Raw genomic sequence first — 57,374 nt, 5'->3', positions numbered from 1 at the left:
AGAACCTGCGCCGCTGCCAGAAGGATCGGAAGTGCCGCCGTCGTTCAGCGATGGAGCGCCAGATCCGTTGAGAGCACTGGTAAGTGCGGCAGTGTCCGGCGGCGCCGTATTCGGCAGCGGGAAATCTCCGGAGCTTCCCGTCGGGTCACCCGTGGGATCGACACTGCCATCATCACCGGACGACGCGAAATCTTCGGAGCCCGGCGGCGGCGCAGCGTTCAGGTCACTCAGCGACGGCGGCGACGTGGTGTTCAGGTCGCTCAGGGGCGGCGGCGCCGTGTTCAAACCGGCCACCGCCGGCGGCGCCGTGTTCAAACCAGCCAGCGACGGCGCCGCCGAGGCAGCCAGATTGGTCAACGGCGGCGCCGAGGTGTTCAGGTCACTCAACGGCGGCGGCGTGCTGTTCACGCCGCCGGGAGGCGGCGCCGAATCGGTGTTGAGGTCCCCGGGCGGCGGGGTAGTGGTCAGGTTGGGCGGCGGTGGTGTCGCCGGTGGAGGTGGAGGCGGCGGAGGCGGGGTGTTGTTCGTGTTCTGCCCATCACCGGAGCCGTCGCCACCGCCGCCGGACCCGTCGCCGGTCCCGTCGCCAGTGCCGGGGTCCGGCGGCGGCGCCGGATCATTGGTGGGCGTAGAGAACCCGGGGTTATTACTGGCAATGCCCGAAATGTTCGGCGCGTAAACCGTATTCATCACGTCTTGCGCAAACGAATCGTAGACGTTGTTGATTTCGTCGGCCTCGTTCGGCCAACGGTCTATCGAGGCTCGATAGCCGTTGATATTCTCGTCGAGATACCACTGCGTCTGAAAAACCGTGTGGGAAAAAGCATTGATGAGGAGACCTAATGCATTGGCTCCTGAGGAAATATTCGCAACATCTGGAAGCGACGCCGTGACGTTTTGTATCGCGGCATCATGCGTCTTGCCAACCCACTCATTTTTGGCTTCTTGCTGCGCAAGTTGTTGCTGAAACGTCTGGGACGCCTCGACGATGCTGCTCGCGATCTGCTGCAAGCTATTGCCGCTGCCGTTGTCTAGCGTACCTGAGGCGTTACTGAAGGCCTGCCACATGGCTTCAAAAGAAGCACCACCGAAGTCCTCGAGCGCGACGCTGGCCGGGTTTGCCGTCGTCCCAGAGATACTCTGCAATTCATTCTGCGAGACAGCGAGCGACGTCACATCGCTATTCGACAGAGTCTCCCAAATCGCCCAGTTGGCGCCGGGTGTGTTCTGCGCGTCTTTACCCGAATTGATCAGATCATTAATTTGTTCGGGCGTGAGCGGAGGTGGTTTCTTATGGTGTGACATGGCTACCCGGCGCTTTCGACTATCCGGACGATGTCAGACGGTCGCAGGCCGCCTTCACTGTTGCCGAAAATTGGTCAAGGTATGACAAGTACTGGTTGACCGATTGTTCGATGCCGTCGAGTCCCGAAATATCCAGTTCCAGATTGTTTTTGGTTTGAATTGCCGACGCGAGAGTTCCGGGATCGCCCAATGCCGGGAGATTTTTGATGTTGGTCAGCTGGGTGTTCAGGGCGTCGTGAAAGGTCTGGACGATGTTGAGATACGCATCGCGCGTCTGAGTGGACAGTTTCACGTCGGCCGGGCCACTCTTCTGCAGATCTTTCAACCCGCTGTTCAACGAGCTGATATCCGTCCCGCTGGTCGAGCCGCCGCCGCTGGGTCCGCTGTTTGTCGAACCGGTGTTGGTGGGGCCGCTGTTCGTCGAACCGCTGGTGGTTGGGCCGCTGTTCGTTGAACTACTGTTCGCCATCAGTTCCGCCAATTCCTATCGGTGAATACCTGGCCGCCCGGACTCGTCGAATCGACAAGCCCGGGCTCCACGGCAATGATCAGAATGCTGCTGCGTTTTGGGCGTCGAGCGCCTGCATGGCCGCCTGCTGGTCCTGCGCCTGCTTCTGCGAGATGGCCATGTTGTTCAGCACGTCGTCCAGCATGGAATCCAGGTTCTGATGCGCCTGACTCAGCGCCGTCGCGCCGGCGCCTTCGTACACGGTGCCCAGCACGTTGAAGAGATTGGCGATGTCAGACCGGACTTCCTGAATCCCGTTGACCAGACTCGTAACGTCGTCCAATGAAGAGTTGTTCGACGCGAAGTTGTAGAGAATCTCGCTCATGTTTCGATACTCCTTTAGTTGTTGTCCATGTTCGCCACAGAGCGAATTTGCGCTGAAGCGGTCTCCACGATCTGGTTGAGGTTGTTGATGATCTGATTGATGTCGTCGTTCTGCGTGGCCGAGGTGTGGCCGTATGCCGTTGCGCTGCCGCCCTTCCAAGCGGATCCCAGCATCAACTGCTGGCTGTCCTCGATCTTCTGCAACGTAGCGACTGCCTGATTACGGGCATCTTCGATCTGCTGAATCTTCGCCTGAGCTTCCGCCGGCGTGAGTGAAAGTGTCATTGCTGGGTGCCGTTTCCTTTCTCATTTGGATGTTGGTTTGCCGTGCGGCGACGCGCGCGTTGGGTGTTAAATTGCGCCCCCCCGCAAGCCGCCCACCCCTCTTCGGCGAGTGCGACGAGTTGTCCGATCGCTTGACCGAACACATGGTCGGAACCCGGTTTGAGGGTGGTCCACAATTCTCCTGTCGGAGAAGCGCTCGGAGCGCCGATGATGCGCCCCCGCTTGGTGTAGAACACCGCCACTGCCGCCGGACCACGTGAAATCCGGTCTTCATAATCGGCCAGCGCGGAATACACAACCTCGACGAATGCTTGACGCGATGCCAGCGCGGTGCCCAACGCCAGCGCGGCGTCGGGCTCAGCCCCCAGGGTACGGATCCTGTCCGCCAGTTCCAGTGCGTCATGGGTGCCGGTCAAACATTCCGACATCATCCGCAACGGTGCTCCGACGGGGACGATGTCCGCGGGCCGACCCGGTGGCAGTTCGGCCCGCAGCGCGAGCGCCACGTCACGTAACTCGTTGCCGTGCGGGACTATTCGCAGGAAAATATCCACACCGATGCGACGGGTGAGCACGCAGAGCGTTCCGCGGCGCACCATGCTCACCCGTGCCGTACCGTCCGGCGTCACCATCCGCATGGCCAGCTCTCGATCGGGCCGCTCCAATGCCTGCAACACCGGCACCAGGTCGGGGTGCACCTCGTCTCCGACGAGCAGCCTGCGCGACGACAACTCTCGGCTGGCCTGCGCGAGGGCCGCGTCGCGCCTGTCCACCGTGCTATGCCGGGACCGCAGTCGCAGCACCGTCGGAAGGTCATGGACACCCACCCGCGAGGCCGCCACCCGGAGTTGATCTTCGGTCAGGCTCAACCGATCCCAGAGTGCTGTGGTCACAGCGTCAGCCCCTTGTCGACGCCGATCACCGGTGGCGACACCCAACGGTCGGAAACCTGTTCGAGTGTCGGCTCGGGTGCGTCGGCAAATTGCGGCGGTTCGGGTTCGGCGGGCGCCACAAGTTCGTCGAACAACGAGGTGTTAGGCCCCCAGCTCGCATGGGAAACCACGAACGGCCCGTCGCGCTGTTCGGCGGCCGGCAGCCACGAAGGATTGGTTTCGGACAGCCCGGCGCCGCTCTCACCGCTGCCGTCAAGCGTTGTGGCAAAGGATGACTGGTGCTCACGGGAGTTGATGCCGCGCCCCATGGCGGCCATCGGGCCATAGCCGGTGCCCATCGGTCCGGCACCCGACGCCCCGGCAACCGCCCCACTGGTGTGCACCGTCTTGGAGGGGCTGGTCGATTTGACTTCGGCGGCACGAAACGGTGCCAGCGGCAGCGGGGCCAAACCCGCACCGCCACCGCCCTTTTCTGCGCCGACGACGTCGGAGCGTTCCTCGGTCTTCGCCTCCTGTTCGGCCTTCAGGGCAGCACCGCCGCACAGCGCGGGTGGCGGCGGCTGATCCCACGGTGCGGCCAGCGGTTCACATGCTTCCTCGTATCGGTACATCGCCGCCGAGGCGGTCGCCTGCTGCGTCGTCACCTCTTGGTCGAGTTCGGCAAAGCGCCCGTCGAGTATTGCTCCGTTGTAGGCAGCGAGCGACGCCATGACGTCATGGGCCGTTCGCGCTTCGACGGCTTCGGAGACGCTCGGCATGGTAAGGACCGCAGTGCTGTACGCGACCGCCGCGCCCTCCGCGCGCTCACCGTTACCCGCGGCGCTGAGGCTGATCGACCGCAGCCATTCGCCGAAAGCGTCGAGTTTGCGTGCCGCCACATCGGCCCCGCGGCTGGCGAACGCAGTCTTCAGCTTTTCCACGACCTTGTCGTATTCCTCGGAGATGCTTGCCCATTCGTCGGCGACACGCACCCATGCGGCGCCAGCCTGCCCGACCGACATCGGTCCGGGTCCGTCAGCGAGATCACGGGCAAGCTGTTCCGAACTACGTGATTCCCATGCGACATTGGTGAATCCCACGCCCGGCCCTCCCTTCCCAGACGATCAGACGATGCCGGGTCAGACAGCGAAGTCTTCTTCGGCCGCCACGACGTTGTCCCTGTGCGCCCGCAATGTCGCTGCCACCTGCCGAATCTCCGTTGTTGCCTGATCGGCCGACTTGCCGAAGGCGGAGTGAACCTCGTTCAGCGTCGAGGCAACCCGCTGAGAAACCTCGTCACGAGCCGGAGCCACGGTGGTGAGATTCGGCGCTTCGGTCTGCATGAGCTTCTCCGCGCGGGCGGCCAACTCGTCTAGCTGCCTGGTTGCGAGGGCCACCTCGTCGGGCTGCATCCACAATTCAGCTGAGCTTGTCACAGCCAAACTCCTTACCTAGATCCTTAAATCGATATCCGGACTGGCGACTGCCTCTGTCTGTCCGATCACCGCCGGGGCAACGCTGCCGAGGTCGCCGACGATCTCATCGCCTTGCTGAGAGGTGTGCAGGAACGCTGCGGCGGTGTGGCTGCGCCCGGCGCCGGGCCGGGCACCCGCCCCCATGGGTGCGCCACCCATCATCGGCGCCCCACCCATGGAAGGTGAGGTGACCGCATCGGCGCGCAGCGCTTCGGGAGCCGCGTCGGGCGCCGGAACGGCCGGCGCCGTCGACAACCGCGACTGGATGGTTTCCAGCGGAACCCCGCCGGACCCGCCGACACCCGCGCCGCCGGCGAATCCGGGCTTGCTATGGGACGCAGCATTCGCGGCATTCGCGCCACCACCCACGGGCGCCGTCGCTGCCGGCGACAGCGGAGCTCCCGCACCGAGGCCCTGCATCGCATTCGTAGCCGCGCCAACGCCTTCCATCGCCGGCATCGCCACGGCCTGCATCATGGGAGCAAACATCGACCCAGGTGCCGAGGCCGCGGCGGCAGGAGCGCTGGCGGCCGCGGCCGGGGCCGCGGCGAGGTTGGTGCCGAATTGTGATGCGTTGACAGCCGCCGAGGGCCCGCCCGCCGCCGCCAGCCCGGCGCCTGTTTGCCGCGCCGAGATCAACGACACCGGGGTCCCGGCCGCGGTGGTGTTCGCCGATTCGGTGCCCAGGGTCCCCTGCAATTCGGTCATTACCGCCGTGGACATCGTGACCGCCTGATTAGCGGCCGCGATCGCCTGTGCCATACCCCACGGGAAAATGATGTTCGGGCCGATCGCCGCGATCGTCGCCGAAAACTGGTTCAGTATCGCTATGAGTTGCGCCTGGGCCTGCTGCACGCTCGCGGCCGCGGTGGACAGACTGGTGCTCAAAGCTGTTGCCTGGCTGGACACTTGGGCGCCATCGGTCAGCGCGGCGCCGGTTTGCGCTACTGCCGCCGTCGCGGCATCTCCCTGCCAGGCGCCAGCAACGTTAGCCATGGCCCGCTGCACCAGCTGGGCCGCCGAGCCGAGGGTGTTCGAGATGTTGCTCAGCATCTTCGTCGGATCCAAGTTGGAAAACACACCGGGACCGAGCATTCCCAGGGCATCCGTCACCGGCTGAATCATCTGAGTCAACAGACTGGTCAGCATGCCAGTCATCTGGTTGTTGCCAGCACCCGTCGGCGGCGTCCCGGGAGGCGCCGGGTCCTGCTGCGGCGCCGGTTGTGGCAACGGCGGAACGTTGAGCCGCGCCAGGATGTTTTGCACCGGCTGATTCAGGTAGGCGCCGAGGTCGGATTCACTCGCGTTGATGACCGGCCCCGGGTCGACCCCGGACAGAATTTGCGCCGATTGATTGCTTGGCACACTTGAAGATACGGGCGGGACCGGAGACGGCACCGCCGCTTGTTTGGTTACTGGCATGTCTGCCCAATGTCACGCTTCGTCGGCGACAACAAAAGAGATGTTGGCGGCCTGCGTTGCCGCCGCGATGCCCGTGTGCACCCGCCCCAACTCCAGGGTGGCCGCCAAATTGTTGGCCTGGGCCGGCGCGTAGGCGGCTAGATAGCTCGCGCCTATCGGACCCAAGGCAGCGGCCGCTGCGGCCAGCATCGCTCCCCCATCGGCGGATCCTGAAGACGAAATCGCCTCTCCAGCAGCGGCATTGGTACCAGCGAAAGCCTCAAGAGCTGGTGGAACCACGGAAAGAACCATGTGCATTACCCCCTTCTCAACGCCGGGCGTGACCGGCCCCCACGCCGCATCTCTGCGACGACGAGGCGATGCTTATTCAGACTAGCGCGGCGTCTGCCGCTAGATTGGTCGCCGGAAAACGCTGACAACGGTGCCTGTCTTCACAGCCGAGCGCGTTGACTCTCAGCGACCCCTGTGACGAGGAGCAATTCGCGCTCTCGCTAAATGTACTGGTATACAACCACTTTCGCCAATGCAGTGGCGGAGACGCGGCGCACACTACCCGAAACGCCGGGAACACGCCCACCGGGCGACGGTCGGCCAACGTGGGGACCGTATCGTTACTACGTCTAATCAGTACACGGTCTAATCAGTACCCGGCGGAAGGGACGCGTAGTGGCGCGCAGCGACAACGACACCTGGAATCTGGCGACGAGCGTGGGGGCCACCGCCACCATGGTTGCGGCCGGACGCGCGCGGGCCACCAAGGACCGCCTCATCGATGATCGGTTCGCCGAGCCGCTGGTGCGTGCCGTGGGCGTCGACTTCTTCACCCGATGGGCCAACGGCGAAATCAACACCGACGACGTCGACGAACCCGGCGCCCCGTGGGGCATGCAGCGCATGACCGACCTGCTCGCCGCGCGTACCCGCTACATCGACAGTTTCTTTGCGAGGGCCTGGCAAGGCGGCATTGGCCAGATCGTCATCCTGGCGTCCGGCCTGGACGCTCGCGGCTATCGCCTGCCCTGGCCGGCCGGGACGACGCTGTTCGAAATCGACCAGCCGGATGTCATCGAGTTCAAGACCGCCACGATCGAAGCGCTCGGCGCACGGCCCACCGCCGAGATTCGGGCCGTCGCAATCGACCTGCGCCACGACTGGCCGTCGGCGCTGCGGCGGGCCGGGTTCGACACCGGCAAGCCCGCCGCGTGGGCGGCCGAAGGATTGCTCGGCTTCCTGCCCCCGGACGCCCAGGACCGCCTGCTGGACAACATCACAGCACTCTCCGCCGACGGCAGCCAACTGGTGGCCGAGGTGTTTACGAACACCGGCTCCAACCAGAACGCGCTCAACAGCGCCAGCCAGCGGTGGCGGGACCACGGACTCGACATCGCACTGGACGATCTGGGTTTCCCCGGAGAACGCACCGACGTCGCCAGCTATTTGCACGATCTCGGGTGGCACCCAGTGTGTACGCCGCTGAACCAGTTGCTGGCCGACAACGGATTACCGCAGCAACCCGACGGTGCCGACGCCCCGTTCGCCAAGAACTATTACTGCAGCGCGGTGCTGCGCAAGGCGCGTTAAGGAGGGTCACGATGCCAAACGGGCAGCCGCCCAAGCCGCTAGACGGCTACCGGGTGCTCGACTTCACCCAGAACATCGCGGGTCCGCTGGCCGGACAGGTGATGGCCGACCTCGGCGCCGAGGTGATCAAGGTCGAGGCCCCCGTTGGGGAGGCCGCCCGACAAATCGTGGCGGTGCTGCCCGGCCGCCCACCCCTGCCCACGCTGTTCTGGCCGCATAACAGGGGCAAGAAATCGGTGGCGGTGGATCTGACCGACGATGCCGGCAAGCAACAGATTCTGCGGCTGGTCGACACCGCAGATGTGGTGCTCGAGGGGTTCCGTCCCGGCGTGATGGAGCGTATGGGGTTGGGCCCCGACGATTTACGAGCGCGCAACCCGAAGCTGATCTACGCGCGCCTCTCCGCCTACGGAGGTAACGGTCCGCACGGCAGCAGGCCGGGAGTGGATCTGATGGTCGCGGCCGAGGCGGGCATGACCACCGGCATGCCCACCCCCAGCGGCAAACCCCAGATCATCCCGTTCCAGCTCGTCGACGCCGCCAGCGGTCATGTGCTGGCCCAGGCGGTGCTGGCGGCACTGCTCAACCGGGAACGTCACGGCGTGGCCGACGTGGTCCGCGTCGCGATGTACGACGTCGCGGTCGGGCTGCAGGCCAGCCAGCTCACGATCCATCTGAACAAGTCCGGCGACCAGCCCAAGCCCGAGCCGGACGGCGCGCGGGCCAAGAAGCGTAAGGGCGTGGGGTTCGCCACTCAGCCCTCGGACGCCTTCAAGGCCGCGGACGGCTACCTGGTGATCAGCGCCTACGTGCCCAAGCACTGGGCGAAGTTGTGCGAAATCATCGGTCGGCCCGACCTGCTCGAAGACGAACGGTTCATCGACCAGCGTTCCCGAGCGATCAACTACTCGCAGCTCACCGAGGAACTCGAGTCGGCGCTGGCCGCCAGGACCGCCGCCGAATGGGTCGAACTGCTGCAAGCGGCTGGTCTGATGGCCTGCCTGGCTTACACCTGGAAGCAGGTGGTCGCAACTCCGTTGTTCGCCGAAAACGAGCTCGCCGTCTCGGTGGGCAGCGGAGACGATGAAATCACCGTGATCCGCACACCGGCGCGCTATGGCAGCTTCGACGCGACGGCCGCCGGTCCCCCACCCGCGGTGGGCGAACACAACAACATCTATCTGACCAAGTCGTGACGCTTTATTGGCGTTCTCTTTGAATCGCCGATGACAGATATCATTGTCACTGTGCCGGCGACTGGCTTTCTTTGAGTTGTCGATGAATGCGTAGGCGTTTGTCGAGAGCTTCCGACAACCGGAGAATGCTTCCACACACGAACTTGCCGCAGGCGGCGCAATGTCTTGCCGTTTGCTGATCCGCCTCGTCGCGGTTTCGGGAGCCCGTGACGTCGCATTGACAGGCGGCGTTCTACCGGTCATAAAGGGGTCTTCAGCCGGAGGAGTCAATCTATGAGTGCGCCTGTCACCGATAGTCAAGGAACGGCAACGGGGCCGTCTTTTTTGCAGAATCTGCGTCACGATGTGCCCGCCTCGCTTGTCGTCTTCCTTGTGGCGCTGCCACTTTCACTCGGAATCGCAATCGCCTCGGGCGCCCCACTGCTCGCCGGCCTGATCGCCGGGGTGGTCGGCGGCATCGTCGCCGGCGCACTCGGCGGGTCCTCGGTTCAGGTCAGCGGACCCGCCGCGGGTCTCACGGTGGTGGTCGCCGGGTTGATCGACGAACTCGGCTTTCCGATGTTATGTGTGATGACCGCGGCCGCGGGGGCACTGCAGATCGGGTTCGGCCTGAGCCGGATGGCTCGCGCCGCACTGGCCATTGCCCCGGTGGTCGTGCACGCGATGCTCGCGGGCATCGGAATCACGATCATGCTGCAGCAGATCCACGTTCTGATGGGCGGATCGTCACACAGTTCGGCATGGCAGAACCTCATCGCTCTGCCGAACGGCATCCTGCATCACGAACTGCACGAAGTGATCACCGGCGCGACGGTGATCGTCATCTTATTGGTGTGGAACCGGCTGCCCGCGAAGATCCGGGTCGTCCCGGCCCCGCTGGTGGCCATCGTCGCGGCCACCGTCTTCGTGATCGTGGCGGGCCTGGACACCGATCGAATTACGTTGTCCGGCAACTTCTTCGACGCGATAAACCTGCCGCACATCGCCGGTACCTCGCCCAAGGGCAAGCCGTGGATGGAGGAGGCCAGCGACATCATCGTGGGCGTGCTGACGATCGCGCTGATCGCCAGTGTGGAATCGTTGTTGTGCGCGGTGGGGGTGGACAAACTGCACGATGGTCCGCGGACGAACTTCGACCGGGAGATCATCGGTCAGGGCGCCGCGAACGTGATGTCCGGACTGCTGGGCGGGCTGCCGGTCACCGGCGTCATCGTGCGCAGTTCGGCGAACGTGGCCGCCGGTGCCCGCACCCGGATGTCGGCGATTCTGCACGGCGTCTGGATCCTGGTGTTCGCCTCGCTGTTCACCGGGCTGGTCGAACTCATTCCCAAGGCCGCACTGGCCGGACTCCTTATCGTGATCGGCGCCCAGCTGGTCAAGCTCGCTCATATCGAATTGGCTTGGCGCACTGGTAACTTCGCGATCTACGTGGTCACCATCCTGTCCGTGGTCTTCCTCAACCTATTGGAGGGAGTGGTTATCGGGCTCGTCGTCGCGATCATCATGTTGCTGGTCCGCGTCGTACGCGCGCCCGTCGTGGTGCGGCCGGTCGGCGACGAGCAGTCCACGCAGTGGCGCATCGACATCGACGGCACGCTCAGCTTCTTGCTGTTGCCCCGCCTGACCAAAGCCCTGGCTTCGGTTCCCGAGGGATCCCAGGTCACACTGAACCTGAACGCGGACTACATCGACGACTCCGTCTCCGAGGCGATCACCGACTGGCAACGTGCCCATGAGGCGCGGGGCGGCGTCGTGGCCATCGTCGAGACGTCCGCCGCAAAGCTGCATGAGGCACATGCGGGCCCACCGAAGCGGCATTTCCGCCCGAATTCGATTGGCCTGGCACCGTGGCGTTCTTCCCCCGGCCGCCAGGACGATCTCGCCGAGGCTTCCATCCTGGACCGCATCGACGAGTACCACCGCAACGGCGCAGCCGTGCTGCACCAACACATCTCCGACCTCAACGGCTCACACGACCCGTACGCGCTCTTCCTCACCTGCGCCGACTCGCGCATCCTGCCGAACGTCATCACCGCCAGCGGCCCTGGGGACCTCTACACCGTCCGCAACTTCGGCAACTTGGTGCCGACCGGCGGGGCAGACCGATCCATCGATGCCGCACTGGAATTCGCCGTTGGGCAGCTCGGGGTGCGGTCGGTGGTGATCTGCGGACATTCGCAGTGCGCCGCCATGAAGGTGCTCGCCGACGACAACATCGACCGCGCAACCACCTCCATGGGACAGTGGCTCGAATACGCCAGCGAAAGCCTGGCCGCCTACCACGCCAACCATCCGGCCCGCCGCAGCGCGGAGGCCGTCGGCTACTCGCAGGTCGACCAGCTCAGCGTCGTCAACGTCGCAATCCAGCTGGAAAGGCTCACCCGCCACCCGGCGTTGGTGGACGCGGTCGAGTCCGGCGACTTGCAGGTGGTCGGCATCTTCTTCGACATCCCGACCACCCGGGTATACGAGGTGACCACGCACGGCATCGTGTGCGCAGAGGAGTCCGTCCGATAGCCGAGGCCCTGGCTCGTCTCAGACGCCCGGCAGCCGGACGACCTGCAGGAAGAACTCGTCGATCTGGCGAACCGCATTGATGAACTGGTCGAGGTCAACGGGTTTGGCCACATAGGCGTTGGCGTGCAGCTTGTAGCTGCGCAGAATGTCTTCCTCGGCCGACGAGGTGGTTAGCACCACCACCGGGATGCGGGACAGGTCGGCGTCGGACTTGACCTTTTCCAACAGTTGGCGGCCGTCGTATTTCGGCAGGTTCAGATCCAGCAGGATCAGATCGGGCCGCGGCGCATCCTCGAATCCGCCGCGCCGATAAAGAAAGTTAAGTCCCTCTTCGCCGTCGTGCGCGACGTGCAGACGGTTTTGGAACTTGTTGTGTTCCAACGCTTCCCGGGTGATGAGCTCATCACCCGGGTCGTCTTCGACGAGCAAAATTTCGATCGCCCGGCTGGCTGGTGTCACTGATGAGCTCCTTCCAGAGCGGTCGATTGGGTCACGCTCGGGCTCACCGGAAGTGTGAACTCGAATCGGGTCCCTTCGGTGTAGGTCGTATCGATGCGGACCGTACCGTCGTGGTATTCGACGATCTTTTTCACCAGCGCCAAGCCGACACCGGTGCCCGGATACACCTCCCGGCCGTGCAGCCGCTGGAAGATGACGAACACCTTTTCGGTGAACTCCTCGGCGATGCCGATGCCGTTGTCCGAGACGGTCAGCAACCAGTGGTTGGTATCGGGGCGCAGTTCGCAGTCGATCACGACCCGCGGCGGTCGGTCGACGTGCCGGAATTTGATCGCGTTGCCAATCAGGTTCTGCCACAACATCGTCAACAGGGTGGGGTCCCCGACAACGTGGGGCAGCGGCTGGTTGGGCCGCACGATCTCACTGTTGGATTCCTCGATGGCGGCTTCCAGGTTGGACACGGCCGCGTCCAGCGTCGCGTCCAGGGCGACCTCGGTTTGCTTGCTGCCCACCCGCCCGACTCGGGAAAAGCTCAGCAGGTCGCTGATCAGCACCTGCATGCGTTTAGCGCCGTCGACTGCGTAGTTGATGTATTCGATGCCCCGCTCGTCGAGCTTGTCGCCGTAGCGCTTCTCGAGCAACTGGCAGAAGGAGGCGACCTTGCGCAGCGGCTCCTGCAGGTCGTGCGAGGCGACATAGGCGAACTGCTCGAGTTCGGCGTTGGAGCGCTTCAGCTCGATCGTCTGCTCATCCAGACGCGCCTCGGCTGCCCGCGAGATGTCGAGCGCGGACACGATGCGCTGCCGCATGTTCTCGACGTCGACGGCCATGTCGCGGATATCCTTGGGCCCCTGCGTAAGTGAGATGTTCTCGGTGAAGCTGCCCTCGGTGATGCGCCGGCACGACGCGGCCAGCGCCGCGAGTGGCCGGGTAATCGCGGCCCGGGTCGTCACCCCCAGCGTGATCGCGAGACCGAAGAACACCAGTACCACTGCACCCAGCACTCGGTCCCGCCACGCGGTGACATCGGCCAATTCGTCGGCGGCTTGCGCCGACGCGGCGGCCAGATCGGTGTTCTGCGAATCGAAAAGCCCGCGCAGCTTGTCGAATTCGGCCTTGCCTCGATCGGCGACGTTGCTGTTGGCAAGGCCCGGCGAGTTCGGCGTCACGTTGGTGATCAGCGGTTCGGCAGAGCTGACCCGCCAGTCGGCGGCGGCCCGTTCGATCGCGTCCAGGTCGTTGAGCAGGTCGACCCGCCCGCCTAGCAGCCGCCGCAGCTCGTCGGCCGCCGCATGCTCGGCATGCTGACCGTCGTAGTACGGCGTGAGGAACTGCCGGTCCGCGGCGATCACATAACCGCGCACACCGGTCTCCTGATCACGCAGCGCCGCCTGCAATTGGAATGCGGCCACCCGCGCCGGCTGGATCTCCTCACTCAGGCTGTGCGCCACGTCGTCGCTGCGGTTCAGCAAAACCGCACCCGCCAGCGCGCCGGCGAGCACCAGCACGCCCATGCTGACCAGCACCAGGAACAGCCAACCCCGGACGGTGAGCCGGGCCCGCAGCTCCGAGCGGGTGCTCACGGCGCCGTCCGCTCCACGCGCACCACCGCGATGTCGTCGGTGAGACCACCGCGCGGCTGGGCGAGTTGCTCGGCGCCGTCGATGAGCGCGTCGACGAACGCCGACCCGGACAGACCAGGGTAGTTACGCGCGAGTGTCAGCAAGCCATCCTCCCCAAGTCGCTCGTTGCCCGTGCCGGAATATCCCTCGAAAAGCCCGTCGGTCAGCAGCAGCAACCCCTGCCCCACCGGCAGTTCCAGCTCATCCACCGGCCAGTCGTCGGCGCGCAGCCCCAACGCCGGTCCGGCCGGCGGCTCCACCCATTCCACGGTCTGGGCACCGTGCCGCAACATACCCGGGTGACCGGCCCGGATCGCGGTCAGCCGCGGACTGTCGGGCGCGATCTCGAGGGACAGGACCGTGGCGAAGATGCCGCTGCCGCTACGTTCGGCGTGCAGCACGCGTTCCAGCTGACGCATCAGTTCGCCCGTGCGTACGCCCGCGAATGTCAGTGCACGCCAAGCGATTCGCAACGCGGCGCCCAGTGCCGCCTCGTGCGGGCCGTGCCCGGCGACATCGCCGATCAGAACGTGGACCACCCGATCCGGTGTCTGCACGACGTCGTAGAAGTCCCCGCACAGCAACGCGTCCGCGCGGCTCGGCCGGTACCTGGCGACGATCTCCACACCCGGGTTGTCCAGCAGCAGCGGTGACGGCAGCAGACCCCGCTCCAGCAGGGCGTTCTCCCGGGCCCGCAGCTGAGTGGCATGCAGATCGGCGGCGATCAACTCGACTCGTTTGCGCTCGATCGCGTAAAGCAGGGCACGACGCAGCATTTCGGGCTCGACACGGCCCTTGACCAGATAATCCTGCGCCCCGGCCGCGACCGCGGAGGCACCGAAGTTCTCGTCGTTGAGACCGGTCAGCACCACGATCGGCACGGTCGCATCACGTTCGGCGATGCGGTTGAGCGCGTCGATGCCATTGGCGTCGGGCAGGTGCAGATCCAACAACACGCAGTCGGGGCGGGCCGCGGCCAGCTCGCGCTCGGCGTGTGCCATGGACTGCGCCCAGGTCACCCGGATGTCGTCGACCGCGCCGGCGATCAGATCCTCGACCAGCACCGCGTCGCCCCGGTCGTCTTCCACCAAAAGCAGCGACAAGGCCCGCCAATGTGCGGGCGGGCTGACTGGGCTCAGCATTCCGCACCCCTCGCCGCAGTCGTGCCCTTGCTCATCTCGTGTCACGCGGCCGCTACATCCCCGAACAGCCGTCGTGCGTGAGCTTGGTTGTAGCGACCGATGATATTAGCCGGGCTGAGTTTGCGACCAATGGGCCCCGGGCGAGCGTTCAGCGCAGCAGCGCCCGCGACATGACCACGCGCTGAATCTGATTGGTGCCCTCGTAGATTTGGGTGATCTTGGCGTCACGCATCATCCGTTCGACGGGGAAGTCGATGGTGTAGCCGGCGCCCCCGAACAGCTGCACGGCGTCGGTCGTGACCTCCATCGCGACGTCGGAGGCAAAGCACTTCGACGCCGCCGAGATGAAGCCCAGATTCGATTCGCCGCGTTCGGCCCGCGCGGCCGCGCTGTAGACCATCAGCCGGGCAGCCTCCACCTTCATCGCCATGTCGGCCAGCATGAACTGCACGCCTTGGTTGTCGCTGATCGGGCGGCCGAACTGCTTGCGGTCCTTGGTGTAGGCGATGGCGGCATCCACCGCGCCCTGGGCGATCCCGACGGCCTGCGCGCCGATCGTGGGGCGGGTGTGGTCGAGGGTGGCCAGCGCCGTCTTGAAGCCGGTGCCGGGTTCGCCGATGATCCGATCCCCCGGGATGCGGCAGTTCTCGAAGTACAGCTCGGTGGTCGGTGAGCCCTTGATGCCGAGCTTGCGTTCCTTCGGGCCCACGGTGAAGCCCTCGTCGTCCTTGTGCACCATGAACGACGAGATGCCGTTGGCGCCCTTGTCCGGATCGGTCACCGCCATCACCGTGTACCAGGTCGACTTGCCGCCGTTGGTGATCCAGCACTTGGCGCCGTTGAGAATCCAGTCGTCGCCGTCGGCCTTGGCCCGGGTGCGCATCGCGGCCGCGTCGCTGCCCGCCTCGCGCTCGCTAAGCGCGTAGGACGCCATCGCGCTGCCGTCCGCGATCGAGGGCAGCACCTGCTTCTTGAGCTCCTCGGAACCGCGCAGGATCAGGCCCATGGTGCCGAGCTTGTTCACCGCCGGGATCAGCGACGCCGAGGTGTCGACACGGGCGACCTCCTCGATGACGATGCAGGCCGCGACGGAGTCGGCACCCTGACCGCCGTACTCCTCGGGCACGTGCACGGCGTTGAAGCCCGACGCGGTCAGCGCGTCCAGCGCCTCCTGCGGAAAACGGGAGTTCTCGTCGACGTCGGCGGCGTGCGGGGCGATCTCCTTCTCCGCCAGCGCCCGGATCGCTGCCCGCAACTCCTGGTGCTCCTCGGGCAGTTGGAACAGATCAAAATCCGGGGTTCCGGCCCATCCGGCCATGTTGAGAGCCTCCTCATGTCCTAGCTCCGCTTAAGCTACTCGTGGGTAACTTTACCTCGACGCTCCTGCAGGGCCGCATCCTTGGCCCGTACGCTCTCGGCCAGTTGGTCGGCGAAGGCCACCAGCCGGGCCCGCAGCGCGGGATCGGCGGACCCGAGGATCCGCACCGCCAGCAGGCCGGCGTTGCGGGCACCGCCGATCGACACCGTGGCGACCGGCACCCCGGCGGGCATCTGCACGATCGACAGTAGCGAGTCCAGCCCGTCCAGGCGGGCCAGCGGCACCGGCACGCCGATCACCGGCAACGGTGTCGCCGAAGCCACCATGCCGGGCAGGTGCGCGGCGCCGCCGGCGCCGGCGATGATCACCTCGATGCCGCGGTCGGCTGCGCCCCGCGCGTAGTCGAACATCACGCCCGGGGTGCGGTGGGCCGAGACGACCCGGACCTCGGCCGGAATGTCGAACTCGGCGAGCGCCGCGGCTGCGTCGGCCATCACCGACCAGTCGCTGTCGCTGCCCATGATCACCCCGACGCGAGGCCTATCAGTCATTAGCGCCGCTCCTCATGCGGATCCCATCCATCCGTCCACTGCCCGTGTGCCAACCAGTGTGCCGCCAGCTCGCCGCGTTCACGCAGTTGCGGTAGCTCCGCGGGGTCGCCGCCGAGGAAATTGATGTGCGCGATCTTGCGGCCGGGACGTTCGGCCTTGCCGTACAGATGCACCCGGGCGTCGGGCATCCGCGCGTACAGGTGGTGCAGCCGCTCGTCCAGGCTCATCTGCGGCCGTTGCGCGGCGCCCAGCACGTTGACCATCACGGTGACCGGAACGATCGCGTCGGTGCCGCCCAGCGGGTAGTCCAGCACCGCTCGCAGGTGCTGTTCGAACTGGCCGGTCCGCGACCCGTCCATGGTCCAATGCCCGGAATTGTGCGGGCGCATCGCGAGCTCGTTGACCAGCAGCGCGCCGCCCGTCGTCTCGAACAGCTCGACGGCGAGCACCCCGACCACGCCCAGCTCACCGGCCAGCCGCAGCGCCAGCCGCTGAGCTTCGGCGGCCACATCGTCGGCCAGGTTCGGCGCGGGCGCGATCACCTGCACGCAGATGCCGTCGTCCTGCACCGTCTCGACGACCGGCCAGGCCGCACCTTGACCGAACGGCGACCGCGCCACCAGCGCCGCCAGTTCGCGCCGCAGTTCCACTTTCTCCTCGACCACCACCGGCACACCCTCGGCCAGGTAGGCGCGGGTGATCTCGCGGGCGTCGGCCAGGTCGCGGGCGAGCCGCACGCCGCGGCCGTCGTAGCCGCCGCGCGCCGCCTTGACTACCAGCGGGGCATCGACGCGGCGCGCGAAGGCGTCCACCTCGTCGAGGTGGTCCACGGAGTTCAGGCCGAGATAGCGCGGCACCGCGGCGCCGAGGGCATCCAGCCGGCGGCGCATCACCAGCTTGTCCTGGGCGTGCAGCAACGCCTGTGGCGGCGGCGCCACGTTGACGCCGTCGGCGACCAGCTTCTCCAGCAGCTCCGTCGGGACGTGCTCGTGGTCAAACGTCAGCACGTCGGCGCCGTCGGCGACCCGGCGCAGGTCGTCGAGATCGGTGTGCAAACCGATCACCACATCGGGGCTGACCTGCGCGGCAGGCTCATCTGCGGAGGTGGCCAACACGCGCAGCCGCTGACCCAACGCGATCGCGGCCTGATGGGTCATCCGGGCCAGTTGGCCGCCGCCGACCATGGCTACGACGGGGGAAGCTTGCGGCGGGCGAGTATTCGGCACGGCCATCATGGTGTCACGACTACCCGCGGCGGCGGGTTGACCGGCTACGACGCAAAAATGTTAGGTACCATTTTGCGCCGTTTTCGCGTCTCTACGTACACTCACGTGTTGTGTCCTTCGCCGATGCCACAATCGCGCGCTTGCCCCAGGCCTTTCAACCCTATGCACAGCGCCACCACGAATTCATAAAATTTGCCATCGTCGGCGGCACCACGTTCATCATCGACTCGGCCATTTTCTACACCCTCAAGCTGACGATCCTGGAGACCAAGCCGGTGACGGCCAAGGTCATCGCGGGCATCGTCGCCGTCATCGCCTCCTACGTGCTGAACCGGGAGTGGAGCTTCCGCGACCGCGGCGGCCGCGAGCGTCACCACGAGGCGTTGCTGTTCTTCGCCTTCAGCGGCGTCGGGGTGCTGCTGAGCATGGCGCCGCTGTGGATTTCCAGCTATGTCCTGCAGCTGCGCGAGCCCACGGTCTCGCTGACGGTGGAGAACATCGCCGACTTCATCTCGGCCTACATCATCGGCAATCTGCTGCAGATGGCGTTCCGCTTCTGGGCATTTCGCCGCTGGGTGTTCCCCGACCAGTTCGCCCGCAACCCCGACAAGGCGCTCGAGTCCGCGCTCACCGCGGGCGGCATCGCCGAAGTCTTCGAAGACGAGATCGAAGACGGCAACGTCACGCTGCTGCGGGCCTGGCGCAACCGGGCCAGCCGCCGCATGGAATTGAGCCGGGCGGCTCAGCTGGGCGACTCCTCGGACCCCAGGGTGTCGAAGACCTCGTGATAGAGCAGCGCGTGTACCTCGCGCAGCCGCGGAATGTTGTAGAACTCCAACGGATCTTGTGACGCCGACTCGATAATCAGCGTCCCGGTGCGAAACATCCGCTCCCAAATCTTGTCCCGGAATTCCACGCTATTAATCCGCGCCAACGGGATATCAATCCCGCTGCGGGTCAGTAATCCGTGCCGATACATCACGCGGCGATTGGTGACGACGAAATGAGTCGTGAGCCAACTCAAGAACGGCCATAGCGTCAGCCAACCGACCACCAGCAGCCAGATCCCCCAGATCACCCCATGGACGATGTTCTTGGCCGTCTGTTCCCAATGCGTCGAGTTGACGTAGCCGGACCCGAACGCTGCCAGCCCGGTCGCCAGGATGAAGATCACGACCGGCCAGATCAGCCGCTTCCAGTGCGGGTGGCGATGGATGACGACCTGTTCGCCGGCGGCCAGGGCGTTGTCGGGATAGCTCATGCGGTGACATTAACCCCGCAAATGCACGACGTCACCAGCGGAAACGACGACGGTTTCGCCTTTGCTCTCCAGGCACAGCCGGCCGTGGTCGTCGATCGCGGTGGCGGTCCCGACGACCTCTTTGTCACCGGGCAGCTGCGCGCGCACCCGGGCGCCGAGGGTCAGGCTGCGCGCGCGGTAGTCGGCCGCCAGCTGCCAGTCGGCACCGCGGGCGGCCTGCCATGCCACGATCCGGGCACCGAGCTCGCGCAACACCGCGCCCACCAGCCGTTGCCGACCGGGAGCGGGCACCCCCAGGTCGAACAGCGAGGTCGCCCCCGGCCCGTCGACCTCGTCGGGTGACTGAGTTACGTTGAGCCCCAAACCAATTACCACCACCGGCCGCGCGACCTCGGCCAGGATTCCGGCCAGCTTGCCGGTGGGTTCCCCCGCTCCGGCCAGGACGTCGTTGGGCCATTTGAGGCCTAGGCGCACGCCAGTTCCCGGCAGCAGCGGACGCACGGCGTCGACCACCGCCACGCCGGTGGCCAGCGGCAACCAGCCCCAGCCGGTCACCGGAACGTCGACGACGCTGACTGCGACCGACATGGTGATCTGCGCCCGCGGCGAAGCCGACCAGCGGCGGCCGTGCCGGCCGCGGCCCGCCGTCTGATGCTCGGCGATCAGGACCGCTCCGGCGACGTCGGCGCCGCTCGCCGCGCGGGCCAGCAGATCGGCGTTGGTGGAGCCGGTCTGCTCGACGACATCGAGGCGCCGCCAACCCAATCCGGTCCCGATCAACTCGGCGCGCAACGCGGCGGCGTTCAGCGGGGCACGAAATCGATCTCGGTCGGTCACCGGGCCCAGCCTAGAACGCCGGACGGGTCAGGCGGGACGGTCGCGCATGTCCAGCACGGCCAGATGGCTGAACAGCATGCTGGTCCCGATCGGGTTGCCACCGCCGGGATAGGCGGTCCCGCTGGGCGCGGCCATCGTGTTACCCGCCGCGTACAAACCCGCAATGGGCTGGCCAGACCCGTCCAGAACCCGCGCCGCGGTGTCGGTCCGCAACCCGCCCTTGGTGCCCAGATCGGAGATGCCGAACGCAGCCGCGTGATACGGCGGGCGGTCGATGGGGACCAGGGGCGAGGCGCCGCCGGAGAACGCGCGGTCGAAGGCCTCGTCCCCGCGGCCGAAGTCGTCGTCGACGCCGGCGGCGGCGAACCCGTTGAACCGGGCCACCGTTGCCGCCAGCTGCCGGGCCGCGACGCCGATCTTGGCGGCCAGTTCCTCCAGCGTGTCCGCGGAGTGCCACAGGCCGGCCGCGACGTACTTCTCGGTTTCGACGATGCTGACGTTGGGCGCCTTCACCGGCGGCACCTCGCCCTCTCGGTCGTCGTAAATCATCCAGTACGGCAACGTTATTGAGCCGTCCTGCAGTTGCCTGATGATCTCGCGCGCGGCCCGGTCGTAGGCCTGTGACTCGTTGACGAACCGGTTGCCGTCCTGGTTGACGAAGATGCCGCCGGTGAACCACAGCGCGAACGCGCAGCGGCCGTCGGGGTGCGTCAGGCCCGGTGACCACCACGCCTGATCCAGCAAGTCGGTGTCGGCGCCGACGGCGACGCCGGCCTGCAGCGCCAGGCCGCGACTGCCCGGGCCGCCCATGGTGTCGCGCGCGTCGCCGGGCACGCCAAAGCGGCGGCGCAGCTCGTCGTTGGCTTCGAAGCCGCCAGCGGCCAGCAGCACCCCCCGGCGGGCGCGGATCGCGCGGCGCTTGCCGGCGGTCTCGACGATGGCGCCGGCGACCCGACCGTCGCAGCGCACCAACTCGACCAGGGCGGTGTCGCGCCGCAGCGAGGCGTTCGGGTACTGCCCGATGGCCTTGAGGAATCGCGCGATCAGGGCACGGCCACCGAGAAAGTAGTCCGCCGGTGTCGGCACGCCGAGCCGATCGGTGTCCAGCGGGCCCCGGATCGCGTCCCGCAGTTCGGGCGCGGCGGCCACCGCCAACGGCTTGGCGGCGATGTGGCGCCCACCGTCCAGGCGCGCCTTTGGCGCCTTGCCGTAGTAGTCGGGCCACGGCAACGGCACGAATTTGATGTTCGGGTCTTGCTCGAGGTACTCGATCAGCGGCGCCCCGCCGCGCACGAACGTCTCCTGCAGGTCGCGCGGAGTGCGGTCGCCGACCACGGCGCGGTAGTAGGTGAGGGCGTCCTCGATGGTGTCCTCGACACCGCCCCAGTTACCGGCCCGGACCAGCACGGGATTGCACGGGAACCACACCCCGCCCCCGCCGGAGTAGGCCGTCGTGCCGCCGAACTTGTCGGTCGCCTCGACCAGCAACACCCGCAGGCCCTCGCGGGCGGCGGTGTAAGCCCCGGTGACGCCGCCGCCGCCCGAGCCGGCAACGAGCACGTCGCATTCGTCGCTCCACTCCACCGTGCCCATAGTCAGCGCAGCCTATCCCCGCCGCTAAGCTCGACTCCCATGACCAGCGTTACCGACCACACCGGGCATTCAGCGGAACCCGCTGCCGAGCACACCATCGACATCCACACCACCGCGGGCAAGCTGGCCGAACTGCACAAGCGCCGGGAAGAGTCGCTGCACCCGGTCGGTGCGGAAGCCGTCGAGAAGGTGCACGCCAAGGGCAAACTGACCGCCCGCGAACGCATCCTCGCGCTGCTCGACGAGGACTCGTTCGTCGAACTGGACGCGCTGGCCCGCCACCGCAGCAAGAACTTCGGCCTGGAAAACAACCGTCCGCTTGGCGACGGCGTGATCACCGGCTACGGCACCATCGACGGCCGCGACGTCTGCATCTTCAGCCAGGACGCCACCGTGTTCGGCGGCAGCCTCGGCGAGGTCTACGGCGAGAAGATCGTCAAGGTCCAGGACCTGGCCATCAAGACCGGCCGCCCGCTGATCGGCATCAACGACGGCGCCGGCGCCCGGATCCAGGAGGGTGTGGTCTCGCTCGGCCTGTACAGCCGCATCTTCCGCAACAACATCCTGGCCTCCGGTGTCATCCCGCAGATCTCGCTGATCATGGGGGCCGCGGCCGGTGGGCACGTCTACTCGCCCGCCCTGACCGACTTCGTCGTCATGGTCGACCAGACCAGCCAGATGTTCATCACCGGGCCCGACGTCATCAAGACGGTCACCGGCGAGGACGTCACGATGGAGGAGCTCGGCGGCGCGCACACCCACATGGCCAAGTCGGGCACGCTGCATTACGTCGCCTCCGGCGAACAGGACGCGTTCGAGTGGGTCCGCGACCTGCTCAGCTACCTGCCGCCGAACAACTTCACCGACCCGCCGCGTTACGCGGTTCCGATTCCGGAGGGCCCGATCGAGGACAACCTCACCGAGGAGGACCTCGAGCTGGACACCCTGATCCCGGACTCGCCGAACCAGCCCTACGACATGCACGAGGTGATCACCCGAATCCTCGACGACGACGAATTCCTGGAGATTCAGGGCGGCTACGCGCAGAACATCGTCGTCGGATTCGGGCGCATCGACGGCCGACCGGTGGGCATCGTGGCCAACCAACCCACCCAGTTCGCCGGATGCCTGGACATCAACGCCTCGGAGAAGGCCGCCCGGTTCGTGCGCACCTGCGACTGCTTCAACATCCCGATCATCATGCTGGTCGACGTGCCGGGCTTTCTGCCCGGCACCGGCCAGGAATACAACGGCATCATCCGGCGCGGAGCCAAGTTGCTCTACGCCTACGGCGAGGCCACCGTCCCCAAGATCACGGTCATCACCCGCAAGGCCTACGGCGGCGCCTATTGCGTGATGGGTTCCAAGGACATGGGCTGCGACGTCAACCTGGCCTGGCCGACCGCGCAGATCGCGGTGATGGGGGCGTCCGGCGCCGTCGGGTTCGTCTACCGGCAACAGCTCAAGCAGGCCGCCGCCGAGGGCCGCGACGTCGACGCGCTGCGGCTGCAGTTGCAGCAGGAGTACGAGGACACGCTGGTGAACCCGTACGTCGCCGCCGAGCGTGGCTACGTCGATTCGGTCATCCCGCCGTCGCATACCCGCGGCCACATTGCCACGGCGCTGCGCCTGATGGAACGCAAGATCGCCCACCTGCCGCCGAAGAAGCACGGGAACATTCCGCTATGACCGAACAGACCGCCGGAGTCAGCGGGGAGGCCGACCACCCGCACGAGCCGCACATTCAGATCCTGCGGGGCAACCCCACCGACGCGGAGGTGGCCGCGTTGATGGCGGTGTTGGGCAGCGTCGGGGGCACACCCGCGCAGCCGCCGTCCGAGAGCACCCGGTGGGGGCTTCCGGTCGACAGGCTGCGCTACGCGATCAGCAACTACCAGCGAATCACCCTGCAGGAACGCGTACACATGCGTCGCCATTGACGCGCGTCGTACTCGGCTCGGCTTCGACCGGCCGCCGAAAAGTGTTGCGCCAAGCCGGAATTGAGCCGCTCGTCGTTGTCTCAGGTGTCGACGAAGACCGCCTCGTCGCCGAGCTTACTCCCAGCGCCGACCCCGGCGAGGTGGTGTGCGCGCTGGCCCGGGCCAAGGCTGAACGGGTCGCGACGGAACTGGATCGCGGCGTCGCAGCGGATTGTGTTGTCATTGGCTGTGATTCGATGCTCTACCTCGACGGAAGGCTCTGCGGCAAGCCGGAATCCACCGCCGCGGCCCGCGAATTGTGGCAGTCGATGGCCGGCCGATCCGGCCAGCTGTATACCGGGCATTGCGTAATCCGATTGCAGGACAACGTAATTACCGACTCTGCGGCGCAAACATCGGTCACCACAGTGCATTTCGGACATCCGTCACCCGAAGACCTGGAGGCCTACCTGGCCAACGGCGAGTCGTTGCAAGTGGCCGGCGGGTTTACCCTCGACGGCCTGGGCGGCTGGTTCATCGACGGTGTCGACGGCGACCCGTCGGCTGTGATCGGACTCGGCCTGCCGCTGACTCGCGCACTGCTACGCCGGGTCGGCCTGTCGATTGCGGCCCTGTGGGCCGACAACCACCCGGGCCGTTAAACCCGGCCGGGTCTGCGCCCGCGGGCCTGACGGTAGGCTTTGACCTGTGCCGCTTCCCCCCGATCCGTGCCCGACCCTGACGCAGTACGCCCACCCGGAACGACTGGTCACCCCCGACTGGCTGTCCGGCCACCTGGGTTCACCCGGTCTGGCCATCGTCGAATCCGACGAAGACGTCCTGCTCTACGACGTCGGGCACATTCCCGGCGCCGTCAAGATCGACTGGCACACCGACCTCAACGATCCCCGGGTCCGCGACTACATCACCGGTGAGCAATTCGCGGAATTGATGGACCGCAAAGGCATCTCCCGCGACGACACCGTGGTGATCTACGGCGACAAGAGCAATTGGTGGGCGGCCTACGCGCTGTGGGTCTTCACCTTGTTCGGCCATCCCGACGTGCGGCTGCTCAACGGCGGACGCGACCTCTGGCTGTCCGAGCGTCGCGACACCAGCCTGGAGGTGCCGTCGAAAACCTCGACCGGCTACCCCGTCGTCGTGCGCAACGACACCCCGATCCGCGCCTTCAAGGACGACGTGCTGGGCATCCTGGGCCACGAGCCGCTGATCGACGTCCGCTCCCCCGACGAGTACACGGGCAAGCGCACCCACATGCCCGACTACCCCGAAGAGGGCGCGCTGCGGGCCGGGCACATCCCCACCGCCCGGTCGATCCCCTGGGGCAAGGCGGTCGACGAGAGCGGGCGGTTCCGCGGCCGCGAGGAGCTCGAGGAGATCTACGGGTTCCTGCAGCCCGACGACAACCCAGTTGTCTACTGCCGCATCGGCGAACGATCCAGCCACACCTGGTTCGTCCTCACCTACCTGCTGGGCAAACCCGGCGTCCGCAACTACGACGGGTCGTGGACCGAGTGGGGTAACACGGTGCGGGTGCCGATCGTCGCGGGCGAGAGCCCGGGAGCCGTCCCGGTCTGATGAGCCTGCCCGCGCCGCTGGCCGAGGTGATGTCCGACTTCGCCGAAGTTGCGGGGCAGGACAAGCTGAAACTGCTGCTGGAGTTCGCCGACGAGCTGCCCGCGCTGCCCGACGACCTGGCCGAGGCGGCGATGGAGCCCGTCCCCGAATGCCAATCACCACTGTTTTTGCACGTGGACGCGGCCGACCCGAACCGGGTGCGGTTGTACTTCAGCGCCCCGGCCGAGGCGCCCACCACCCGCGGATTCGCGTCGATCCTGGCCGCCGGCCTCGACGAACAACCCGCCGCCGACATCCTGGCAGTCCCCGACGACTTCTACCTGGAGTTGGGCCTGGCCGCGTTGATCAGTCCGCTACGGCTGCGCGGCATGTCGGCGATGCTGGCCCGCATCAAACGGCGCCTGCGAGCTACCACGGAGTAATGCCCCAAACCCGGCACCGCCTCATCGGCCCGGCGGCGCGGCGCTTAGACTTCCCCGAAAATCGTTGTAAGAAATTCTCTTAGAGACGCACGCAGACCAATCTCTGCTAGATAGGCCCAAACAGGAGGCGCAGTGGCCAGTCACGCCAGCTCAAGGATCTCCAAGGTGCTCGTCGCCAACCGCGGCGAAATCGCTGTCCGGGTGATCCGCGCGGCCCGCGATGCGGGCCTGTCCAGCGTGGCGGTGTACGCCGAGCCCGACGCCGAGTCGCCGCACGTGCGGTTGGCCGACGAGGCGTTCGCGCTCGGGGGCCAGACCTCCGCGGAGTCCTACCTGGACTTCGACAAGATCCTCGACGCCGCGGCCAAGTCGGGCGCCAACGCCATCCACCCCGGCTACGGCTTCCTGTCGGAGAACGCCGATTTCGCTCAGGCGGTGCTCGACGCCGGCCTGATCTGGATCGGGCCCAGCCCGCAGTCGATCCGCGACCTCGGCGACAAGGTGACCGCCCGCCACATCGCGGCGCGGGCGCAGGCACCGCTGGTGCCGGGCACCCCGGACCCGGTCAAGGACGCCGACGAGGTGGTTGCGTTCGCCAAGGAATACGGCGTGCCGATCGCGATCAAGGCGGCGTTCGGCGGCGGGGGCCGCGGCATGAAGGTGGCCCGCTCGATCGAAGAGATCCCCGAACTGTTCGAGTCGGCCACCCGTGAGGCCGTTGCCGCGTTCGGCCGCGGCGAGTGCTTCGTCGAGCGCTACCTGGACAAGCCGCGTCACGTCGAAGCCCAGGTCATCGCCGACCAGCACGGCAACGTCGTCGTCGCCGGCACCCGCGACTGCTCGCTGCAGCGCCGCTTTCAGAAGCTGGTCGAGGAGGCGCCGGCACCATTTCTGACCGACGCCCAGCGCAAGGAGATCCACGAGTCGGCCAAACGGATCTGCAAAGAGGCGCACTACTTCGGCGCCGGCACCGTCGAGTACCTGGTCGGCCAGGACGGGCTGATCTCGTTCCTCGAGGTGAACACCCGGCTACAGGTGGAACACCCCGTCACCGAGGAGACCGCCGGCATCGACCTGGTGCTGCAGCAGTTCAAGATCGCCAACGGCGAGAAGCTGGATCTCACCGAGGACCCGACGCCGCGCGGGCACGCCATCGAGTTCCGGATCAACGGCGAGGACGCCGGCCGCGGTTTCTTGCCCGCGCCCGGTCCGGTCACCCGCTACGACATCCCCACCGGCCCCGGTGTCCGGCTCGACTCGGGTGTAGAGGCCGGTTCGGTGATCGGCGGCCAGTTCGACTCGATGCTGTCCAAGCTGATCGTGTACGGCGCCACCCGCGAGGAAGCGCTGGCGCGGGCCCGCCGGGCGCTCGACGAATTCCACGTCGAGGGCCTGGCCACGGTCATCCCGTTCCACCGCGCGGTGGTGTCCGACCCGGCATTCGTCGGTGACGGCAACAGCTTCTCGGTGCACACCCGCTGGATCGAGACGGAGTGGGACAACACCATCGAGCCCTTCACCGGCGGCGAGCCGCTCGACGAAGGGGAGACCAGGCCGCGGCAAAACGTCGTGGTCGAGGTCAACGGGCGCCGGCTCGAGGTGTCGCTGCCCGGCGACCTGGCGCTGTCGGGCGGCGCGTCCGACCCGGCCGGCGTGGTCCGCAAGAAGCCGAAGCCGCGCAAGCGGGGCGGGCACAGCGGGGCCGCGGCGTCCGGCGACGCGGTCACCGCGCCCATGCAGGGCACCGTGGTGAAGGTCGCGGTCTCCGAAGGTCAACAGGTCGCGGTCGGTGACCTGGTCGTGGTCCTCGAGGCGATGAAGATGGAGAACCCGGTCACCGCGCACAAGGAGGGCACGATCACCGGTCTGGCGGTCGAGGCCGGCGCGGCCATCACCCAGGGCACGGTGCTCGCCGAAATCAAGTAGCTGCCGGCCGGACGTTCCTGGGAATCAGCTAAGAACGGTGTCGCATCCCGCACACCGGGGGTAGGGTTCTGGGCAGGTTGAGTTCACAGCCGCCCGGACGACGTCAGCGCCGCGCGGAAGGCGAATTCCCTTCGCATCACTTCGCCGCAGACGCCGTCGAAAGCACCCATCCTCGGCTGAGGGAGTGAAGCAATGTCTGTGACTCAATCGTGGCAGCGGTGCCGCACGGCGCAATTCAGCGCCAGCCGGACCGACGCCGGCACCGTCATCACCGTCGACGGCGAACTCGACGCCGCGAACTCAGATCAGCTCGTCGTCTACGTCGAGCGCAACGCCCGGCGGGCGATGCGCCTGGTCCTTGATCTACGTCGGCTGGAATTTATTGGCACAGCAGGCTTTTCAGCGCTGCACCGGATCAATGTGGTGTGCTCTGCGGCGCAGCTGAACTGGGCCATGGTGCCCAGCGCGGCGGTCGAGCGGTTACTACGGGTCTGCGCCCCCGACGGCATCCTGCCGGTCACGACGCCGTCCGACGAGCCGCTGCTGAAGGGGGCCGTGACGGCCGGTGGCAGTCGGACTCGCCCGCTACTCCAGTTGGTCACGGAGCCGCGCTAGCGACTTCGCGAGCAACCGCGACACGTGCATCTGCGAGATGCCGACCCGTTCGGCGATCTGGGTCTGGGTCATCGACTCGAAGAACCTGAGCACCAGCACGGTTCGTTCGCGCTCCGGCAAACTTTCCAGCAACGGCCGCAGCGCCTCCCGGTCCTCGATCCGGTCCATGCTGGAGTCGACGTCGCCCAGTGTGTCGGCGATGGCGCGCGCGTCGTCGTCGTCGCCGCCCCCGCCGCTATCGATGGACAACGTGTTGTAGGAGCTGCCGGCTACCAGACCTTCGACGACCTCGGCACGGTCCATGTCGAGTTCGGCCGCGAGTTCGGTGGCGGTGGGCGCCCGACCCAGGCGCTGGGACAGTTCGGCGGTGGCGGCGCCGAGGCGCAGATGCAGCTCCTTGAGCCGTCGCGGCACCTTGACCGACCAACTGTTGTCGCGGAAGTGCCGCCGAACCTCCCCCATGATCGTCGGCACCGCGAATGACACGAAGTCCGAGCCCGTCTCGACGTCGAACCGCACCACGGCGTTGACCAGCCCGACCCGCGCGACCTGCACGAGGTCGTCGCGCGGCTCACCGCGGCCCTCGAATCGACGGGCGATGTGATCGGCCAGCGGCAAGCACCGCTCGACGATCTTGTCCCGTTGACGCTGGAATTCCGCCGAATCCGCGGAAATGTTGGCCAGCTCACGGAACATGTCCGGAACGTCGGCGTATTCGTTTGGGCGCGAACCCGAACCGCCGTCAGCTTGCGCTGTCACCGGCCAGCGGCCGCCCGTCGCGCCGTCAGCGTGATACCGAAAATGCTGCCGGTCTCGTTGGGTTCGCGTCCGTCATGGAACGTCTGGACGTCGTCGGCCAGCGACGTCAGCACATGCCAACTGAAGCTGCCGGGCGACACCACATCGTGGGTGTCGCATGCCGCGGATGCCTCCACCATCAACTCGTTCTCGCGCGGGTCGACCACCACGACGAGGGTCGCGTCCGCGGTCGCCGACCGGATCAGCCGGGTGCACACCTCGTCGACCGCGAGCCGCAGGTCCGCCACCGCGTCGAAATCCAGATCCTCATAGGTGCCGATCGCACCCACCAGGGTGCGCAGCATCGCCAGATTCTCCAGCCGCGCAGCTACGTGCAGTTCGACGGCCCTGTGGCCGCGTTGACGCTTGGCAGGGCGCAAACCACCCTCAGTCATAGGGTCTCCCGGCAAAGTTTGACTCACACTACCCCTCGCTTTGAGCGCACCAAAGGACGCTACAGCCCACCCGGTTGGCCATGACCGCCGCCCGGTATGTCACTCGCTATGGAGGTGCCTGTTGGGACCGGCACGCCCGACCTCGTGGCCCCGTCGATGCGGTGCACCCTAAGCCCAGACACTCATCATGGTCTAGACCTGATACCCACTCGATGGGTCCGATAACCTACGAATTTTTGCCCACTATGCGGGTTCAGCTGGCGGGCCGCTGCCTGCTCACATCGGGGTGTTCGAGGTACCACTCGTTGAAGATCCGGCGTACCCGCCGGTGCTCGATGGCCAGCCAGATCAGGCCGACGACCATCACCAGGATCCCGGACACCCCAACGGTCATGCCCTCGTGCTGGTGTCCGCTGCCGAAGGCCGCAAGGCTGCCGCACACCCCGATCACGCCGGCCACCACCATCAGGTAGCCGGGCCAGTGCAGCACATCGATCAGCGATTCACCGGCCAAAGGCCGCGTTGTTCGCAAATGGTCGACGGGGTCGTGATAGGTGTCTCCCATGGCTGCTCCTACGGTCGCACCCATCAATTGTTACAGCGCAAGCACCGGACCGGCAATGGCCGGCGCGCCCACCGAAACCGTGATGATCATCAGGGTCAGCAGGAACCACCCGGCGCCGTGCCAGCCCCACCACGTCCCCTCGGCGCGCCACACCCGGTGGGTCCGCAGGAACGCCCACAACCCGGCCAGCAACAACATCACCGGGCCGCCGAACGCCAGCAGGGTTCGCTGCGGTACGCCGCACGCCGCGGTGTCCACGTTGGTGCCCGGACATGTGCTGACCCACAACGCGGCCAGCACGATAAAACCGACGGCCGCACTCGCGGAAAGGACGGTGAAGCGGATGGCGGCGCGCACCTCGGAATCCTCGTGGCCCAGGCGATCGCCACGTGATCGCTCATCGGCTTTTGGCATCTGCGAAACCTCCCGCGTACCGACTCCGTTTGGTGTTTCGTCCGCGACGACCGATTAGTTACCGAAATTCCCGGGTGGCGAAGAGATAAACGAAGTCCGAATTGCTTCTCATCGTCGCTGGGTACTATCTGACACATGCCAACGGCTAGGAGGCGGTTGTCCCCCGAGGATCGACGCGCTGAACTGCTCGCTTTGGGTGCGGAAGTCTTTGGGAAGCGGCCCTACGACGAGGTCCGCATCGACGAGATCGCCGAGCGAGCCGGCGTCTCCCGCGCCCTGATGTACCACTACTTTCCCGACAAGCGGTCGTTCTTCGCCGCGGTCGTCAAGGACGAGGCGGACCGCCTCTACGAGGCCACCAACAAACAGCCCGTCGCCGGACTGACCATGTTCGAAGAGGCGCGGATGGGCGTGCTGGCCTATATGGCCTACCACGAGCAGAACCCGGAGGCCGCCTGGGCGGCGTACGTCGGGATGGGGCGCTCCGACCCGGATCTGCTGGGCGTCGAAGACGATGCCAAGAACCGTCAGCTGGAACTCATCATGACGCGCATCCACGAGGTCGTCGCCAAGGTTCCCGGCGCCAAGATCGAGCCGGACGTCGAACGGCACCTACGCGTCATCCTCAACGGCTGGATCGCGTTCACCTTCGAACTGTGCCGCCAGCGCATCATGGACCCGACCGTGAGCGCCGAGCGGCTGGCCGACGCGTGCGCGCACACCCTGCTCGACGCGATCACCCGGGTGCCCGAGATCCCGCCGGAACTCGCGCACGCCATGGCGACCGCTCGCCATCAGCCGCAGTAGCCCTTTTGTCGGTGCCTCTTGGCACGATGGCTAGGTGAGCACCGAAGCACTCGAGAAGTTCAGCGCGGTCACGCGCGAGTGGTTCGGCAGCACCTTCTCCGCCCCCACCACCGCGCAGGCTGCGGCCTGGCACGCCATCGCCGACGGGAACAACACGCTGGTCATCGCGCCAACCGGCTCGGGCAAAACCCTGGCCGCGTTTTTGTGGGCCCTTGATCGTCTGGCCGGCTCGCCCGAACGGCCGGCCCGCGGCACCCGCGTGTTGTACGTGTCGCCGCTCAAGGCGCTGGCCGTCGACGTCGAGCGCAACCTGCGGACCCCGCTGGCCGGTCTGACTCGTATCGCCGAGCGCCACGGCCTGCCCCCGCCGCAGATCAGCGTCGGCGTCCGGTCCGGTGACACCCCGCCACAGCGGCGCCGAGAGCTCGTCAATTCACCGCCCGACGTGCTGATCACCACCCCCGAGTCGCTGTTCTTGATGCTGACCTCGGCCGCACGCGAGACGTTGGCCGGGGTCCAGACGGTGATCGTCGACGAGATTCACGCCATCGCCGCCGGCAAGCGCGGCGCCCACCTGGCGGTGTCGCTGGAGCGGCTGGACGCCCTGCGTGACGGCCCGCCCGCGCAACGCATCGGATTGTCCGCGACCGTACGTCCGCCCGAGGAGCTGGCGCGGTTCCTGTCGGGACCGTCGCCGACCACCATCGTGGCGCCGGCGTCGGCCAAGCGTTTTGAGCTCACCGTGCAGGTGCCGGTGCCCGACATGGCCAACCTGACCGACAACACCATCTGGCCCGACGTCGAATCCCGGCTGGTCGATCTCATCGAGGCGCACGGCTCGACCATCGTGTTCGCCAACTCGCGACGCCTGGCCGAGCGACTTACCGCGCGGCTCAACGAAATTCACGCCGAGCGCAGCGGTGTCGAGCTGGCGACACAAGCCAACCGCCAGGTGCCCGGCGGGGCGCCGGCGCACATCATGGGCAGCGGTCAAACCTACGGCGCGGACACGGTGTTGGCCCGCGCGCACCACGGTTCGGTCAGCAAGGAGCAGCGCGCCCTGGTCGAAGAGGACCTCAAACACGGTCTGCTCAAGGCGGTGGTGGCGACGTCGAGCCTGGAGTTGGGTATCGACATGGGCGCCGTCGACCTGGTGATCCAGGTGGAGGCCCCGCCGTCGGTGGCCAGCGGCCTGCAACGCATCGGCCGGGCCGGTCACCAGGTCGGCGAAGTTTCCCGGGGCGTGCTGTTCCCCAAGCACCGCACGGACCTGATCAGCTGCGCGGTCAGCGTGCAACGCATGCTGGCCGGTCAGATCGAGACGATGCGCGTGCCCACCAACCCGCTCGACATCCTGGCCCAGCAGACGGTCGCGGCGGCCGCGCTGGAACCCCTCGACGCCGACCGGTGGTTCGAGACGGTCCGCCGCAGCGCCCCGTTTGCCACCCTGCCACGCAGCGTGTACGAGGCCACCCTGGATCTGCTGTCCGGCAAGTATCCGTCCACCGAGTTCTCCGAGCTGCGGCCTCGGCTGGTCTATGACCGCGACGCCGGCACGCTGACCGCGCGCCCGGGTGCGCAGCGGCTGGCCGTCACCTCCGGTGGCGCCATTCCCGACCGCGGCATGTTCACCGTCTACCTGGCCAGTGAGGCCGAAAAACCTTCGCGGGTAGGAGAACTCGACGAGGAAATGGTTTACGAGTCGCGGCCCGGCGACGTGATCTCATTGGGGGCCACCAGCTGGCGGATCACCGAGATCACCCATGACCGGGTGCTGGTGATCCCCGCGCCGGGACTGCCGGCGCGGCTGCCGTTCTGGCGCGGTGACGACGTCGGCCGACCCGCGGAGCTGGGCGCCGCGCTGGGCGCGTTCACCGGCGAACTGGCCGGCCTGGCCCGCGAGGAGTTCGAAAACCGCTGTGCCGAGCTGGGTTTCAACGATTATGCGGCAGACAATCTGTGGGTCCTGCTCGACGACCAGCGCACCGCCACCGGGACGGTGCCCACCGACACCACGCTGGTGGTGGAGCGATTCCGCGACGAGTTGGGCGACTGGCGGGTGATCCTGCACTCCCCCTACGGCCTGCGCGTGCATGGGCCCCTGGCGCTGGCGGTGGGCCGGCGACTGGCCGAACGCTACGGCATCGACGAGAAGCCGACCGCCTCCGACGACGGCATCGTCGTGCACCTGCCCGACACGGGGTTGTCCGGCCAGGACGGCGCCCCGCTTGGCGCAGAGCTTTTCGTTTTCGACGCCGACGAGATCGACCCGATCGTCACCGCCGAAGTGGGTGGCTCGGCGTTGTTCGCATCCCGCTTCCGGGAATGTGCGGCCCGCGCGCTGCTGCTGCCCCGCCGTCACCCCGGGCGCCGCTCGCCGCTGTGGCACCAGCGCCAGCGCGCGGCTCAATTGCTGGACGTGGCACGTAAATACCCCGACTTCCCGATCGTGCTGGAGACCGTTCGGGAATGCCTACAGGACGTCTACGACGTCCCCGCCCTGGTCGATCTGATGACCGGCATCGCGAATCGCCAGGTGCGGGTGCTGGTGGCCGAGACGGCCAAGCCGTCACCGTTCGCCGCATCATTGCTCTTCGGCTACGTCGGCGCGTTCATGTACGAGGGCGACTCGCCGCTGGCCGAGCGCCGCGCCGCGGCCCTGTCATTGGACAGCTCGCTGCTGGCCGAGCTGCTCGGCCGGGTGGAACTGCGCGAGCTACTCGACCCCGACGTGGTGGCCGCAACCGGCCGCCAGCTGCAGCATCTGTCCAGCGACCGGGCCGCCCGGGACGCCGAGGCCGTCGCCGACCTGCTGCGGCTGCTGGGCCCGCTGACCGAAGACGAGATCGCCGCGCGGGCCGCGACCGCCGAGGGCACCGACATCGGCGGCTGGCTGGAAGGTCTGCGCGCCGCCCGCCGCGCGCTGACCGTCTCGTTCGCCGGCCGCACCTGGTGGGTGGCCATCGAGGACATCGGCCGGTTGCGCGACGGCGTCGGCGCGCCCGTGCCCATGGGCGTCCCGGCCACGTTCACCGAGCAGGTGGCCGACCCGCTGGGCGAGCTGCTGGGCCGCTACGCCCGCACCCGCACACCGTTCACCACCGCCGAGGCGGCCGCCCGGTTCGGTTTGGGGCTGCGGGTGACGGCCGACGTGCTGAGCCGGCTGGCCAGCTCCGGGCCTTCGGGAGGTCGGCTGGTGCGCGGCGACTTTGTCGCCACCGAGACTGCCGGGGTGTCCGGCGGGGTCGGCGGCGAGCAATGGTGCGACGCCGATGTGCTGCGGATCCTGCGCCGGCGGTCGCTGGCCGCGCTGCGCGCCCAGGTCGAGCCGGTAAGCACCGCCGCCTACGGCCGATTCCTGCCCGCGTGGCACCACGTGTCCTCGCCCCAGTCGGGCATTGACGGCCTGGTCTCCGTGATCGATCAGCTGGCCGGCGCCCGGATACCGGCCTCGGCGCTCGAGCCACTGGTGCTGGCACCGCGGGTGCGCGACTACTCGCCGGCGATGCTCGACGAGCTGCTGGCGGCCGGGGAGGTCACCTGGTCGGGCGCCGGGTCCATCTCGGGCAGTGACGGCTGGATCGCACTGCACCCCAGCGATTCCGCCCCGTTGACCCTGACGGCGCCCGACGACATCGATTTCACCGACGCCCATCGCGCCATCCTGGACACCCTGGCCGGGGGCGGCGCGTACTTCTTCCGACAACTTGCCCCCGACATTTCCGAGAGTGCACTCAAAGAGGTGCTGTGGCAATTGATTTGGGCCGGGTGGATCACCGGCGACACCTTCGCTCCGGTGCGCGCGCTGCTGAGCGGCACCGGCGCCCGCAAGCGTTCAGCCCCCGCGCACCGTACTCGCCGGGCCCCGCGGCTGAGCCGTTACAGCGTCGCGCACCCGCAAACCCGGACCGCCGACCCCACCGTCGCCGGCCGCTGGTCGGCGTTGCCCGCGCCGGAGCCGGACTCCACCCTGCGCGCCCACTATCAAGCCGAATTGCTGCTGAACCGGCACGGCGTGCTGACCCGTGGCGCAGTGGCCGCCGAAAGCGTGCCCGGCGGATTCGCCACCCTTTACAAGGTGCTGAGCACCTTTGAGGAGGCCGGCCGATGCCAGCGCGGATACTTCGTCGAGTCGCTGGGCGGTGCGCAATTCGCCGTCGCCTCCACCGTCGACCGACTGCGCAGCTTCAGCGACGGGATCGATCCGGAACGGCCCGAATACCGAGCGGTGGTGCTGGCCGCCGCCGACCCGGCGAACCCGTACGGCGCCGCGTTGCCCTGGCCGACAACCGACGAAGGCGCACGGCCCGGCCGTAAGGCCGGCGCGCTTGTGGCACTCGTCGACGGCCAACTGGCCTGGTTCCTCGAACGCGGCGGACGAACATTGCTCACGTTCACCGACGACGCCGGCGCCCACCACGCGGCCGCCCAGGCGTTGGCCGACCTGGTCACCGCCCGGCGCGTCGAATCGATTCTGGTCGAACGGATCAACGGCGCGCCGGCGCTGCAGCCCGCCGGCGGGACGAACGCCGTCGCTGCGGCGCTGTCAGAGGCCGGTTTCGCCCGCACGCCTCGCGGACTGCGGCTGCGATGACCACGGCGGAGCAGCATGCCCGAGGGTGACACGGTCTGGCACACCGCGGCCGTGCTGCGCGAACATCTGTGCGGGCACACCCTGACCCGCTGCGACATCCGGGTGCCACAGTTCGCCACCGTCGACCTATCCGGCAACGTGGTCGACGAGGTGCTCAGCCGCGGCAAGCACCTGTTCATCCGGGTGGGCCAGGCTAGCATTCACTCGCACCTGAAGATGGACGGCAGCTGGCGGGTCGGCTTCCTAAACGAAAAACGTCCGGTCCGGGTGGATCACCGGGCTCGTATCATCCTGGAAGCCAACGATATTCGCGCCGTCGGCATCGACCTCGGCGTGCTGGAGATCCTCGACCGAGAACACGACGAGGGGGCCGTTGCACACCTGGGTCCCGACCTGCTGGGGCCCGACTGGGACGCCGAGCTGGCCGCGGCCAACCTGACCGCACAACCGGACCGGCCCATTGCCCAGGCCCTGCTCGACCAGCGCGTGCTGGCCGGCGTGGGCAACGTCTATTGCAACGAATTGTGTTTCATCGCCGGGCATCTGCCTACCGCGCCGGTCAGCGCGATCGGCAACCCGCGACGTCTGGTCGCTCGCGCCCGGGACATGTTGTGGGCCAACCGCTTTCGCTGGAACCGCTGCACCACCGGCGACACCCGGGCGGGTCGGCAGCTGTGGGTGTACGGCCGCGCCGGCCAGGCGTGCCGCCGCTGCGGCACCCGCATCCTCGTCGACGACACCGGCGAGCGGATCGCCTACTGGTGCCCCTCGTGTCAGCACTGAGTCGCGCTAGCCGCGGGCGTGCGCCAGGAAAAACTGCGCGATGGCTTCCGAACCGTCCAGCGCGCGGCTGGTCGGTCCGATGACCTGTTTCGGCAGATACTGCTTCCCGCCCGGCCAGGTGTGACCGCCCTTGTCAATCCGATACAGAACGACCTCGGTGCCCGCCGCGCATCCCGCCGAATCGAACCGCTGCACGACGGTGCCGTCCCCCACGTTGGGCAGCACCGTTGCGATCGGCTCCCCCCGGCACCCGTCGACCGAGCGCCACCTGTCCACCATGGCCGTGACCGAAATCGAGTGACTCAGTCCGCCGCGACCCCGGACGTCACCGCCGTTGAAATGCACCAACGGGTCGGCGGTCCCGTGCGCCTCCCATACCGAAACCGGCTGGGACGGATTGCATGTCACCCCCACCCCCAGCGTGCCGGCCACCGGCGCGATCGCGGAAAAAACATCAGCGCGATCACAACCCAGCCGATTGGACATGAACGCGCCGTTGGACATTCCCGTCACGTAGAGGTGGCCGGGCGAGATGTTGTAGTCGTTGCGCAGCTTTTCGACCAGGCTGGTCAAGAATCCGACGTCGTCGATGTGCCGGCGGTCCGCAGGCGACGCGCCACGGCCGTCCGCCCAGCTCTTGTCGTAGCCGTCCGGATACACCACCAGCAGATTGTGGTTGTCGGCGACGGAATCGAAATCGGTCAGACCGCGCTGCCCCTTCCCGGTACCCCCACCCCCGTGCAGGCTGAGCACCAATCCGATCGGATCGCCCGGTGGCACATGCACCAGGAAGGTCCGATCCATCCCGCCGGAACGGAACGTCCCCGACAAATCGCGAGGTGCGGCCGCCGATACGTGTTGCAAGCCGCAACCGGCAAGACAGATCGCCAGCAAAGCCGACAACATCCATCTCGGGTACGACATGGGCTCAAATTACCTACCGTGACCCTCGGATCGGTCGGGATGGGCCGCCATACCCAACGTGGCGCTGAAAACCAACGTGTTCATCCGCTCTTCAGACTCGTTTGCATGGCCAACAATCGCCCAATGCGAGATGATTAGACGCGTGAAAATTGGCAAGTCCGGCACCCTCAACATGCCGTCGGGCACTCGCACCGTCATGGCGATCGCCGCGTCGCTCGGTGTGCTCGCAGCGGGGTTGGCCCCCGCCGCGCACGCAGACGCCAACGACGACAAGTTCATCCAGCTGCTGATCTCCGACGGCATCACCCACGATTCGGTCCCGGCCGCGATCAGCGCCGCGAAAAAAGTGTGCGAGTACCTCCAACAAGGCATGACGCCCAACGAGGTGGTCGTCGACGTGATGAACAGCAGCAGCCTGCCCGACTACGACGCCGGCTTTTTCGTCGGCGCGGCGATCCGGTCCTACTGCCCCAAATACATGCCGCCCGCGCAGGATCTGAAGCCGCAGACCTAAACCGTCGGCAAGTCGTGATCTGAGTTAGCCTCCGCCTGAGTTAAAGTTGAACGCCAGGTGAACAAACGGAGGCTTGTAAATGATCACGAAGATAACTGTCAGCGGCATCGTGCTTTTCGCTGCCACGGTTGGGTTCGCAGCGCCGGCCAGCGCCGGCCCGTTGTTCGATCAGTTCTCGTGTACCTGCGGGGCCCCGCCCCAGCTGGCCGACGCGACATCGGCGGATCGAATCGCCCAAGGCATCCTCGACGCCGAGACTCGGCAACTGCCTTAGAAGTCGCAGGGTTACCGATGCGCCGCGGCGCAGCTCGATGACGCGTTGAGCCAGACCGCGGTCCGCCATTTCCCGGACGAAGTCAGCCAAGGGTGAGGCGAAGACGCCGCAGTCGTCGAAGTGGATCGGAATGATCTTCGGCAGCGTCAGCATCGCCGCCAGCTCGGCGCCCTGGCGACGGTCCATGGTGACGGTCACGCCCCAGCCGCAGGTGCCGGCAGCGAATCCGCGGTAGTGCAGGCGTTTAGCGGCGTGCGGTGTGGTGATGATCGGCAGGCCATGGTCCAGCCGTTTCTGGGTGGCCCGGTCCCAGTGGTCGCCGTGCATGTGCGACAACACGACCGCGTCAATCGGCGGCAGGTCGGCTTACCCGGGCCCGGCGCGGCCAGACAGCTATGGCACGTCCCGCCCGCTGGCGAAGTCCCGGCGCGACCCGGTCACCGGATCGACGAACTCGATGCGTTGGGCCAGCAACCGCAGCGGCGTGCCGAAGTCGCCGGCGGGGACGTCGATCACGTTGGGGTACAACGGATCCCCGACGATCGGCAGGCCGAGCGACGCCATGTGCACGCGCAGCTGGTGGGTGCGGCCGGTGCGCGGCGTCAACCGGTAGAGTCCGTCGGCCGACAACAGCTCCACCCGGGTCTCGGCGTTCGGTACGCCCGGCTCGATGACGGCCTGCAGCTGGCCGCGGCGCTTGACGATGCGGTTACGCACCACCCGGGGCAGCCTCACGTCCGCATCGACCGCCGCCCGGGCCAGGTAGGTCTTGCGCACCAGACCGCGGGCGAACACGGTCTGGTAGGCGCCGCGCACCTCGCGCCGAGCGGTGAACAGCAACACGCCCGCGGTGAGCCGGTCCAGCCGATGGGCGGGGCTGAGCTCGGGCAGGCCGAGTTCCTTACGCAGCCGCACCAGCGCGGTCTGCGCGACATGGCTGCCGCGCGGCATGGTCGCCAGAAAGTGCGGCTTGTCCACGACCACGATGTCGTCGTCGCGGTAAAGCACGGGGATGTCGAACGGGACGGGCACCTCGTCGGGCAGATCGCGGTACAGGTAGACGCTGGAACCGGCTGGCAGCACGGTCTTTTCGTCGATCACCGCGCCGTTGGCGTCGACCACCTCCCCGGCCAGCACCCTGGCCCGGGCCCGCTCGCCGAACCGGGCGGCGAGCTCGGCCAGCACCGCCCCGCCGCGCAGCCGCACCCGCGCGGGCCCCAATCCGTCGCGCACCGGCAGCGGCGCCGGCCTCACCGGCAGCTCAATTCAGCGGGACCGGCTCGAGAATCTCGGCCCGCGCTTCGGGCGCGCTGGCCCGCAATTCGTCGGCCGACACATCGTCGGGCTGCGCCTGCGACAGGATCTCGGCCTCTACCCGGGCGGTGTAGTTGGCGACCTCACGCTGCACATCCGCGGCGCTCCAGCCGAGCACCGGCGCAACGATGTCGGCCACTTCGCGGGCGCAGTCAACGCCGCGGTGCGAGTACTCGATCGAGATGCGCATCCGGCGGGCCAGGATGTCCTCGAGATGCAGCGCCCCCTCAGCGGTGACGGCGTAGAGGGCCTCCACTCTCAGGTATCCGGGCGCCTCGGTGATCGGGGTGAGCAGTTCGGGCCGGTCGACGGCCAGCGCCAGCACGTCGTCCATCAGCGAGCCGTAGCGGTCCAGCAGATGGCGCACCCGGTACGGGTGCAGGCCCACCTGCTCGCCGACGTGCTCGACCTGGTTGATCAGGGCGAAGTAACCTTCGGCACCCAGCAGGCTGACCTTCTCGGTGATCGAGGGCGCCACCCGGGCCGGCACGAACTGCGCGACGGTGTCGATCGCGTCCGCGGCCATCACCCGATAGGTGGTGTACTTGCCGCCCGCGATGGCGACCAGGCCGGGCGCGGGCACCGCGACGGCGTGCTCCCGGGACAGCTTCGAGGTCTCCTCGCTCTCCCCCGCCAGCAGCGGCCGCAGGCCCGCGTACACGCCGTCGATGTCGGCGTGCGTGAGCGGGGTGGCCAGCACGGTGTTGACGGTGCCCAGAATGTAGTCGATGTCGGCCTTGGTGGCGGCCGGGTGCGCCAGGTCGAGATTCCAGTCGGTGTCGGTGGTGCCGATAATCCAGTGACCACCCCACGGGATCACGAACATCACCGACTTCTCGGTGCGCAGGATGATGGCGACGTCGCTGACGATCCGGTCCCGCGGCACCACCACGTGCACGCCCTTAGAGGCGCGGACCTGGAACCGCCCGCGCTGCTTGGACAACGCCTGGATCTCGTCGGTCCACACCCCGGTCGCGTTGACCACGACGTGGCCGCGGACCTCGGCGACCGAGCCGTCCTCGGAATCGCGGACCCGAACCCCCGTCACCCGATCCCCCTCGCGCAGCAGCGCGACCACCTGGGTCGAACACCGCACCACCGCGCCGTAGTGCGCCGCGGTGCGTGCAACGGTCATCGTGTGCCGGGCGTCGTCGACCACGGTGTCGTAGTAACGGATTCCGCCGATCAAGGACGACCGTTTCAACCCGGGACTTAGTCGTAACGCGCCGGCCCGGGTCAAATGCTTCTGCGCGGGAACCGATTTCGCGCCACCGAGGCTGTCGTAGAGGAAGATGCCCGCCGCGGTGTAGGGACGCTCCCACCACCGGTGGGTGAGCGGAAACAGGAACGGCAACGGCTTGACCAGATGCGGCGCCAGCGTGGTCAGCGATAGTTCGCGCTCGTAGAGCGCCTCGCGCACCAACCCGAACTCCAGCTGTTCGAGATAGCGCAGCCCGCCGTGAAACATCTTCGACGAACGGCTGGAGGTACCCGAGGCCAGATCGCGCGCCTCGACCTGCGCGACCTTGAGCCCGCGGGTGGCGGCATCCAGCGCGCAGCCGGAACCGACCACACCGCCGCCGATCACGACGACATCGAACTGTTCAGATCCGAGCCGCTCCCAGGCGGCCGCGCGCTGCTGCGGTCCCAACGTGGACAACGGGTCACTCACGGCAACGGGCTCCTGTTCGGTTACTCGTCAGTAGGCGGGGCACCACCAAGGCTAGTTCGTCCGGCGCCGGACGGCCTGTCCTCAGTCCAGATCGTCGTGCGCCATCAGCCGCCGCGCGGCCTCGGTGATCGAACCGGACAACGACGGGTAGACCGCCAGCGTCTGCGCCAGCTCGTTGACCGTGATGCGGTTTTGCACGGCTACGGCGATCGGCAGGATCAGCTCGGAGGCGATCGGCGCCACCACCACGCCGCCGATCACCACGCCGGTGGACTTGCGGCAGAACATCTTGACGAAGCCCTGCTGCAGCCCGGACATCTTGGCCCGCGCGTTGGTCCGCAACGGCAACATGATGGTCCGGGCGGGCACCGAACCGTCGTCGATCATCGATTGCGGCACACCCACGGCGGCGATCTCGGGCCGGGTGAACACCGTCGCCGCGACCGTGCGCAGCCGGATCGGGCTCACCCCCTCGCCGAGCGCGTGGTACATCGCGATGCGCCCCTGCATGGCCGCGACAGAGGCCAGCAGCAGCAGCCCGGTGCAGTCGCCGGCGGCATAGATGCCCGGCACCGAGGTCCGCGAGACCCGGTCCACGGTCAGGTAGCCACCGGGGCCCAGCTCGATACCGACTCGCTCCAGGCCCAGCCCGGTGGTGTTGGGCACCGAGCCGATCGTCATCAGCGCGTGGCTGCCCTCGACGGTGCGCCCGTCGGCCAGGGTGACCAGGACGCCGTCGCCGGTGCGGGTGACCGATTGCGCGCGAGCGTTTTTCACCAACCGGACGCCGCGTTCGGCGAACGCCTCTTCCAGGACGAGCGCCGCATCGGCGTCCTCGTAGGGCAGCACCCGGTCGCGGCTGGCCACCACGGTCACCGGCACGCCGAGCTCGGTGTAGGCGTGGACGAACTCGGCACCGGTGACCCCCGAGCCCACCACCACCAAATGCTCGGGCAAGCTCTGCAGCGCGTAGAGGTCGCGCCAGGTCAGGATGCGTTCGCCGTCCGGCCGGGCCGACGGCAGCACGCGCGGGCTGGCCCCGGTGGCGATCAGCACGACGTCGGCGTCGTGCTCGGTGACCGTGCCGTCCTCGGCGGTCGCCTTGATGCGGTGCCGGGCCAGGCCGGGGGTGGCATCGACCAGTTCGCCGCGACCGTGCACCACGCGCACGCCTTCGGAGAGCAGTTGGGCGGTGATGTCCGCGGACTGTTCGGCGGCCAGCGTCTTGACCCGCTTGTGGATCTGCGGCAACGAGATCTTGGCGTCGTCGATGTCGATGTCGAAGCCCAGCCGCGGCGCGCGGCGCAGCTCGGTGCGCAGCCAGGTCGACGCGATGAACGTCTTGGACGGCACGCAGTCGTCCAGCACGGCCGCTCCGCCGATGCCTTCGGAGTCGATGACGGTGACGTCGGTGGTATCAGGATGAGACGTGGCGGCCACCAGCGCGGCTTCGTAACCGGCCGGGCCTCCACCGAGGATCACGATGCGGGTCACCACGTCTCCAACCTATCCAAGCGCCACCGGAAGCGTGCGAGTGAATACCGCGTGGATGTCCGGCGTCTAAGCTTTCTGCGTGCCGCTCTACGCCGCGTACGGATCGAACATGCATCCCGAGCAGATGCAGCAGCGCGCACCGCACTCCCCGATGGCCGGAACGGGCTGGTTACACGGGTGGCGCCTGACCTTCGGCGGCGAGGACATCGGCTGGGAAGGCGCGCTGGCCACCGTCGTGGAAGATCCTGACTCGAAGGTGTTCGTGGTGCTCTACGACATGACGCCGGCCGACGAGATGAGCCTGGACCACTGGGAGGGCTCCGAGTTCGGGATCCACAAGAAGATCAGATGCCGGGTGGAGCGGCTGTCGTCGGACACCACCACCGACCCGGTGCTGGCCTGGCTCTACGTGCTCGACGCCTGGGAGGGCGGGCTGCCGTCGGCGCGCTACCTGGGGGTAATGGCCGAGGCCGCCGAAATCGCGGGCGCGCCACCGGAATACGTGCACGATCTGCGGACGCGACCGTCCAGCAACATCGGCCCCGGCACCACGAGCTGAGCCCGCTAGGGCTCGGAGAACATCGCGGACTGCTCGACGATGTTGACCATCACCCGCAGTCCGATCCCCAGCGCCCGCTCGTCGAGGTCGAACGTCGGCTGATGCAGGTCCAGCTGCGGGCCCTCCCCCGACCAGACGCCCAATCGCGCCATGGCGCCGGGGATCTCCTCGAGGTACCAGGAGAAGTCCTCGCCACCGCCGGACTGGCGGGTATCGGCCAGCGCCTCCGGGCCGACGGACTCGATCGCGTGGGTCAGGATGCGCGTCGAGATCTCCTCGTTGACCACGGGCGGCACGCCGCGCCGGTACTCCATGGTGTGTTCGATACCCAGCGGGGCGAGCAGCGCGTCCACGGACTGGCGGATGATCTCCTCGAGCTCGAGCCAGGTGTGCCGGCTCGCGGTGCGCACGGTACCGGCCAGCTCGCCGCTCTGCGGGATGGCGTTGGCGGCGTGGCCGGCGTTGACCGCACCCCACACCAGGACGGTGCCGTTGCGTGGGTCCAGGCGCCGCGACAGCACCCCGGGCACGCCGGTGATCAGCGTGCCCAGCCCATACACCAGGTCCGCGGTCAGGTGCGGGCGCGACGTGTGCCCGCCCGGCGAGTACAGCGCGATGCGGACGTGGTCGGCAGCCGAGGTAATCGGGCCCTGGCGCACCGCGACCTTGCCGACCTCCAGCCGAGGATCGCAGTGCAGGGCGAAGATGCGCGATACCCCGACCAGCGCCCCGGCGGCGATCGCGTCGATCGCGCCGCCGGGCATCAGCTCCTCGGCGGCCTGGAAGATCAGGCGCACCCCGACCGGGAGTTCCGGCACTGACGCCAGGGCGAGTGCGGTGCCGAGCAGGACGGCGGTGTGCGCGTCGTGCCCGCAGGCGTGCGCGACGCCGGCCAACGTGGAGGCGTAGGGGGCGCCGGTCCGCTCGGTCATCGGCAGTGCATCCATGTCGGCACGCAACGCGATCCGCGGCCCGTCCTCCGGGCCGAAGTCGCAGGTCAAGCCGGTACCGCCGGGCAGCACCTTGGGGTTGAGCCCCGCGTCGGCCAGGCGCTCGGCGACGAACTGCGTGGTGGCGTATTCCTGGCGGCCCAACTCCGGATAGCGATGGATGTGCCGGCGCCACTCGATCAGGTCGTCGTAATGGGCCGCCAACCAGGACTCGGCCGTGTCGACCAGGCTCATGCGCGCACCCGTCGTTGCGCCGCCGCCAGCACCCGGTCGCGCTCGGTGCCGTCCTGGGCGAGGTGCACGACCGTGCGGGCCAGCATGACGGCCCCCTCCACCACCGCGCGGTCGGCGCTGGGCCCGGCGGCGGCCGCGGCGAAGGCGCGCTGGTGCACGGTGGCGCCACCGGCGTCGACGCCGATCACCGGGTGGATGCCGGGCAGCACGTGCGTGACGTTGCCCATGTCGGTGCTGCCCATCGGCAGCGTCTTCTCGTACTCGGGCGCGATCGGTTCCCGGCCCAGGCGGCGCATCTCCGCGCGGCAGATTTCGGCCAGCCAGTCGTCGGGCCTGAGCTCGGCGTAGGCCGGTGACGGCGTGTCGATTTCGTATTCGCAGCCGGCGGCCAGCGCGCCCGCGGCGAAGCAGGCGTACGCCCGACCCTCCAGCTCGCGCAGCGAGTCGATTTCGGGCGCCCGCATCGCGTACTGCAGCGTCGCGTTGCCGGGGATGACGTTGACCGCCTGCCCGCCGTTGGTGACGATGCCGTGGACCAGCTGCCCCGGAGCCAGTTGCTGGCGCAGCAGGCCGATCGCGACCTGCGCGACGGTAACCGCGTCGGCGGCGTTGATGCCGAGGAACGGCGCGACGGCGGCGTGCGACTCCTTGCCGCGATAGTCGACGATCACCTCCGACAGGGCCAACGAGCGCGCAGCCGCGATGTCGGTGGGGCCGGGATGCAACATCACGGCGGCGGCGACGTCGTCGAACGTTCCGGCCTCCAGCAGCAGCGCCTTGCCGCCGCCGGCCTCCTCGGCGGGGGTGCCGATCAAGGCCACCGTCAGGCCCAGCTCGTCGGCCACCTCGGCTAGCGCCAGCGCCGTTCCGACCGCGGACGCCGCGATGATGTTGTGCCCGCAGGCATGCCCGATGCCGGGCAGCGCGTCGTACTCGGCGCAGACGCCGACGACCAGCGGGCCGCTGCCGAAATCGGCGCGGAAGGCGGTGTCCAGGCCGCCAGCGGCCTTGGTGACTTCGAAGCCACGCTCGGCCACCAGCGCCTGCGTCTTGGCGCAGCTGCGGTACTCGGCAAACGCGAGCTCGGGCTCGGCATGGATCGCATGCGACAACTCGACGAGCTCAGAACCACGCCGCCGTACCGCGTTCTCCACGCTGTCCAATGCGGAGTGGGTGGGCATCCTCGGATTATCTCACCGACCCGAACCGCGCCCGACCGCCCCGGTAACGGCTACACCCGTCCGGCGATGAAGCTTGCCGCCTGGTCGGGGTAGGGCGCCACCGCGTAGTTGTGGTGCGCGTCGCGGTCCCGGCCGCCGACGACGCAGACCGGGTCGCCGGGGCTGCACAAATCGATGGCGCGGCCGGCGAACTGCCCGGTCGTCGACAGCGGGGTGTCGAACCGGTTACCAGGATTGCCGAACACGGCGACGGCCCGGACCTTATTGGCCAGGTCGGGGTCCAACGCCGGCGCCGACCCGAACTCACCGACGGTGTTGCCCAGCGGCGGCACTCCGGCCAGCATCGACACGGCGGCGGCGCCCTGCGAGAAACCGCCGAGGACCAAATGGGTGGCCGGGCACTGGTCGACCATCGTCGCGATGTGGTCGCGGGCGTCGTTGGCGCCGTCCTCGGTCTGCAGGAAGTTGTAGCTGGCCGGGTAGTTCACCGCGTAGTTGTCGACGGCGCGTCGGCCCAGGGTGGGTTGGAGCGCGGCGAACAGCGCGTCGCCGACCGCGCCGAGACCGGGTGGCTCGTTGGTTCCGCGCACGAAAATAAGTTGGACATTGGGACAATCGGCTCGCGCCGTCGTTGCGGGGCCGCCGATGACCGCGGTCACCGAGACCGCGAATGCAACGACGAGGCCAACGATCGGCCGTCTTCCAAAGCTCATGCGGGAGATATTGGCATACATAGCGAAGCTAAGCTCGTTGAGTGTGACGGACGTTGCACCCGGGGACATGCGGCTTGCGCGCCAAGCCGCCGAGGCTATCCGGGCACGCACCGGAGTGGATCACCACGACGTGGCGATCGTGCTCGGCTCGGGCTGGTCGCCCGCACTCGCCGAGCTGGGTCCGGCGACCGTCGTCCTGCCGCAGGCCGAGCTGCCCGGCTTCGCGCCGCCCCGGGCGGCCGGCCACCCGGGCGAGTTGCTGTCGGTGCGCATCGGCGCCCATCGGGTGTTGGTGCTGGCCGGGCGGGTCCATGCCTACGAGGGCCATGACCTCGGCCATGTCGTGCACCCGGTGCGGGCGGCCTGCGCGGCAGGGGCCGGCATCGTCGTGCTGACCAACGCGGCCGGCGGCTTACGCACCGACATGCGGGTCGGCCAGCCCGTGCTGATCAGCGATCACCTGAACCTGACCGCGCGCTCTCCGTTGGTCGGTGCCCAGTTCGTCGACCTGACCGACGCCTACGCGGCGCGGCTGCGCCGACTGGCCCGCGAGGCCGACCCGGAGCTGACCGAAGGCGTGTACGCCGGGTTGCCCGGCCCGCACTACGAGACGCCCGCCGAGATCCGGATGCTGCAGACGCTGGGCGCCGACCTGGTCGGGATGTCGACGGTGCACGAGACGATCGCGGCCCGCGCGGCCGGCGCCGAGGTGCTGGGCATCTCGCTGGTGACGAATTTGGCGGCCGGCATCAGCGGCGCTCCGCTCAGCCACGCCGACGTCATGGCGGCCGGGGCGGCCTCGGCGGCCCGGATCGGGGCGCTGCTGGCCGCAATCATCGCGCGGATCTAGCACAATGCTTTCGTGAGGGGCTTTCGTGAGGGGCTTTCGTGAGGGGCTTTCGTGAGGGGCTTTCGTGAGGGGCTTTCGTGAGGCTAGCGTGAGGGCTCTCGTGAGGCTAGCGTGAGGGCTCTCGTGAGGCTAGCGTGACGCAACCGCTCAAGTTCGGCACCGCCGGACTGCGTGGTCCGGTTCGCGAGGGTCCGGACGCCATGAACGTCGCGGTGGTGTCGCGGGCGACGTGGGCGGTGGCGCAGGTGCTCACCGCACGCGGACTGGCCGGCGCGCGGGTGATCGTCGGGCGTGATGCCCGGCACGGCTCGGCGGCCTTCGCGACCGTGACCGCGGAAGCCCTTGCAGCCGAAGGCTTTTCGGTGCTACAGCTGCCGGGACCGACACCCACTCCGGTGGTGGCGTTCGCGGTGCGTGACACCCGCGCCGCCGCCGGTATCCAGATCACGGCCTCACACAATCCGGCGACCGACAACGGTTACAAGGTGTACCTCGACGGCGGTATTCAGATCGTTTCGCCCACCGACACCGAGATCGAAGCCGCCATGGCCGCGGCGCCTCCCGTCGACCGCATCCCACGAAAGGCAGTGCGGCCCAGCGACACCGACATCACCGAACGCTATGTGCGGCGAGCGGCGTCGGTCCGGCGGGCCACCGGCTCGGTGCGGGTGGCGCTCACCGCCCTGCACGGGGTCGGCGGCGCGGTGGCGGTCGAGACGCTGCACCGGGCCGGGTTCGGGCAAGTACACACCGTCGGCGCCCAGTTCGCACCGGACCCCGACTTCCCCACCGTCGCGTTCCCCAACCCCGAGGAGCCCGGCGCCACCGACGCGCTGCTGGCGCTGGCCGCCGACGTCGAGGCCGACGTTGCGATCGCGCTGGACCCCGACGCCGATCGCTGCGCGGTGGGCATCCCCACCGATTCCGGGTGGCGCATGCTGTCCGGGGACGAAACGGGTTGGCTCCTAGGTGATTACATTTTGTCCCGGGAGAGGCAGCCGGGTTCTGCAGTGGTCGCCAGCACCGTGGTGTCCTCCCGGATGTTGGCCGCGATCGCCGCCCACTACGGCGCCACCCACGTCGAGACGCTCACCGGTTTCAAATGGCTGGCGCGTGCCGATGCCGCGGTGCCGGGCGGGCGACTGGTCTACGCCTACGAGGAGGCTATCGGCCATTGCGTCGACCCGGTGGCGGTGCGGGACAAGGACGGCATCAGCGCCGCGGTACTGGTGTGTGATCTGGTCGCGGCGCTGCAAGCGGCCGGCCGCTCGCTGACCGACGCGCTGGACGATCTCGCGCGCCGATACGGCGTGCACGAGGTCGGGGCGGTGTCGCGCCGGGTCGCCGACAGCGCCGAGGCCGCGGCGATCATGCAGCGGTTGCGGAGGCGCCCACCCGACCGGCTGGCCGGGTTCGCGGCGTCCGTCACCGATATCACCGACGCCCTGATCTGCACCGGCGGCGACGACGACATCTCGGTCAGGGTGGTGGTGCGCCCTTCCGGTACCGAGCCGAAGTTGAAGTGCTACTTGGAGATTCGCTGCCCACCCGGCGGCGACCTGACGTCTTCGCGGACTTACGCTGCCGCGCTGCGCGCTGAGTTGACTGCTTCGGTGCAACGCTGGTGAAGGTGCGCGGCCCGAACTGACGATCGCCGGCGTCGCCGAGGCCGGGCACGATAAAGGCCGACTCGTTGAGTCCGTTGTCCACCGCGGCGGTGAACACCCGCGCGTTCGGGGCGATTTCCTCAACCGCCGCAATGCCTTCCGGCGCGGCCACGACACAGAGCACGCTGATATCCGTCGCGCCGCGGCACTGCAGCAGCTCGATCGTGTACCGCATCGACCCGCCGGTGGCCAGCATCGGGTCGAGCACCATCACCGGCCGTTGGTCCAACCTGTCGGGCAGCGATTCCATGTACGGAAACGGCTGGTGGGTTTCCTCGTCACGGGCCACGCCGACGAAGCCGACCTGCGCCTCCGGGATCGCCGCGTGGGCCTCGTCGATCATGCCCAGCCCGGCCCGCAACACCGGCACCAGCAGCGGCGGGTTGACCAGTCGGGTGCCGAACGTCTCGGCCAGCGGCGTCCGGATCCGGACGGGCGCCGTGGCCGCGTCCCGGGTGGCCTCGTAGACCAGCATCAGCGTCAGCTCACGCAGAGCCGCCCGAAACCCGGCCGCATCGGTACGTTCGTCGCGCAACACCGTCAGCCGGGCGGCAGCCAACGGATGGTCGATCACGCGGACGTCCATGCGTCCGAGCGTATATAACGATCCGACGTCAGTTGGCTAAAGTGCCGCTGACACGCACGCGCGCCTGCGCCCCGTCCCGTGCCGGCGCTCGTATGCTCCCCCGGTGTTTCGCCAAATTCCAAGTCCCGCAAGGTTGGTCGTCGCTGTGGCGCTGACATGGCTGGCGGCTACGCCGTTGGCTCCGCGGGTGACGGCGGCCGCGGCGCTGCCACGGCCTGCGCACATCGTGATCGTGGTGGAGGAGAACCGTTCTGAGGGACACATCATCGGCAGCCCGCAGAACCCGTTCATCAATGCCCTTGCCAGCCATGGTGCCAACATGGTCCAGTCGTACGCCGAAACACATCCCAGCGAGCCGAATTACCTGGCCCTCTTCGCCGGTAATACGTTCGGCGTGACCAAGGACTCGTGCCCGATCAACGCCGGCAACGCACCGAACCTGGGTTCCGAATTGCTCGGCGCCGGTTACACATTCGTCGGTTACGCCGAGGATCTGCCGGCCGTCGGCTCGCTTGTGTGCAGCGCGGGCAAGTACGCCCGCAAGCACGTACCGTGGGCCAACTTCACCAATGTGCCGCCGGCCAATTCGGTGCCTTTCTCCGCGTTCCCGCAGGGCAATTACGCCGCCCTGCCGACGGTGGCGTTCGTCATCCCCAACAACGACGACAACATGCACGACGGCTCCATCGCCCAGGGCGATGCCTGGCTGAACCGCCAGCTATCCGGATACGCCAACTGGGCGGTGGCCAACAACAGCCTGCTGATCGTGACCTGGGACGAGGACGACGGCGGCAACCGCAACCAGATCCCGACGATCATCTACGGCGCGCACGTGCAGCCGGGCAACTATGCCGAACCGATGAGCCATTACAACTTGCTGTCCACCATCGAGCAGATGTATGGGCTGCCGAAGACGGGTAACGCCGCGAACGCCCCCGCGCTTGCCAGCATCTGGGCGGGATAGCCGCCACCGGGCCGGGCGGGCCCGCCGGTCGTCGCTATTCTGTGCCGCATGGCTGCTGACCTCGTCCCCATCCGCCTGAGCCTGTCCGAGGGTGACCGGTACACGGTGTGGGCACCTCGCTGGCGCGACTCGGGCGACGAGTGGGAGGCGTTTTTGGGCAAGGACGAGGACTTGTTCGCCTTCGAGTCGATTGCCGACCTGGTCGCGTTCGTGCGCACCGACACCGATAACGATCTGGTCGACCACCCGGCGTGGGAGAAGCTGACCGCGGCGCACGCACACAGTTTCGAACCGGCCGAGGATCGGCGGTTCGACCTGGTCGCCGTCGAGGAGTTGGTGGCCGAGAAGCCGACCGAGGAGTCGGTGACCGCGTTAGCGGGGGCGTTGGCGATCGTGTCGTCGATCGGGTCGGTGTGTGAGCTGGCGGCGGTGTCGAAGTTCTTCAACGGCAATCCCAGTTTGGGCACCGTGGCCGGCGGCATCGACCATTTCACCGGCAAGGCGGGCGAGAAGCGCTGGCACGTGATCGGCGAGATCATCGGCCGCAGTTGGGATGACGTGCTGACCGCCGTCGAGGAGATCATCAGCATCCCCGAGGTTGACGAGACGGCGTCGAAAACGGCCGCGGCCGAGTTGGCGCAGGAGCGGGAGGAGCCGCAGGAAGAAGCCGAGCCGCAAACCGCCGACGACGAGGCCCCCGAAGACACCCAAGACACCCAAGACACCCAAGACACCGACGAAAAGGGCGACGAAGAGTCCGGGGTCCGCGCTCCCGGCGACACCGTCGTGCTGGGCGGCGACGAGGACTTCTGGGTCGAGGTCGGCATCGACCCCGTCCGGATCATGACGAGTTCGGGCACGTTCTACACGCTGCGCTGCTACCTCGACGATCGACCCATCTTCCTGGGCCGCAACGGACGAATCAGCGTGTTCCCGTCCGAGCGGGCCCTGGCGCGCTACCTGGCCGACGAGCACGACCACGACCTGTCCGATCTGAGCACCTATGACGACATCCGCACCGCCGCCACCGACGGGTCGCTAGTCGTGGAGGTCACCGACGAGAACATCTACGTGCTCAGCGGGCTGGCCGAGGACATCGCCGACGGTCCCGACGCGGTGGATCGCGACCAACTCGACCTGGCCGTGGAGCTACTGCGCGACGTCGGCGACTACTCCGAGGAGAGCACGGTCGACAAGGCGCTCGAGCTGGACCAGCCGCTGGGCAAGCTGGTGGCTCACGTGCTGGAGCCGGGCACGGTGGACGAGCCCGCCGCGCCGTACTCCGCGGCGGTGCGGGAGTGGGAGAACTTGGAGAAGTTCGTCGAGTCCCGACTGCGGCGCGAATAGCGACCGTTTGACGGGCACCTGGTACTCATCTTTACTAGCGGGTGTCGCTTCCCCTGATCGGACCGCTGCCGCTCTACGGCTTCCAACGACCGGCCCTGTTGCTGTTCGGCCTGATTCCGCTGGCACTGTTGGCCGGGTACGTGCTGGTGCAGTCGCGGCGCCGGCATCGGTTGCGCCGCTTCACCGAAGCCGAGGTGCCGCAATCGATTTGGCGACATCTACCGATAGCGGTCGCGGTGCTCAGCCTGGCGCTACTGACCGTCTCACTGGGCACCCCGACCCACGACATGCGCATCCCGCGCAATCGCGCTGTCGTCATGCTGGTCATCGACATGTCGCAGTCGATGCGGGCCACCGACGTCGAGCCCGACCGGCTCAGGGCCGCCGAGCAGGCCGCCAGCAAGTTCGCCGCGCAGCTGACGCCGGGCATCAACCTCGGCCTGGTCGGGTTCGCCGGAACCCCTTACCTGCTGGTCCCGCCGACGCCGCAACATCAGGCCACCATCGACGCCCTGCAGAAGCTGCAAACCGCTGACGGCACGGCCACCGGGGAGGCCATCTACACGGCGCTGCACGCCATCGAGGCGACCAGCCAGTCCGGCGGGGACACCCCGCCGCCGGCCCGCATCGTGTTGCTGTCCGACGGCGGGGAGAACCGGCCGACCGATCCCGGCGATCCGCACGACGGCGTCTACACCTCGGCGCGTCTGGCCAAGGATCAGGGTGTGCCGATCTCGACGATCTCGTTCGGCACACCCAACGGCAACATCAGCCTCAACGGGGCGCAGATCAAGGTGCCCGTGTCGACGGACCAGATGAAGAAGGTCGCCCAGCTCGCCGGCGGGCAGGCCTACACCGCGTCCAACCTCGACGAGCTCGAAAAGGACTACAAAGCCATCCAGAACGAGATCGGCTACCGCACGGTGCCCGGGCCCGGCGGGGCCGGCTGGCTGCGGCTGGGCTTCCTCACCGCGCTGCTCGCCGCGGCGCTGGCGCTGCTGATCAACCGGCGCTTGCCCGCCTGAAGTCCCGCTCAGGCCGGCAGCCGGCGGTTGAGGATGAGACCGGCCGAGACCGCGCCGGCCATCACGACTGTCCCGAGTAGCACCCACGCCAGGCTGGCGTCGCCCTTGACGGTTTCGTAGCCGATCTGGCGCTGCAGCGTCGAGTAAACCTCCTTGAGCGACTGCAGACTGTCGGCATGGAAGGCCTGGCCGTCGGTGATTTTGCAGATCTCCTGCAGCGTCTGATCGTCGACCGGAACGGGGATCGTCGCCCCCTGATATTCCACCGTCCCGTCGGGCGTGCCGAACGAGATCGTCGAGATCTGCACGCCCGCACCCTTGGCCGCGCGCGCCGCGGTGAAGGCGCCCTGCGGCGCGTTGGGGTCCAGCGGGACGTTTTCGGCGCCGTCCGACTCGAGCACGATGCGGGCCGGCGGCGGACCCTCGCCGCCGCCCATCACCGCCCCGACCGTCGCGATCGCCTGCAGCGCGGTGAAAAGGCCTTCTCCCGTCGCGGTTTTCGGGGCCGGTTGCAGTCCGTCGATGGCCGCCTTGACCGCGCCGCGGTTCGTCGTCGGGGAAACCAGCAGCGTGGCGTTGGCCGCGAATGCCACCAGCCCCAGATTGATGGCCGGTGTCAACTCGTCGGCGAACTGCTTACCGGCCTCCTTCGCGGCGGCCAGCCGGTTGGGAGCGACGTCGGTGGCGGCCATCGACTCGGAGACATCGATCACCAGCATCACCACGGCACGGTTCAGCGGAATCCGAACATCGGTCGTCGGCCCGGCCATCGCCGTGGTGAGCAACACCAGGGACACCACGAGCAGAATCGTCGGCACGTGCCGCCACCGGCTCAGTCGGGCCGGCGCGACCCGTTCCAGCACCTCCATGTTGGCGAATCGCAGGACGCGCCGCCGCCGGGCGAACTGCTGGACCACATACAACCCCGCCAGCAGCAGTACGGCCAGCAGGAACAGGAAGAACCAGCCGTTCTGAAAGCCCGTGAGCGACACCGGACCCAGCAGGGGCAACGTCATGCCACGTCACAGTATTCGTCAACCGGACGCGACGCACAGCGCCCGGCTCAGCCGGCGACGAGGTCGCGGCGCTGGGTGAACTTGATGTCGAGGCTGCGCAGGTGCGTCTGCAGTCCCGCGTCCTGCACCGGAATCAGGTGCGCCGGGTAGTCGGTCTCGTTGTAGTGGGCGTGCCACATGCCCGGCGGCGTGGTGAACGCCCCGCCGGCCTGCCAGTCCACCCGGATCGGCTCGACGATGTTGCCGCGGTCGTCGAGGCGGGTGCCCAGCAGCGTGTAGCAGCCGGTGGGCGGCGCGTCCAAGATGAGGTCCAGCGCGACGGACTGGTGCCGGTGCGGACGCTGTTCCTGGTTGGGCGGCAACACCCCGAACATCGCCCACAGGACGTGGGTGATGGTCAGCGTCTGCTCCTGGTTCTCGTTGGCCAGCAGCACGCTCACACGGCTCTTGTCGTTGGCGCCGGGTCGCGCGGCGATCTCCTCCAGCTTGGCGACCGCGTCGACGCGGCGGAACTTGGTCGCCCGGAACCTCGGCTCACGCGCCTCGGCACCCAGGTAACGCAGCAGCGGCTCGTCGTGCACCCAGTACATGGCCGCCTCGGAGTCGGCGTAGAAGACCGAGCTGACCCCGGCGGGCAGGGTCAAAAAGTCGCCCTTCTCCCACTTGACCAGCCGGCCGTTGACCGCGGCGAACCCGTGGCCGAACAGCACGTAGTACAGCTGCGAGGTGGCGTTCGGACTGGTGTCGATCTGCTCGCCGGCGCGAATCCGCACGAAGTTGGCCAGCAGGGCCGGGCTGGTGGCGGCCCCGGTCTCGACGCCCAGCTCGGTCGACAGGTCCAGGGGGACCACACCGGTTGGCTGATCCAGGTACACGTCCGGTCCGAACTGGGTAATCGGCATGGGCGGGACATGTCCGGAGCCGATCGGGTTTGCGGCCTTGGAGTACTCGAAGTAGCGGGCGTCGTCTGCCCAGTCGACGAACCGGCCCTCGAACCCGAATTCGGACACATCGGTCATCGGCGCGGGAATGGTCGGGTCCAGGTTCACGGGCACGGTGTGGGCCCGGTTCGGAGTGGACATTGCACATCTCCTCACAAATTGAGTGCATTGGTATTTGAATAGTATCTAACTTGTATCTCAGCGTCAATCACGGCCTCGTGTAACGTCATGCACACATGTGAGATACGACTCAGCTACAAGGAGGTGCGGTGGCCGCGACTGCCAAGGATCGGGCCTTGGAGTACGTGAAGAACCAGGTCCTGACCGGCGCGTTTCCCGGTGGGGAGCTGATCAGCGAGGGCGACATCGCCAGTGCGCTCGGCATGTCCCGAACGCCGGTGCGGGAGGCGTTTTTGCGGATGGAGGCCGAGGGGCTGTTGCGGCTGTATCCGCAACGTGGGGCGCTGGTGGTACCGGTGTCGCCCGAGGAGGTGCGCGCGGTCATCGAGGCCCGGCTGTTGCTCGAGCAACACGCCGCCAAGAAGGTGATCGGCCGCGGACCGGCGGTCTGCGCCGCGGTGTTCGAGCGGCTGTCCGGCGAGCTGCAACGGCAACGCACGGCCACCACCGCAAATGACTGGCGGGAATTCCTCGTCGCCGACCGGTCCTTCCACGCCCTCACGTTGGAGGAGTCCGGCAACGGGATTCTGTCGAATTTCTACTCGACGCTGCGCGACCGGCAGATGCGGATGACGGGTGAATCGGCGCTGCGCGACCCCAATCGGGTGTCGACGATCCTGCGGGAGCACTTCGCCATCGCCGAAGCCGTGCGCGACGCCGATCTGCCGCGGGCGCTGGCGGCCGTGCAGAACCATCTCGCCAGCACCGTGCGCGCCATCGGTCTCGCCGACGCATTCTGAGCGCCGGATCGTTTGCCGACACGGTCGCATACACACGCTCAAAAGCACCCAAAACCCAGTCCCGCCATGCTAAAAATCCCATGGGCTTCGCCGTTTTTTACTGGTCCGTCCGAAAGGCAACGACGCCATGGACTTTGGGTTGCTCATGCCGGAAATCAACTCCGCCCGCATGTACGCCGGACCCGGGTCGGGACCGATGCTGGCCGCCGCGGCGGCCTGGGATGAACTTGCGGCCCAGCTGGAATCGACTGCCAGCGGCTACCTTTCGCAAGCCGCAGGACTGGTCGGGCAAGTCTGGTTCGGCCCGTCATCGATGCGGATGACCGCGGCCGTCACGCCCTATGTGGACTGGCTGCAGACAGCCGCCGCGAAGGCCGCCGCGACCTCGGCTCAGGCCTATGCGGCGGCAGCGGCCTACGAGGCGGCGTTCGCCATGACGGTGCCGCCGCCGGTGATCGCGGCCAATCGCGCGGAGTTGATGGCACTGGTCGCAACGAACTTCTTCGGTCAGAACACGCCGGCGATCGCGGCATGCGAAGCCGAGTACGCGCAGATGTGGGCCCAGGACGCCACCGCGATGTACACCTACGCCGCCGACTCGCGGGCCATCAGCACCCTGGCGTCATTCGACGAGCCGCCGCAGACGAGCAACCCGGCCGGGCAGGCCGATCAGGCCCGCGCGATGACCCAGGCCGCGGCCAATCTCACCGGCGCGCGCACCCAATCCTTGGTGCAGCAGGCGGCCACCAACACCATCGGCCAACAGATCCCACCCGGGACGTCGGCCAACGTGCCGCCCCTGAGCATCATCTCGGTCGGGACCAACACGCACATGATCGTCGATGCGGGGTCGGTCACCATGGCACCCACGGGCGTCGCCGGCTTCTTCGAAGTCACTGCCCAAAGCGGCTCGACCATCACCCTCAACCCCGGCAGCATCTTCACCGCCGGAGTCGTCCCACAGTGGGTAAACGTAGCCACCGGCGCCAACGTGAGTGGCGTCGTCACCGTTGGTTCCGAAGGCCTTACCCTCACCCCCAAATTTGCGGTCGGGGCCTTGGGTTTCCTCAACTCGGGCGCCGTCACGCTCGGTCCGGGAACCAGCATCATCACCACCAACGACACCGCTATTGGATTTGCCGGCCTCTCCGGGGCAACCCTGACCAACGCCGCAGGCACCGTCTCCTACATTCCGTCACCCGCGTTGGCCACGGCGGCCAGCTCACCCGGCCTGGCCGGAACGGCCGGCATCCAACCTCAGCTCAACGCCGACGGTCTTGCCGACTGGGCCCGCCGGCTCGTTGCGCCCGCGGAGGAAGCCGCGGCGGCAGCGGCTTTGGGGTAGTGATCACTCGGCGAGCGCCTTGGCGCAGGCCGCAAGAATCGCCTGGAAGCTGGAGCGCAACACCGGCACCGTGAGGCGCTCGGTCAGCTTGCCGCCGCCGCGCGCCGGGATCGTGTAGGTCGTCGACCATTCGACGTGAGTTCCAGCGCCCAGCGGCGACACCGCGATCGTGCCGCCCTCGTGTTCGCTCGCCGGGAATGAGCGCACGACGCGGTAGGAGTAGCTGCGGGGCGCGTCGTAGGCGGTGATCTCCTCCCGCAACCACGCGCCAGCCGCGATGACCTCCCGCACGGCGCCCACGCCCGGGGGCGGCGAATCGCGGCGCCAGGCGGCCTTGAATATCAGCGGCGCCGTGGCCAAGTTGACCGGATCTGCCAACCAGTCAAAGACCCGCTCCGGAGACGCGGCGATCGTGTGCTCCACATGGAGGGTGACCATCAACCCAACCTAGCCCGCACCAACCCGCTCGCAGAAGCGTGTCGGCTTGTTGCCTCACGTCAAGATGCGCGCGAAGGGTGGTTTGTTGCCTCACGTGCGCGTGCGCGCTTGGTGA

Annotated in this window: 53 protein-coding genes and 4 pseudogenes (1 of these 57 running past the window's edge); 23 read left to right on the top strand and 34 right to left on the bottom strand. The window is 67.7% G+C overall.

Annotation, left to right across the window (positions count from 1 at the left end; all coding sequences use genetic code 11):
• The 9 genes from AWC25_RS26410 to AWC25_RS27300 all read right to left on the bottom strand — a co-directional run.
• On the bottom strand, positions 1-1,305 hold the 5' portion of the coding sequence (locus tag AWC25_RS26410) for a hypothetical protein (protein WP_142278707.1). Its footprint begins 771 nt before the window's first position; only the first 1,305 of its 2,076 coding nucleotides appear in the window; it begins with the start codon at positions 1,303-1,305; the stop codon falls past the left edge of the window.
• A gap of 19 nt (positions 1,306-1,324) precedes the next feature.
• Positions 1,325-1,786, bottom strand: coding sequence for a hypothetical protein (locus tag AWC25_RS26405; protein WP_142278706.1), 462 nt, complete (start codon positions 1,784-1,786; stop codon positions 1,325-1,327).
• A 67-nt stretch (positions 1,787-1,853) separates the two neighbouring features.
• The gene (locus AWC25_RS06045) at positions 1,854-2,138 is read right to left on the bottom strand and encodes a hypothetical protein (protein WP_069399820.1); all 285 of its coding nucleotides are present in this window, start codon (positions 2,136-2,138) and stop codon (positions 1,854-1,856) included.
• Between the two features lie 14 nt (positions 2,139-2,152).
• Complete coding sequence (locus AWC25_RS06040) at positions 2,153-2,422, bottom strand: WXG100 family type VII secretion target (RefSeq protein ID WP_069399821.1); 270 nt, start codon at positions 2,420-2,422, stop codon at positions 2,153-2,155.
• On the bottom strand, positions 2,419-3,315 hold the full coding sequence (locus AWC25_RS06035; RefSeq protein WP_069399822.1) for an ESX secretion-associated protein EspG: 897 nt from the start codon (positions 3,313-3,315) through the stop codon (positions 2,419-2,421). Before AWC25_RS06035 ends, AWC25_RS06040 begins: the two co-directional genes overlap by 4 nt.
• The gene (locus tag AWC25_RS06030; RefSeq protein WP_069399823.1) at positions 3,312-4,394 is read right to left on the bottom strand and encodes a PPE domain-containing protein; all 1,083 of its coding nucleotides are present in this window, start codon (positions 4,392-4,394) and stop codon (positions 3,312-3,314) included. The genes AWC25_RS06035 and AWC25_RS06030 overlap by 4 nt, the downstream gene beginning before the upstream one ends.
• A 39-nt stretch (positions 4,395-4,433) precedes the next feature.
• Positions 4,434-4,730, bottom strand: coding sequence for a PE domain-containing protein (locus tag AWC25_RS06025; RefSeq protein ID WP_069399824.1), 297 nt, complete (start codon positions 4,728-4,730; stop codon positions 4,434-4,436).
• 15 nt (positions 4,731-4,745) lie between these two features.
• Entirely contained in the window at positions 4,746-6,134 is a 1,389-nt protein-coding gene (locus AWC25_RS26400) for a hypothetical protein (RefSeq protein WP_142278705.1), read from the bottom strand.
• Between the two features lie 69 nt (positions 6,135-6,203).
• Entirely contained in the window at positions 6,204-6,380 is a 177-nt protein-coding gene (locus AWC25_RS27300) for a hypothetical protein (RefSeq protein ID WP_232326958.1), read from the bottom strand.
• Positions 6,381-6,857: 477 nt separating this feature from the next.
• Here AWC25_RS27300 and AWC25_RS06005 point away from each other — a divergent pair, with 477 nt between their 5' ends.
• The 3 genes from AWC25_RS06005 to AWC25_RS05995 all read left to right on the top strand — a co-directional run bounded on the left by AWC25_RS06005 (position 6,858) and on the right by AWC25_RS05995 (position 11,485).
• Positions 6,858-7,772, top strand: coding sequence for a class I SAM-dependent methyltransferase (locus tag AWC25_RS06005; protein WP_069399827.1), 915 nt, complete (start codon positions 6,858-6,860; stop codon positions 7,770-7,772).
• An 11-nt stretch (positions 7,773-7,783) separates the two neighbouring features.
• Complete coding sequence (locus AWC25_RS06000; protein WP_069399828.1) at positions 7,784-8,968, top strand: CoA transferase; 1,185 nt, start codon at positions 7,784-7,786, stop codon at positions 8,966-8,968.
• Positions 8,969-9,241: 273 nt separating this feature from the next.
• A complete protein-coding gene (locus tag AWC25_RS05995) occupies positions 9,242-11,485 on the top strand; it encodes a SulP family inorganic anion transporter (protein ID WP_069399829.1) in 2,244 nt (747 codons plus the stop codon).
• Positions 11,486-11,503: 18 nt separating this feature from the next.
• Here the strand turns inward: AWC25_RS05995 and AWC25_RS05990 are convergent, their stop codons facing one another.
• The 6 genes from AWC25_RS05990 to AWC25_RS05965 all read right to left on the bottom strand — a co-directional run bounded on the left by AWC25_RS05990 (position 11,504) and on the right by AWC25_RS05965 (position 17,812).
• Complete coding sequence (locus tag AWC25_RS05990) at positions 11,504-11,944, bottom strand: response regulator (RefSeq protein ID WP_069399830.1); 441 nt, start codon at positions 11,942-11,944, stop codon at positions 11,504-11,506.
• A complete protein-coding gene (locus AWC25_RS05985) occupies positions 11,941-13,458 on the bottom strand; it encodes a sensor histidine kinase (RefSeq protein WP_084229261.1) in 1,518 nt (505 codons plus the stop codon). Before AWC25_RS05985 ends, AWC25_RS05990 begins: the two co-directional genes overlap by 4 nt.
• A 65-nt stretch (positions 13,459-13,523) precedes the next feature.
• Positions 13,524-14,669, bottom strand: coding sequence for a PP2C family protein-serine/threonine phosphatase (locus AWC25_RS05980; protein ID WP_372513553.1), 1,146 nt, complete (start codon positions 14,667-14,669; stop codon positions 13,524-13,526).
• 187 nt (positions 14,670-14,856) lie between these two features.
• Complete coding sequence (locus AWC25_RS05975) at positions 14,857-16,026, bottom strand: acyl-CoA dehydrogenase (protein ID WP_069399833.1); 1,170 nt, start codon at positions 16,024-16,026, stop codon at positions 14,857-14,859.
• Between the two features lie 35 nt (positions 16,027-16,061).
• On the bottom strand, positions 16,062-16,577 hold the full coding sequence (gene purE, locus AWC25_RS05970) for a 5-(carboxyamino)imidazole ribonucleotide mutase (protein ID WP_069399834.1): 516 nt from the start codon (positions 16,575-16,577) through the stop codon (positions 16,062-16,064).
• A complete protein-coding gene (locus AWC25_RS05965) occupies positions 16,577-17,812 on the bottom strand; it encodes a 5-(carboxyamino)imidazole ribonucleotide synthase (RefSeq protein WP_085166481.1) in 1,236 nt (411 codons plus the stop codon). Before AWC25_RS05965 ends, purE begins: the two co-directional genes overlap by 1 nt.
• A gap of 101 nt (positions 17,813-17,913) precedes the next feature.
• Between AWC25_RS05965 and AWC25_RS05960 the strand changes: the two genes are divergently transcribed.
• Positions 17,914-18,591: a GtrA family protein gene (locus tag AWC25_RS05960; RefSeq protein WP_069399836.1), complete on the top strand. Its 678-nt coding sequence runs from the start codon at positions 17,914-17,916 to the stop codon at positions 18,589-18,591.
• Here the strand turns inward: AWC25_RS05960 and AWC25_RS05955 are convergent.
• From AWC25_RS05955 to AWC25_RS05945, 3 genes are read right to left on the bottom strand one after another with little or no spacing between them, the layout of a single operon-like run.
• Entirely contained in the window at positions 18,546-19,064 is a 519-nt protein-coding gene (locus AWC25_RS05955; RefSeq protein ID WP_069399837.1) for a PH domain-containing protein, read from the bottom strand. The two genes, AWC25_RS05960 and AWC25_RS05955, sit on opposite strands and share 46 nt — an antisense overlap.
• Before the next feature lie 9 nt (positions 19,065-19,073).
• A complete protein-coding gene (locus AWC25_RS05950; protein ID WP_085166480.1) occupies positions 19,074-19,901 on the bottom strand; it encodes a biotin--[acetyl-CoA-carboxylase] ligase in 828 nt (275 codons plus the stop codon).
• A gap of 27 nt (positions 19,902-19,928) precedes the next feature.
• The gene (locus AWC25_RS05945) at positions 19,929-21,494 is read right to left on the bottom strand and encodes an FAD-binding protein (RefSeq protein WP_069399839.1); all 1,566 of its coding nucleotides are present in this window, start codon (positions 21,492-21,494) and stop codon (positions 19,929-19,931) included.
• A 39-nt stretch (positions 21,495-21,533) separates the two neighbouring features.
• On the opposite strand from AWC25_RS05945, the gene AWC25_RS05940 reads away from it, so the two are divergent.
• The 7 genes from AWC25_RS05940 (at position 21,534) to AWC25_RS05910 (ending at position 27,975) form a co-directional block, all read left to right on the top strand.
• Positions 21,534-23,183 carry an acyl-CoA carboxylase subunit beta gene (locus AWC25_RS05940; protein WP_069399840.1) on the top strand — a complete coding sequence of 550 codons (1,650 nt, stop codon included), beginning with the start codon at positions 21,534-21,536 and terminating at the stop codon, positions 23,181-23,183.
• The gene (locus AWC25_RS05935; protein ID WP_069399841.1) at positions 23,180-23,434 is read left to right on the top strand and encodes an acyl-CoA carboxylase subunit epsilon; all 255 of its coding nucleotides are present in this window, start codon (positions 23,180-23,182) and stop codon (positions 23,432-23,434) included. Before AWC25_RS05940 ends, AWC25_RS05935 begins: the two co-directional genes overlap by 4 nt.
• Entirely contained in the window at positions 23,431-24,075 is a 645-nt protein-coding gene (locus tag AWC25_RS05930; protein WP_085166479.1) for a Maf family protein, read from the top strand. Before AWC25_RS05935 ends, AWC25_RS05930 begins: the two co-directional genes overlap by 4 nt.
• A gap of 46 nt (positions 24,076-24,121) precedes the next feature.
• Complete coding sequence (locus AWC25_RS05925) at positions 24,122-25,012, top strand: sulfurtransferase (RefSeq protein WP_069399843.1); 891 nt, start codon at positions 24,122-24,124, stop codon at positions 25,010-25,012.
• Positions 25,012-25,434 carry a SufE family protein gene (locus tag AWC25_RS05920; protein ID WP_069399844.1) on the top strand — a complete coding sequence of 141 codons (423 nt, stop codon included), beginning with the start codon at positions 25,012-25,014 and terminating at the stop codon, positions 25,432-25,434. The genes AWC25_RS05925 and AWC25_RS05920 overlap by 1 nt, the downstream gene beginning before the upstream one ends.
• 132 nt (positions 25,435-25,566) lie before the next feature.
• Positions 25,567-27,360, top strand: a complete 1,794-nt coding sequence (locus AWC25_RS05915) for an acetyl/propionyl/methylcrotonyl-CoA carboxylase subunit alpha (RefSeq protein WP_069399845.1) — start codon at positions 25,567-25,569, stop codon at positions 27,358-27,360.
• 192 nt (positions 27,361-27,552) lie between these two features.
• Positions 27,553-27,975: an STAS domain-containing protein gene (locus tag AWC25_RS05910; protein WP_069399846.1), complete on the top strand. Its 423-nt coding sequence runs from the start codon at positions 27,553-27,555 to the stop codon at positions 27,973-27,975.
• On the opposite strand, the gene AWC25_RS05905 is transcribed toward AWC25_RS05910, so the two are convergent.
• The 4 genes from AWC25_RS05905 to AWC25_RS05890 form a co-directional block, all read right to left on the bottom strand.
• Entirely contained in the window at positions 27,946-28,734 is a 789-nt protein-coding gene (locus AWC25_RS05905) for an RNA polymerase sigma factor SigF (RefSeq protein ID WP_069399847.1), read from the bottom strand. The two genes, AWC25_RS05910 and AWC25_RS05905, sit on opposite strands and share 30 nt — an antisense overlap.
• Positions 28,731-29,168: an anti-sigma factor gene (locus AWC25_RS05900; protein WP_069399848.1), complete on the bottom strand. Its 438-nt coding sequence runs from the start codon at positions 29,166-29,168 to the stop codon at positions 28,731-28,733. Before AWC25_RS05900 ends, AWC25_RS05905 begins: the two co-directional genes overlap by 4 nt.
• Positions 29,169-29,421: 253 nt before the next feature.
• The gene (gene usfY / locus AWC25_RS05895; RefSeq protein WP_069399849.1) at positions 29,422-29,733 is read right to left on the bottom strand and encodes a protein UsfY; all 312 of its coding nucleotides are present in this window, start codon (positions 29,731-29,733) and stop codon (positions 29,422-29,424) included.
• A gap of 30 nt (positions 29,734-29,763) precedes the next feature.
• Positions 29,764-30,147, bottom strand: a complete 384-nt coding sequence (locus AWC25_RS05890) for a hypothetical protein (protein WP_069399850.1) — start codon at positions 30,145-30,147, stop codon at positions 29,764-29,766.
• Between the two features lie 135 nt (positions 30,148-30,282).
• Between AWC25_RS05890 and AWC25_RS05885 the strand changes: the two genes are divergently transcribed.
• Genes AWC25_RS05885 through nei2 form a run of 3 tightly spaced genes read left to right on the top strand, consistent with a single transcriptional unit; the run spans position 30,283 to position 36,331 of the window.
• Entirely contained in the window at positions 30,283-30,954 is a 672-nt protein-coding gene (locus AWC25_RS05885) for a TetR/AcrR family transcriptional regulator (RefSeq protein WP_044510002.1), read from the top strand.
• Between the two features lie 34 nt (positions 30,955-30,988).
• Positions 30,989-35,548, top strand: a complete 4,560-nt coding sequence (locus tag AWC25_RS05880; RefSeq protein ID WP_085166478.1) for an ATP-dependent helicase — start codon at positions 30,989-30,991, stop codon at positions 35,546-35,548.
• 15 nt (positions 35,549-35,563) lie between these two features.
• Positions 35,564-36,331: an endonuclease VIII Nei2 gene (nei2, locus tag AWC25_RS05875; RefSeq protein ID WP_069399852.1), complete on the top strand. Its 768-nt coding sequence runs from the start codon at positions 35,564-35,566 to the stop codon at positions 36,329-36,331.
• Positions 36,332-36,337: 6 nt separating this feature from the next.
• Here nei2 and AWC25_RS05870 read toward each other — a convergent pair whose 3' ends face one another.
• Entirely contained in the window at positions 36,338-37,255 is a 918-nt protein-coding gene (locus AWC25_RS05870) for an extracellular catalytic domain type 1 short-chain-length polyhydroxyalkanoate depolymerase (RefSeq protein ID WP_085166477.1), read from the bottom strand.
• 142 nt (positions 37,256-37,397) lie between these two features.
• On the opposite strand from AWC25_RS05870, the gene AWC25_RS05865 reads away from it, so the two are divergent.
• Positions 37,398-37,769 (top strand): DUF732 domain-containing protein, encoded by a 372-nt coding sequence (locus AWC25_RS05865; protein ID WP_244899463.1) that lies wholly within the window; start codon positions 37,398-37,400, stop codon positions 37,767-37,769.
• Positions 37,770-38,049: 280 nt separating this feature from the next.
• On the opposite strand, the pseudogene AWC25_RS27295 reads toward AWC25_RS05865, so the two are convergent.
• The 4 genes and pseudogenes from AWC25_RS27295 to AWC25_RS05845 all read right to left on the bottom strand — a co-directional run.
• A pseudogene (locus AWC25_RS27295) lies at positions 38,050-38,406 on the bottom strand (MBL fold metallo-hydrolase); the annotation flags it as partial.
• 30 nt (positions 38,407-38,436) lie between these two features.
• Positions 38,437-39,297 carry a pseudouridine synthase gene (locus AWC25_RS05855; RefSeq protein WP_069399855.1) on the bottom strand — a complete coding sequence of 287 codons (861 nt, stop codon included), beginning with the start codon at positions 39,295-39,297 and terminating at the stop codon, positions 38,437-38,439.
• Between the two features lie 7 nt (positions 39,298-39,304).
• Complete coding sequence (locus AWC25_RS05850) at positions 39,305-41,029, bottom strand: glycerol-3-phosphate dehydrogenase/oxidase (protein ID WP_211281021.1); 1,725 nt, start codon at positions 41,027-41,029, stop codon at positions 39,305-39,307.
• Positions 41,022-42,526, bottom strand: a pseudogene (locus tag AWC25_RS05845) (NAD(P)H-quinone dehydrogenase). Before AWC25_RS05845 ends, AWC25_RS05850 begins: the two are co-directional and overlap by 8 nt.
• Positions 42,527-42,602: 76 nt before the next feature.
• Between AWC25_RS05845 and AWC25_RS05840 the strand changes: the two are divergent.
• On the top strand, positions 42,603-43,082 hold the full coding sequence (locus tag AWC25_RS05840; protein WP_044509994.1) for a gamma-glutamylcyclotransferase family protein: 480 nt from the start codon (positions 42,603-42,605) through the stop codon (positions 43,080-43,082).
• 5 nt (positions 43,083-43,087) lie between these two features.
• On the opposite strand, the gene AWC25_RS05835 is transcribed toward AWC25_RS05840, so the two are convergent.
• From AWC25_RS05835 to AWC25_RS05825, 3 genes are read right to left on the bottom strand one after another with little or no spacing between them, the layout of a single operon-like run.
• Positions 43,088-44,266 carry a M20 family metallopeptidase gene (locus AWC25_RS05835; RefSeq protein WP_069399857.1) on the bottom strand — a complete coding sequence of 393 codons (1,179 nt, stop codon included), beginning with the start codon at positions 44,264-44,266 and terminating at the stop codon, positions 43,088-43,090.
• Positions 44,263-45,447: a M20 family metallopeptidase gene (locus tag AWC25_RS05830; RefSeq protein ID WP_069399858.1), complete on the bottom strand. Its 1,185-nt coding sequence runs from the start codon at positions 45,445-45,447 to the stop codon at positions 44,263-44,265. Before AWC25_RS05830 ends, AWC25_RS05835 begins: the two co-directional genes overlap by 4 nt.
• 50 nt (positions 45,448-45,497) lie before the next feature.
• Positions 45,498-46,160, bottom strand: coding sequence for a cutinase family protein (locus AWC25_RS05825; protein WP_198166629.1), 663 nt, complete (start codon positions 46,158-46,160; stop codon positions 45,498-45,500).
• A gap of 67 nt (positions 46,161-46,227) precedes the next feature.
• On the opposite strand from AWC25_RS05825, the gene AWC25_RS05820 reads away from it, so the two are divergent.
• Positions 46,228-47,010 (top strand): purine-nucleoside phosphorylase, encoded by a 783-nt coding sequence (locus AWC25_RS05820; protein WP_142278708.1) that lies wholly within the window; start codon positions 46,228-46,230, stop codon positions 47,008-47,010.
• A 143-nt stretch (positions 47,011-47,153) separates the two neighbouring features.
• Positions 47,154-48,638: pseudogene (locus AWC25_RS05815) on the top strand (phospho-sugar mutase); the annotation flags it as partial.
• 4 nt (positions 48,639-48,642) lie between these two features.
• On the opposite strand, the pseudogene upp reads toward AWC25_RS05815, so the two are convergent.
• Positions 48,643-49,263, bottom strand: a pseudogene (gene upp, locus AWC25_RS05810) (uracil phosphoribosyltransferase); the annotation flags it as partial.
• Positions 49,264-49,408: 145 nt separating this feature from the next.
• Here upp and AWC25_RS05805 point away from each other — a divergent pair.
• From AWC25_RS05805 to AWC25_RS05795, 3 genes are read left to right on the top strand one after another with little or no spacing between them, the layout of a single operon-like run.
• Positions 49,409-50,227: an alkaline phosphatase family protein gene (locus AWC25_RS05805; RefSeq protein WP_069399860.1), complete on the top strand. Its 819-nt coding sequence runs from the start codon at positions 49,409-49,411 to the stop codon at positions 50,225-50,227.
• Between the two features lie 48 nt (positions 50,228-50,275).
• The gene (gene satS, locus AWC25_RS05800) at positions 50,276-51,574 is read left to right on the top strand and encodes a protein export chaperone SatS (protein WP_085166476.1); all 1,299 of its coding nucleotides are present in this window, start codon (positions 50,276-50,278) and stop codon (positions 51,572-51,574) included.
• A 41-nt stretch (positions 51,575-51,615) separates the two neighbouring features.
• Positions 51,616-52,599, top strand: a complete 984-nt coding sequence (locus tag AWC25_RS05795) for a VWA domain-containing protein (RefSeq protein ID WP_069399862.1) — start codon at positions 51,616-51,618, stop codon at positions 52,597-52,599.
• Positions 52,600-52,607: 8 nt separating this feature from the next.
• On the opposite strand, the gene AWC25_RS05790 is transcribed toward AWC25_RS05795, so the two are convergent.
• Positions 52,608-53,615, bottom strand: a complete 1,008-nt coding sequence (locus AWC25_RS05790) for a VWA domain-containing protein (RefSeq protein WP_069399863.1) — start codon at positions 53,613-53,615, stop codon at positions 52,608-52,610.
• A gap of 47 nt (positions 53,616-53,662) precedes the next feature.
• Positions 53,663-54,697 carry a cupin domain-containing protein gene (locus AWC25_RS05785; protein ID WP_085166475.1) on the bottom strand — a complete coding sequence of 345 codons (1,035 nt, stop codon included), beginning with the start codon at positions 54,695-54,697 and terminating at the stop codon, positions 53,663-53,665.
• A gap of 128 nt (positions 54,698-54,825) precedes the next feature.
• Between AWC25_RS05785 and AWC25_RS05780 the strand changes: the two genes are divergently transcribed.
• Together AWC25_RS05780 and AWC25_RS27650 are read left to right on the top strand one after the other, a co-directional pair.
• Positions 54,826-55,476 (top strand): GntR family transcriptional regulator, encoded by a 651-nt coding sequence (locus AWC25_RS05780; RefSeq protein ID WP_085166474.1) that lies wholly within the window; start codon positions 54,826-54,828, stop codon positions 55,474-55,476.
• A gap of 127 nt (positions 55,477-55,603) precedes the next feature.
• A complete protein-coding gene (locus AWC25_RS27650) occupies positions 55,604-56,821 on the top strand; it encodes a PPE family protein (protein ID WP_069399866.1) in 1,218 nt (405 codons plus the stop codon).
• A 3-nt stretch (positions 56,822-56,824) separates the two neighbouring features.
• On the opposite strand, the gene AWC25_RS05770 is transcribed toward AWC25_RS27650, so the two are convergent.
• Complete coding sequence (locus AWC25_RS05770; RefSeq protein WP_085166473.1) at positions 56,825-57,259, bottom strand: SRPBCC family protein; 435 nt, start codon at positions 57,257-57,259, stop codon at positions 56,825-56,827.
• Between the last annotated feature and the right edge of the window lie 115 nt (positions 57,260-57,374).

This window comes from Mycobacterium sherrisii, assembly GCF_002102355.1.
Taxonomy (GTDB): Bacteria; Actinomycetota; Actinomycetes; order Mycobacteriales; family Mycobacteriaceae; genus Mycobacterium; species Mycobacterium sherrisii.
This window is presented reverse-complemented; position numbering and strand designations above follow the sequence as displayed.

Excerpts from the sequence above, each read along its gene's own strand:
- AWC25_RS05890 (WP_069399850.1), bottom strand. The coding sequence starts at position 30,147 with ATGCCAAAAGCCGATGAGCGATCACGTGGCGATCGCCTGGGCCACGAG.
- satS (WP_085166476.1), top strand. The coding sequence starts at position 50,276 with ATGGCTGCTGACCTCGTCCCCATCCGCCTGAGCCTGTCCGAGGGTGAC.
- AWC25_RS05940 (WP_069399840.1), top strand. The coding sequence starts at position 21,534 with ATGACCAGCGTTACCGACCACACCGGGCATTCAGCGGAACCCGCTGCC.
- AWC25_RS27650 (WP_069399866.1), top strand. The coding sequence starts at position 55,604 with ATGGACTTTGGGTTGCTCATGCCGGAAATCAACTCCGCCCGCATGTAC.
- nei2 (WP_069399852.1), top strand. The coding sequence starts at position 35,564 with ATGCCCGAGGGTGACACGGTCTGGCACACCGCGGCCGTGCTGCGCGAA.
- AWC25_RS05985 (WP_084229261.1), bottom strand. The coding sequence starts at position 13,458 with ATGGGCGTGCTGGTGCTCGCCGGCGCGCTGGCGGGTGCGGTTTTGCTG.
- AWC25_RS05955 (WP_069399837.1), bottom strand. The coding sequence starts at position 19,064 with ATGAGCTATCCCGACAACGCCCTGGCCGCCGGCGAACAGGTCGTCATC.
- AWC25_RS05945 (WP_069399839.1), bottom strand. The coding sequence starts at position 21,494 with ATGGGCACGGTGGAGTGGAGCGACGAATGCGACGTGCTCGTTGCCGGC.
- AWC25_RS05965 (WP_085166481.1), bottom strand. The coding sequence starts at position 17,812 with ATGATGGCCGTGCCGAATACTCGCCCGCCGCAAGCTTCCCCCGTCGTA.
- AWC25_RS06000 (WP_069399828.1), top strand. The coding sequence starts at position 7,784 with ATGCCAAACGGGCAGCCGCCCAAGCCGCTAGACGGCTACCGGGTGCTC.
- AWC25_RS05830 (WP_069399858.1), bottom strand. The coding sequence starts at position 45,447 with ATGCCCACCCACTCCGCATTGGACAGCGTGGAGAACGCGGTACGGCGG.
- AWC25_RS27300 (WP_232326958.1), bottom strand. The coding sequence starts at position 6,380 with ATGCTGGCCGCAGCGGCCGCTGCCTTGGGTCCGATAGGCGCGAGCTAT.
- AWC25_RS05975 (WP_069399833.1), bottom strand. The coding sequence starts at position 16,026 with ATGGCCGGATGGGCCGGAACCCCGGATTTTGATCTGTTCCAACTGCCC.
- purE (WP_069399834.1), bottom strand. The coding sequence starts at position 16,577 with ATGACTGATAGGCCTCGCGTCGGGGTGATCATGGGCAGCGACAGCGAC.
- AWC25_RS05835 (WP_069399857.1), bottom strand. The coding sequence starts at position 44,266 with ATGAGCCTGGTCGACACGGCCGAGTCCTGGTTGGCGGCCCATTACGAC.
- AWC25_RS05900 (WP_069399848.1), bottom strand. The coding sequence starts at position 29,168 with ATGACTGAGGGTGGTTTGCGCCCTGCCAAGCGTCAACGCGGCCACAGG.
- AWC25_RS05820 (WP_142278708.1), top strand. The coding sequence starts at position 46,228 with ATGCGGCTTGCGCGCCAAGCCGCCGAGGCTATCCGGGCACGCACCGGA.
- AWC25_RS05935 (WP_069399841.1), top strand. The coding sequence starts at position 23,180 with ATGACCGAACAGACCGCCGGAGTCAGCGGGGAGGCCGACCACCCGCAC.
- AWC25_RS06040 (WP_069399821.1), bottom strand. The coding sequence starts at position 2,422 with ATGACACTTTCACTCACGCCGGCGGAAGCTCAGGCGAAGATTCAGCAG.
- AWC25_RS05870 (WP_085166477.1), bottom strand. The coding sequence starts at position 37,255 with ATGTCGTACCCGAGATGGATGTTGTCGGCTTTGCTGGCGATCTGTCTT.
- AWC25_RS05825 (WP_198166629.1), bottom strand. The coding sequence starts at position 46,160 with ATGAGCTTTGGAAGACGGCCGATCGTTGGCCTCGTCGTTGCATTCGCG.
- AWC25_RS05995 (WP_069399829.1), top strand. The coding sequence starts at position 9,242 with ATGAGTGCGCCTGTCACCGATAGTCAAGGAACGGCAACGGGGCCGTCT.
- AWC25_RS05885 (WP_044510002.1), top strand. The coding sequence starts at position 30,283 with ATGCCAACGGCTAGGAGGCGGTTGTCCCCCGAGGATCGACGCGCTGAA.
- AWC25_RS05790 (WP_069399863.1), bottom strand. The coding sequence starts at position 53,615 with ATGACGTTGCCCCTGCTGGGTCCGGTGTCGCTCACGGGCTTTCAGAAC.
- AWC25_RS05770 (WP_085166473.1), bottom strand. The coding sequence starts at position 57,259 with ATGGTCACCCTCCATGTGGAGCACACGATCGCCGCGTCTCCGGAGCGG.
- AWC25_RS05785 (WP_085166475.1), bottom strand. The coding sequence starts at position 54,697 with ATGTCCACTCCGAACCGGGCCCACACCGTGCCCGTGAACCTGGACCCG.
- usfY (WP_069399849.1), bottom strand. The coding sequence starts at position 29,733 with ATGGGAGACACCTATCACGACCCCGTCGACCATTTGCGAACAACGCGG.
- AWC25_RS05910 (WP_069399846.1), top strand. The coding sequence starts at position 27,553 with ATGTCTGTGACTCAATCGTGGCAGCGGTGCCGCACGGCGCAATTCAGC.
- AWC25_RS06045 (WP_069399820.1), bottom strand. The coding sequence starts at position 2,138 with ATGAGCGAGATTCTCTACAACTTCGCGTCGAACAACTCTTCATTGGAC.
- AWC25_RS05920 (WP_069399844.1), top strand. The coding sequence starts at position 25,012 with ATGAGCCTGCCCGCGCCGCTGGCCGAGGTGATGTCCGACTTCGCCGAA.